Source organism: Azospirillum sp. TSO35-2, assembly GCF_003116095.1.
GTDB lineage: Bacteria > Pseudomonadota > Alphaproteobacteria > Azospirillales > Azospirillaceae > Azospirillum.
In genome coordinates this window covers 957,347-1,011,180 of the sequence record NZ_LGRA01000018.1, presented here as the reverse complement: position 1 = coordinate 1,011,180, position 53,834 = coordinate 957,347, and the positions used below count along the sequence as shown (strand labels likewise).

At 69.9% G+C, this 53,834-nt stretch carries 55 protein-coding genes (2 of these 55 running past the window's edge); 23 read left to right on the top strand and 32 right to left on the bottom strand.

Annotated elements, in window-relative coordinates:
• Window positions 1–1,223: the 3' portion of a sensor histidine kinase gene (locus TSO352_RS15550; RefSeq protein WP_109108186.1), read on the top strand. Its footprint begins 439 nt before the window's first position; the window shows 1,223 of its 1,662 coding nt (coding positions 440–1,662); its start codon lies beyond the left edge, outside the window; the stop codon is at window positions 1,221–1,223.
• Between the two features lie 55 nt (window positions 1,224–1,278).
• Here TSO352_RS15550 and TSO352_RS15545 read toward each other — a convergent pair whose 3' ends face one another.
• The 3 genes from TSO352_RS15545 to TSO352_RS15535 all read right to left on the bottom strand — a co-directional run bounded on the left by TSO352_RS15545 (window position 1,279) and on the right by TSO352_RS15535 (window position 4,180).
• Window positions 1,279–1,746, bottom strand: a complete 468-nt coding sequence (locus TSO352_RS15545; RefSeq protein ID WP_109108185.1) for a Dps family protein — start codon at window positions 1,744–1,746, stop codon at window positions 1,279–1,281.
• 157 nt (window positions 1,747–1,903) lie between these two features.
• Window positions 1,904–3,619, bottom strand: a complete 1,716-nt coding sequence (locus TSO352_RS15540; protein ID WP_247872121.1) for a HAMP domain-containing methyl-accepting chemotaxis protein — start codon at window positions 3,617–3,619, stop codon at window positions 1,904–1,906.
• A 78-nt stretch (window positions 3,620–3,697) separates the two neighbouring features.
• Window positions 3,698–4,180: a cache domain-containing protein gene (locus TSO352_RS15535; RefSeq protein ID WP_109108184.1), complete on the bottom strand. Its 483-nt coding sequence runs from the start codon at window positions 4,178–4,180 to the stop codon at window positions 3,698–3,700.
• Window positions 4,181–4,894: 714 nt separating this feature from the next.
• On the opposite strand from TSO352_RS15535, the gene TSO352_RS15530 reads away from it, so the two are divergent.
• Window positions 4,895–6,934: an elongation factor G gene (locus tag TSO352_RS15530; protein WP_109108183.1), complete on the top strand. Its 2,040-nt coding sequence runs from the start codon at window positions 4,895–4,897 to the stop codon at window positions 6,932–6,934.
• A 155-nt stretch (window positions 6,935–7,089) separates the two neighbouring features.
• A complete protein-coding gene (locus TSO352_RS15525; RefSeq protein ID WP_109108182.1) occupies window positions 7,090–7,296 on the top strand; it encodes a TOBE domain-containing protein in 207 nt (68 codons plus the stop codon).
• A gap of 103 nt (window positions 7,297–7,399) precedes the next feature.
• On the opposite strand, the gene TSO352_RS15520 is transcribed toward TSO352_RS15525, so the two are convergent.
• The gene (locus TSO352_RS15520; protein WP_109108181.1) at window positions 7,400–8,605 is read right to left on the bottom strand and encodes an aspartate transaminase; all 1,206 of its coding nucleotides are present in this window, start codon (window positions 8,603–8,605) and stop codon (window positions 7,400–7,402) included.
• Window positions 8,606–9,013: 408 nt separating this feature from the next.
• On the opposite strand from TSO352_RS15520, the gene TSO352_RS15515 reads away from it, so the two are divergent.
• Entirely contained in the window at window positions 9,014–9,442 is a 429-nt protein-coding gene (locus TSO352_RS15515; RefSeq protein WP_109108180.1) for a cytochrome c, read from the top strand.
• 66 nt (window positions 9,443–9,508) lie between these two features.
• Here TSO352_RS15515 and TSO352_RS15510 read toward each other — a convergent pair whose 3' ends face one another.
• Together TSO352_RS15510 and TSO352_RS15505 are read right to left on the bottom strand one after the other, a co-directional pair.
• On the bottom strand, window positions 9,509–10,639 hold the full coding sequence (locus TSO352_RS15510; protein ID WP_247872120.1) for a cytochrome-c peroxidase: 1,131 nt from the start codon (window positions 10,637–10,639) through the stop codon (window positions 9,509–9,511).
• Between the two features lie 196 nt (window positions 10,640–10,835).
• On the bottom strand, window positions 10,836–11,528 hold the full coding sequence (locus TSO352_RS15505) for a cytochrome b/b6 domain-containing protein (RefSeq protein WP_109108179.1): 693 nt from the start codon (window positions 11,526–11,528) through the stop codon (window positions 10,836–10,838).
• 241 nt (window positions 11,529–11,769) lie between these two features.
• Here TSO352_RS15505 and TSO352_RS15500 point away from each other — a divergent pair, with 241 nt between their 5' ends.
• Together TSO352_RS15500 and TSO352_RS15495 are read left to right on the top strand one after the other, a co-directional pair.
• Window positions 11,770–12,006, top strand: coding sequence for a DUF4170 domain-containing protein (locus TSO352_RS15500; RefSeq protein ID WP_109108178.1), 237 nt, complete (start codon window positions 11,770–11,772; stop codon window positions 12,004–12,006).
• Between the two features lie 60 nt (window positions 12,007–12,066).
• A complete protein-coding gene (locus tag TSO352_RS15495; protein ID WP_109108177.1) occupies window positions 12,067–12,597 on the top strand; it encodes a metallophosphoesterase family protein in 531 nt (176 codons plus the stop codon).
• On the opposite strand, the gene TSO352_RS15490 is transcribed toward TSO352_RS15495, so the two are convergent.
• From TSO352_RS15490 to TSO352_RS15465, 6 genes are all read right to left on the bottom strand, one after another.
• Window positions 12,581–14,944 (bottom strand): EAL domain-containing protein, encoded by a 2,364-nt coding sequence (locus TSO352_RS15490; RefSeq protein ID WP_109108176.1) that lies wholly within the window; start codon window positions 14,942–14,944, stop codon window positions 12,581–12,583. The two genes, TSO352_RS15495 and TSO352_RS15490, sit on opposite strands and share 17 nt — an antisense overlap.
• Before the next feature lie 204 nt (window positions 14,945–15,148).
• On the bottom strand, window positions 15,149–15,967 hold the full coding sequence (locus tag TSO352_RS15485) for a hypothetical protein (RefSeq protein WP_109108352.1): 819 nt from the start codon (window positions 15,965–15,967) through the stop codon (window positions 15,149–15,151).
• Between the two features lie 50 nt (window positions 15,968–16,017).
• A complete protein-coding gene (locus TSO352_RS15480) occupies window positions 16,018–16,281 on the bottom strand; it encodes a hypothetical protein (protein WP_109108175.1) in 264 nt (87 codons plus the stop codon).
• Complete coding sequence (locus TSO352_RS15475) at window positions 16,274–17,851, bottom strand: portal protein (protein ID WP_109108174.1); 1,578 nt, start codon at window positions 17,849–17,851, stop codon at window positions 16,274–16,276. The genes TSO352_RS15480 and TSO352_RS15475 overlap by 8 nt, the downstream gene beginning before the upstream one ends.
• Window positions 17,852–17,874: 23 nt before the next feature.
• On the bottom strand, window positions 17,875–18,261 hold the full coding sequence (locus TSO352_RS15470) for a hypothetical protein (protein ID WP_109108173.1): 387 nt from the start codon (window positions 18,259–18,261) through the stop codon (window positions 17,875–17,877).
• Window positions 18,258–18,662 (bottom strand): hypothetical protein, encoded by a 405-nt coding sequence (locus TSO352_RS15465; protein ID WP_109108351.1) that lies wholly within the window; start codon window positions 18,660–18,662, stop codon window positions 18,258–18,260. The genes TSO352_RS15470 and TSO352_RS15465 overlap by 4 nt, the downstream gene beginning before the upstream one ends.
• A gap of 154 nt (window positions 18,663–18,816) precedes the next feature.
• On the opposite strand from TSO352_RS15465, the gene TSO352_RS15460 reads away from it, so the two are divergent.
• Both TSO352_RS15460 and TSO352_RS15455 read left to right on the top strand, forming a co-directional pair.
• Window positions 18,817–19,449 carry a helix-turn-helix transcriptional regulator gene (locus tag TSO352_RS15460; protein ID WP_109108172.1) on the top strand — a complete coding sequence of 211 codons (633 nt, stop codon included), beginning with the start codon at window positions 18,817–18,819 and terminating at the stop codon, window positions 19,447–19,449.
• Window positions 19,450–19,701: 252 nt separating this feature from the next.
• Window positions 19,702–20,010: a hypothetical protein gene (locus TSO352_RS15455; protein WP_109108171.1), complete on the top strand. Its 309-nt coding sequence runs from the start codon at window positions 19,702–19,704 to the stop codon at window positions 20,008–20,010.
• On the opposite strand, the gene TSO352_RS15450 is transcribed toward TSO352_RS15455, so the two are convergent.
• Complete coding sequence (locus tag TSO352_RS15450; RefSeq protein ID WP_109108170.1) at window positions 19,986–20,834, bottom strand: branched-chain amino acid aminotransferase; 849 nt, start codon at window positions 20,832–20,834, stop codon at window positions 19,986–19,988. The genes TSO352_RS15455 and TSO352_RS15450 overlap by 25 nt on opposite strands.
• A 234-nt stretch (window positions 20,835–21,068) precedes the next feature.
• On the opposite strand from TSO352_RS15450, the gene TSO352_RS15445 reads away from it, so the two are divergent.
• Window positions 21,069–21,269 (top strand): hypothetical protein, encoded by a 201-nt coding sequence (locus tag TSO352_RS15445; RefSeq protein WP_109108169.1) that lies wholly within the window; start codon window positions 21,069–21,071, stop codon window positions 21,267–21,269.
• 78 nt (window positions 21,270–21,347) lie between these two features.
• Here TSO352_RS15445 and TSO352_RS15440 read toward each other — a convergent pair whose 3' ends face one another.
• From TSO352_RS15440 to TSO352_RS15420, 5 genes are all read right to left on the bottom strand, one after another.
• A complete protein-coding gene (locus TSO352_RS15440; protein WP_109108168.1) occupies window positions 21,348–22,124 on the bottom strand; it encodes a succinate dehydrogenase iron-sulfur subunit in 777 nt (258 codons plus the stop codon).
• A gap of 41 nt (window positions 22,125–22,165) precedes the next feature.
• Window positions 22,166–23,950 carry a succinate dehydrogenase flavoprotein subunit gene (gene sdhA / locus TSO352_RS15435; RefSeq protein WP_109108167.1) on the bottom strand — a complete coding sequence of 595 codons (1,785 nt, stop codon included), beginning with the start codon at window positions 23,948–23,950 and terminating at the stop codon, window positions 22,166–22,168.
• Between the two features lie 6 nt (window positions 23,951–23,956).
• Complete coding sequence (gene sdhD / locus TSO352_RS15430) at window positions 23,957–24,352, bottom strand: succinate dehydrogenase, hydrophobic membrane anchor protein (RefSeq protein WP_109108166.1); 396 nt, start codon at window positions 24,350–24,352, stop codon at window positions 23,957–23,959.
• Window positions 24,353–24,363: 11 nt separating this feature from the next.
• Complete coding sequence (sdhC, locus tag TSO352_RS15425) at window positions 24,364–24,753, bottom strand: succinate dehydrogenase, cytochrome b556 subunit (RefSeq protein WP_109108165.1); 390 nt, start codon at window positions 24,751–24,753, stop codon at window positions 24,364–24,366.
• Window positions 24,754–25,027: 274 nt separating this feature from the next.
• Entirely contained in the window at window positions 25,028–25,294 is a 267-nt protein-coding gene (locus TSO352_RS15420) for a hypothetical protein (RefSeq protein ID WP_109108164.1), read from the bottom strand.
• A 366-nt stretch (window positions 25,295–25,660) separates the two neighbouring features.
• Here TSO352_RS15420 and TSO352_RS33235 point away from each other — a divergent pair, with 366 nt between their 5' ends.
• Window positions 25,661–27,376, top strand: coding sequence for a hypothetical protein (locus TSO352_RS33235; RefSeq protein ID WP_158284593.1), 1,716 nt, complete (start codon window positions 25,661–25,663; stop codon window positions 27,374–27,376).
• A 7-nt stretch (window positions 27,377–27,383) separates the two neighbouring features.
• Here the strand turns inward: TSO352_RS33235 and rlmN are convergent, their stop codons facing one another.
• Together rlmN and TSO352_RS15400 are read right to left on the bottom strand one after the other, a co-directional pair.
• The gene (rlmN, locus tag TSO352_RS15405) at window positions 27,384–28,553 is read right to left on the bottom strand and encodes a 23S rRNA (adenine(2503)-C(2))-methyltransferase RlmN (protein ID WP_109108162.1); all 1,170 of its coding nucleotides are present in this window, start codon (window positions 28,551–28,553) and stop codon (window positions 27,384–27,386) included.
• Window positions 28,554–28,667: 114 nt separating this feature from the next.
• A complete protein-coding gene (locus TSO352_RS15400; protein WP_109108161.1) occupies window positions 28,668–29,234 on the bottom strand; it encodes an invasion associated locus B family protein in 567 nt (188 codons plus the stop codon).
• A 247-nt stretch (window positions 29,235–29,481) separates the two neighbouring features.
• Between TSO352_RS15400 and TSO352_RS15395 the strand changes: the two genes are divergently transcribed.
• From TSO352_RS15395 to TSO352_RS15380, 4 genes are all read left to right on the top strand, one after another.
• On the top strand, window positions 29,482–29,856 hold the full coding sequence (locus TSO352_RS15395) for a response regulator (protein WP_109108349.1): 375 nt from the start codon (window positions 29,482–29,484) through the stop codon (window positions 29,854–29,856).
• Between the two features lie 109 nt (window positions 29,857–29,965).
• Window positions 29,966–31,606 (top strand): response regulator, encoded by a 1,641-nt coding sequence (locus TSO352_RS15390; RefSeq protein WP_109108160.1) that lies wholly within the window; start codon window positions 29,966–29,968, stop codon window positions 31,604–31,606.
• A gap of 114 nt (window positions 31,607–31,720) precedes the next feature.
• Window positions 31,721–31,984: a glutaredoxin 3 gene (grxC, locus tag TSO352_RS15385; protein ID WP_109108159.1), complete on the top strand. Its 264-nt coding sequence runs from the start codon at window positions 31,721–31,723 to the stop codon at window positions 31,982–31,984.
• On the top strand, window positions 31,981–32,820 hold the full coding sequence (locus TSO352_RS15380) for a carbon-nitrogen hydrolase family protein (RefSeq protein WP_109108158.1): 840 nt from the start codon (window positions 31,981–31,983) through the stop codon (window positions 32,818–32,820). The genes grxC and TSO352_RS15380 overlap by 4 nt, the downstream gene beginning before the upstream one ends.
• Before the next feature lie 20 nt (window positions 32,821–32,840).
• On the opposite strand, the gene TSO352_RS15375 is transcribed toward TSO352_RS15380, so the two are convergent.
• Window positions 32,841–33,446, bottom strand: coding sequence for a methyltransferase domain-containing protein (locus tag TSO352_RS15375; protein WP_109108157.1), 606 nt, complete (start codon window positions 33,444–33,446; stop codon window positions 32,841–32,843).
• A gap of 191 nt (window positions 33,447–33,637) precedes the next feature.
• On the opposite strand from TSO352_RS15375, the gene TSO352_RS15370 reads away from it, so the two are divergent.
• From TSO352_RS15370 to TSO352_RS15350, 5 genes are all read left to right on the top strand, one after another.
• On the top strand, window positions 33,638–34,207 hold the full coding sequence (locus TSO352_RS15370; protein WP_109108156.1) for a DUF1178 family protein: 570 nt from the start codon (window positions 33,638–33,640) through the stop codon (window positions 34,205–34,207).
• A 360-nt stretch (window positions 34,208–34,567) separates the two neighbouring features.
• A complete protein-coding gene (locus TSO352_RS15365; RefSeq protein WP_109108155.1) occupies window positions 34,568–34,870 on the top strand; it encodes a DUF485 domain-containing protein in 303 nt (100 codons plus the stop codon).
• Window positions 34,870–36,591, top strand: a complete 1,722-nt coding sequence (locus tag TSO352_RS15360; RefSeq protein ID WP_199231604.1) for a cation acetate symporter — start codon at window positions 34,870–34,872, stop codon at window positions 36,589–36,591. The genes TSO352_RS15365 and TSO352_RS15360 overlap by 1 nt, the downstream gene beginning before the upstream one ends.
• Window positions 36,592–36,797: 206 nt before the next feature.
• Window positions 36,798–38,684: a DUF294 nucleotidyltransferase-like domain-containing protein gene (locus tag TSO352_RS15355; protein WP_247872119.1), complete on the top strand. Its 1,887-nt coding sequence runs from the start codon at window positions 36,798–36,800 to the stop codon at window positions 38,682–38,684.
• A 13-nt stretch (window positions 38,685–38,697) separates the two neighbouring features.
• A complete protein-coding gene (locus TSO352_RS15350; protein ID WP_109108152.1) occupies window positions 38,698–39,153 on the top strand; it encodes a DNA polymerase III in 456 nt (151 codons plus the stop codon).
• Window positions 39,154–39,201: 48 nt separating this feature from the next.
• Here TSO352_RS15350 and TSO352_RS15345 read toward each other — a convergent pair whose 3' ends face one another.
• Window positions 39,202–40,041, bottom strand: a complete 840-nt coding sequence (locus TSO352_RS15345; RefSeq protein WP_109108151.1) for a universal stress protein — start codon at window positions 40,039–40,041, stop codon at window positions 39,202–39,204.
• Between the two features lie 476 nt (window positions 40,042–40,517).
• Here TSO352_RS15345 and TSO352_RS15340 point away from each other — a divergent pair, with 476 nt between their 5' ends.
• Complete coding sequence (locus tag TSO352_RS15340; protein ID WP_109108150.1) at window positions 40,518–42,263, top strand: GGDEF domain-containing phosphodiesterase; 1,746 nt, start codon at window positions 40,518–40,520, stop codon at window positions 42,261–42,263.
• Window positions 42,264–42,507: 244 nt separating this feature from the next.
• On the opposite strand, the gene TSO352_RS15335 is transcribed toward TSO352_RS15340, so the two are convergent.
• The 6 genes from TSO352_RS15335 to TSO352_RS15310 form a co-directional block, all read right to left on the bottom strand.
• Window positions 42,508–42,990, bottom strand: coding sequence for a protease complex subunit PrcB family protein (locus TSO352_RS15335; protein ID WP_109108149.1), 483 nt, complete (start codon window positions 42,988–42,990; stop codon window positions 42,508–42,510).
• A gap of 7 nt (window positions 42,991–42,997) precedes the next feature.
• Window positions 42,998–44,179 carry a M20 aminoacylase family protein gene (locus tag TSO352_RS15330; RefSeq protein WP_109108148.1) on the bottom strand — a complete coding sequence of 394 codons (1,182 nt, stop codon included), beginning with the start codon at window positions 44,177–44,179 and terminating at the stop codon, window positions 42,998–43,000.
• A 121-nt stretch (window positions 44,180–44,300) separates the two neighbouring features.
• Window positions 44,301–44,918 (bottom strand): glutathione S-transferase C-terminal domain-containing protein, encoded by a 618-nt coding sequence (locus TSO352_RS15325; RefSeq protein ID WP_109108147.1) that lies wholly within the window; start codon window positions 44,916–44,918, stop codon window positions 44,301–44,303.
• A 101-nt stretch (window positions 44,919–45,019) separates the two neighbouring features.
• Entirely contained in the window at window positions 45,020–45,268 is a 249-nt protein-coding gene (locus tag TSO352_RS15320) for a DUF1272 domain-containing protein (RefSeq protein ID WP_109108146.1), read from the bottom strand.
• Window positions 45,269–45,402: 134 nt separating this feature from the next.
• Window positions 45,403–46,152: a ComF family protein gene (locus tag TSO352_RS15315; RefSeq protein WP_109108145.1), complete on the bottom strand. Its 750-nt coding sequence runs from the start codon at window positions 46,150–46,152 to the stop codon at window positions 45,403–45,405.
• Between the two features lie 12 nt (window positions 46,153–46,164).
• Complete coding sequence (locus TSO352_RS15310) at window positions 46,165–46,431, bottom strand: flagellar biosynthetic protein FliQ (RefSeq protein WP_109108144.1); 267 nt, start codon at window positions 46,429–46,431, stop codon at window positions 46,165–46,167.
• Window positions 46,432–46,538: 107 nt separating this feature from the next.
• On the opposite strand from TSO352_RS15310, the gene TSO352_RS15305 reads away from it, so the two are divergent.
• The gene (locus TSO352_RS15305) at window positions 46,539–47,438 is read left to right on the top strand and encodes a methyltransferase domain-containing protein (RefSeq protein WP_109108143.1); all 900 of its coding nucleotides are present in this window, start codon (window positions 46,539–46,541) and stop codon (window positions 47,436–47,438) included.
• Between the two features lie 18 nt (window positions 47,439–47,456).
• Here the strand turns inward: TSO352_RS15305 and TSO352_RS15300 are convergent, their stop codons facing one another.
• The 3 genes from TSO352_RS15300 to TSO352_RS15290 all read right to left on the bottom strand — a co-directional run bounded on the left by TSO352_RS15300 (window position 47,457) and on the right by TSO352_RS15290 (window position 50,213).
• The gene (locus TSO352_RS15300) at window positions 47,457–48,227 is read right to left on the bottom strand and encodes a sulfite exporter TauE/SafE family protein (protein ID WP_109108142.1); all 771 of its coding nucleotides are present in this window, start codon (window positions 48,225–48,227) and stop codon (window positions 47,457–47,459) included.
• Window positions 48,228–48,416: 189 nt separating this feature from the next.
• Entirely contained in the window at window positions 48,417–49,337 is a 921-nt protein-coding gene (locus TSO352_RS15295) for a replication protein RepA (protein ID WP_109108141.1), read from the bottom strand.
• Window positions 49,338–49,631: 294 nt separating this feature from the next.
• A complete protein-coding gene (locus TSO352_RS15290; protein WP_109108140.1) occupies window positions 49,632–50,213 on the bottom strand; it encodes an RNA methyltransferase in 582 nt (193 codons plus the stop codon).
• A 92-nt stretch (window positions 50,214–50,305) separates the two neighbouring features.
• On the opposite strand from TSO352_RS15290, the gene TSO352_RS15285 reads away from it, so the two are divergent.
• Together TSO352_RS15285 and TSO352_RS15280 are read left to right on the top strand one after the other, a co-directional pair.
• On the top strand, window positions 50,306–51,424 hold the full coding sequence (locus TSO352_RS15285) for an asparaginase (protein WP_109108348.1): 1,119 nt from the start codon (window positions 50,306–50,308) through the stop codon (window positions 51,422–51,424).
• Between the two features lie 98 nt (window positions 51,425–51,522).
• Window positions 51,523–52,761, top strand: a complete 1,239-nt coding sequence (locus tag TSO352_RS15280) for a class I SAM-dependent methyltransferase (protein ID WP_109108139.1) — start codon at window positions 51,523–51,525, stop codon at window positions 52,759–52,761.
• 41 nt (window positions 52,762–52,802) lie between these two features.
• Here TSO352_RS15280 and TSO352_RS15275 read toward each other — a convergent pair whose 3' ends face one another.
• Window positions 52,803–53,834: the 3' portion of an aspartate aminotransferase family protein gene (locus tag TSO352_RS15275; protein ID WP_109108138.1), read on the bottom strand. 351 nt of this gene lie beyond the right edge of the window; only the last 1,032 of its 1,383 coding nucleotides appear in the window; its start codon lies off the right edge, out of view — the gene reads right to left on this strand; its stop codon occupies window positions 52,803–52,805.

Sequence of the window (53,834 nt, the reverse complement as noted above, 5' to 3'; positions counted from 1 at the left end):
CCCTCACCGCCACCAAGCGGGCGATCGGCGACGGCCGAATGGACGGGCGGCCGGTCATCACCCTGTCGCAGCCGCTGCCCGGCACCGACACCCCGGGTGCGGGGGCGCCGCGCGGCTGGGCGGTTGCGGGGCTCGACGCCCGCGCCCTGCGCGACGTCTACCGCTCGCTCGACGTCGGCTACGGCCACAGCATCGCGCTGACCCGGCCCGACGGCACGGCGCTGCTGCGCGAGCCGGAGAGCGGCGGCACCGACGACGGCAGCAACGCCGGTGCGGGCCGCGCCGACGACATCATGGTGTCCCGCCCGGTCGGCGACACCGGGCTGTCGGCGGTGGTGACGATCGCCACCGACAGCGTCCTGACCCGCTGGAGCGAACGGCTGTGGATCTACGCCGCCTTCGCCGCCGCCGCCTGCGCCACCGTCGCGGTGATCGGCGCGCTCGCCATCCAGCGGGCGCGGCGCGAGCGCGAGGCGGAAGACGCCCTGCAGCACGCCTACGACACGCTGGAGGAGCATGTCCACCAGCGCACCGCCCAGCTTGAGCGGGCCAACGCCCAGCTCGAACTGGCGCTGACCGACAAGGAGGTGCTGCTGAAGGAGGTCCAGCACCGGGTGAAGAACAATCTGCAGGTGATCTGCAGCCTGCTGCGCCTGCAGGCCGCCCGCATCGACGAGCGGGCGCGCCGCGGCTTCGACGAGAGCCTGCGCCGCATCCAGACCATGAGCCTGCTGCACGAACTGCTCCACCGCTCCGACGAGCCGGCGCACCTGAACTTCGCCGACGCGCTGCGGCAGATGTGCGACGGGCTGGTGCGGTCCGACAACCCGACCGCCGCCCGGCTGGAACTGGAGGCGGAGGACTGGATCATCGACGCCGACCGCGCCACGCCGCTGGCCATCGCGACCAGCGAACTGGTGTCGAACGCCCTGCTGCACGCCTTCCCGCACGGGCACCCCGGCACCGTGCGCGTCGTGCTGGAAGGGGCCGAGAACGGCATGCGCCTGATCGTGCGCGACGACGGCGTCGGCCTTCCCGCCGGCATGCCGAGCCAGCACAAGCGTCCCAGCCGGGGCGGTGCCAGCAGCGGGTTGGGCCTGAACCTGGTCCAGGCCCTGTCGCATCAGGCCGGCGCCGCGCTGAAGATCGAGCGCGACAACGGAACCATCTTCACCCTGTCGATCCCCAACCAGCCCGCCCGCCACGCCAAATCGGCGGCGTAACCCCGGTCAACGCCCCGCCGCGGCAGGGTCCGCGGCGGGAAGAGCCGCGGAGCGGCTACTCCAGCATGCTGCGCAGCATCCAGGCGGTCTTGTCGTGGATCTGCAGGCGCTGGGTCAGCAGGTCGGCGGTCGGTTCGTCGCTGCCCTGCTCGGCGGCCGGGAAGACGCCGCGGATGGTGCGGGCGGCGGCCTCATGCCCCTCGACCAGTTGGCGGATCATGTCGTTCGCCTTGGGAACGCCCGCCTCTTCCTTGATCGACGCCAGTTCGGCGAACTGCGAGACGCTGCCCGGCGCCGGATAGCCCAGCGCGCGGATGCGCTCCGCGATCTCGTCCAGCGCGTTCCACAGCTCCGTGTACTGGGTCATGAACATGGTGTGGAGCGTGTTGAACATCGGCCCGGTGACGTTCCAGTGGAACGAATGGGTCTTGATGTAGAGCGCGAAGGTGTCGGCCAGAACCTTGTTCAGACCTTCGGCGATGCTCTTACGGTCGGCGTCCGAGATCCCGATGTCGATCTTCATGCGTTCGATCCTTCTTGTCTTGGTCCTGCATCATGCCCCGGCGCCGACGCGGCCGTCACCGGCCGCCGCCCCGCGGTTCCGGACAACAGCTTGGGCGCAGGAGGAAGGTTTCAAGACTGATGCGACCAAACTTCGCGGGCCGGCCTTCCGGCCCCGCTCACCCCTGGCGCAGGCGGCCGATGAAGTTCTTGACCTCGCGGTTGAGCGTGACCGCCTGGCCGTCGAGCAGTTCGGCGGCGCGCAGCACTTCGCCGGCGGCGGTGCCGGTCTCGCCGGCGCTGGCCGACACGCCGGCGATGGTCCGGGTGACCTCCTGGGTGCCGGTGGCCGCCTCCTGGACGTTGCGGGTGATCTCCTGGGTCACGGCGGACTGCTGTTCCATGGCGCCGGCGATCGAGCCGACGATCTCGTCGATGCCGACGACGGTGTCGCCCACCCCCTTGATCGCGGCGACGGCGGCGCCGGTCACCTGCTGCATCGCGGCGATCTGGGTGCCGATGTCCTCGGTCGCCTTGGCGGTCTGGGTGGCGAGGTTCTTCACCTCGCTCGCCACCACGGCGAAGCCTTTCCCCGCCTCGCCCGCCCGCGCCGCCTCGATGGTGGCGTTCAGCGCCAGCAGGTTGGTCTGCGCCGCGATCGAGTTGATCAGCCCGACGATCTCGCCGATGCGCGCGGCGGCGTCGGACAGGCCGACGACGTGGCCGTTGGTTTCCTCCACCGCCCGCACCGCGCCGCGCACCATCTCGAAGGAGCGGCGGACCTGTTCGCCGATCTCGGCGATCGAGGCCGACATCTCCTCGGACGCGGCGGCGGCGGTCTGCACGCTGGCCCCCGCCTGTTCGCTGGCGGCGGCGACGGTGGCGGCCTGCCGGTTTGCGCTGGTGGCACGGTCGAGCATGCCGGCGGCGTTGCTGCGCACCTGATGGGCGCCGGCGCCGACCTGCTGCACCACCTCCGCCACGCGGGCCTCGAACAGGTCGGCCAGTTCGCGGATGGCGCGACGCTTTTCGGCCTCGGCCTCGGCCTTCTGGCGTTCCTGCTCGGCGGTCAGGCGTTCGACCTCGCGGGCGCTGGACTGGAACACCTCCAGCGCGCGGGCCATGGCGCCGATCTCGTTGCGCATCCAGCCGCCCTCCACCACGGTGTCGAGCTGGCCGGCGGCGAGGTCGGTGGTGCTGCGCGACAGCCGCTGCAGCGGCCGGGTGATGGAGCGCGCCAGCACGAGGCCCCCCGCCATCATCGCCAGCAGCAGCCCCGCCATCACCAGCGCGAAGCGCAGCCGCGCGTCGGCGGCGGCGTCGCGGGTCGCCTGGGTCGCCGCGGCGGTCGACCGGCCGATCGCCTCCTGCGCCGCCATGATGCGGCCGGTCAGCGCGGCGAACCGGTCGTCGGTGTGGGCCATCATCGGGATGCCGATCAGGCGGTCGATCGCCGCCATCTGGTTCATCTCGTCCACCGCCTTGGCGTAGGCGTCGAGCCGGGCCGACACATCGTCCAGCATCGCCCGCTCCGCCTCGGACAGCGGCATCGCCCGCAGCGCCGCGATGGTCGCGCGCGCCTTGGCCTGATTGGCGGCGATGGCGTCGCGCATCGCCTGGAGCTTCGCCTCCTCGATGCCGGAGCCGGAAAGCGCCAGGTGCCGCGACACGTCGCTGTGGATGACGGAGGCGATGGCCACCAGCCGGTCGACCTGACCCAGCCGATCCGCCGCTTCGCGGTGGATGCCGTCGATCGCGGTCAGCGCCCGCTCCGCTTCGCGGTCGGCGAGCGCCAGCGCCGCCACCGTCAGGACGATCCCCATCAGGGGGGCCACGAACACCCGCCCCGCCACCGACAGGCCGGACAGCCGCGCAAAGACACCGCCGTTCATCATCACCCCCCCCCTATCGCCGCCCCGAAAGGCCGCCCCGGACGGTGGTCTGTCCGGGCGACCGGCCTGCCCCGAGCGCGGTTACTTGTAGATGCCGACGTAGGCGACCAGTTCCTGGCCGGGGACACGCTTCACATAGGTGATCTTCGGTTCGATCCTGTTGCTGGCCGGGTTCAGCCAGCGGTACTCGACCCAGCCCTCGCCCTTGTCCTTGGCGACCGCCAGCACGTCCTGCACGATGAAACGGCCATCGGGGTCCTTGACGTTGATGACGCTCTGGCCGACGCCGGCCGGGCGCGGCGGATAGACCTTCCACACGCCGGCGAAGTCGATGACGTTGACGTAGATCTCGCCATGCTTGAACGGGCCATCGGCGTTGAAGCTCTTGGCGGCGTCGTCCAGCCCCTTTTCGGCGATCAGGTCGGCGGCCTTCAGGGTGATGGCCTTGGCGTCCTCCTGCGTCGGCTTGGCCTCTTCGGCGAAAGCCGGGGTGGACAGGGGGGCGGAGACGGCGGACCCGACGGAGATCAGGCCGGCCACCAGCAAGCGGAACCACAGGCGCATGTGCTCTTTCCCCAAGGATAAGGGCCCACCGACGTGTCACCGGCCGGCCCGTTGAACGTTGTTCAGCCGCGTTGCATCGCGTGGTCACATTCGCGTTTGCGGCTTGTTGCCCGCGACGGTACTACCAGAAGGTTTCGTCTGTTTGTCGGTCGGATTTCGTTACGGTCATATTGCATTGCAATATAGCAATCGCGCAACCAACCGCGGGCCCAAGCGTTCCGGACCGGCGAGTCCCTTCAATTTGAAGCGTTTACGCCGGCATCCCGCCGGACCGCCGTTGTCGGAGCCGGGCGTGACGCGCCGCTTGCGGCGAATCGACGCGCCATGGCCGCACCCGCGTCGGCCGTTCCCCGTGCGTGACGGTTTGCCGCCCCTTTTTTCCATCGACAGGGCCGTCGTTCGGGTGGACCATCGATCAAGTCCGCTGCGGGCGCCCTGCCGGCCCCGGATTCGCCGCGTTTTCGGCCGCTTTTCCGCCGCCGGCATCGCCCACAGCGCGTTCCACGAGGGTCGGGCCGCAAGGACACGCCACCGCCGCCCCTCTTTCGCGGATCTTGGTAGGTCTGAAGAGTTCCGACGCCACAGGCGAACAGGCCGCTCGCCGTCCGGTGCACGACGTCCGGCCCGGCGGTCCGCGAAGACGGCCCAACGCATCGATGGCCCGAAGAACCCGCGGCCGAGGAATCACGGGCAGAGGAATCACGGGAGGTGTGAATGCCGCATACGCAAATCCGGACGGCGCGCTGCGCAGCGCTGGTCGGCCCCTATCTGGCCGGCAAGACGACGCTGCTGGAAAGCCTGCTGTTCGCCGCCGGCGCCGTCACCCGCAAGGGCAGCGTGCGCGACGGCAACGCCGTGGGCGACAGCGCGCCCGAGGCGAAGGCCCGGTCGATGAGCACCGAGTTGAACGTCGCCTCCTTCGATTACCTGGGGGAGCGCTGGTCGATCCTGGACTGCCCCGGCTCGGTCGAACTGGCGGGCGAGGCCCAGGCGGCGCTGATGGCCGCCGACATCGCCGTCGTGGTGGCGGAAGCCGCGCCCGACAAGGCGGTGCTGCTGGCGCCGCTGTTCAAGTTCCTCGACGACCACCGCATCCCGCACCTGCTGTTCATCAACAAGATCGACGGGCTGGGCGACCTGCGGGTGCGCGACGTCGTCGCCGCCTACCAGGAGGTCTCGACCCGCAAGCTGGTGCTGCGCGAGGTGCCGCTGCGCGAGAACGGCCAGATCACCGGGCTGGTCGACCTGGTCAGCGAGCGGGCGTGGCGCTTCAACCCGCACAAGCCCTCCGACCTCGTGGCGTTGCCCGACAGCGCCCGCGACTGGGAGAGCGAGGCGCGGCAGTCGATGCTGGAATCGGCCGCCGATTTCGACGACGCGCTGCTGGAAAAGCTGCTGGAGGACATGGCCCCCGACAGCACCGAACTGTACGAGACGCTGGCGCACGAACTGGCCGACGACCTGATCGTCCCCGTCTTCTTCGGCTCGGCCGAGAACGACAACGGGGTGCGCCGCCTGCTGAAGGCGCTGCGCCACGAGGGGCCGGAGGTGGCGGTCACCGCGGCCCGCATCGACGCCCCGAAGGATACGGCGGCCACGGCGCAGGTGGTGAAGACCATGATGGGCTCCCACGCCGGCAAGCTGAGCCTCGCGCGGGTGTGGCGCGGCACCGTTACCGACGGCATGGCGCTGGGCGGCGAGCGGGTGTCCGGCATCTTCCAGCTGTTCGGCCGCGACCAGACCAAGGTGCCGCAGGCCATGGCCGGCGATCTCGTGGCGCTGGGCCGGCTCGACAAGGCGGCGACCGGCGACCGGCTGACCGAGAAGGCCAACCTCGGCCCGCCCGCCGACTGGCCGGAAACGGCGGCCCCGGTGCATGGGCTGGCGCTCCGCGCCGAGAACCGCAACGACGAGGTGAAACTGTCCGCCGCCTTGCAGAAGCTGCGCGAGGAGGACCCGTCGCTGACCCTGGAGCTGTCGCCGGAAACCGGCGAGCTGGTGCTGTGGGGCCAGGGCGACGTCCATCTGAAGCTGGCGATGGACCGGCTGCGCAGCCGCTTCAACGTCGCGGTCAAGGGCCAGCCGCCGCAGGTTCCGTATAAGGAGACGATCCGCAAGGGCACCAGCCATCACACCCGCTTCAAGCGCCAGACCGGCGGCCACGGCCAGTTCGCCGACATCCATGTCGAGATCCGGCCGCTGCCCCGCGGCGAGGGCATCCGGTTCGAGGACGCGGTGGTCGGCGGCAGCGTGCCGCGCCAGTACATCCCGGCGGTGGAGGCCGGCGTGCGCGAGGCGGCGGCCCGCGGGGCGCTGGGCTTCCCGGTGGTCGACTTCGCGGTGACGCTGACCGGCGGCCAGTTCCACGCCGTCGACAGTTCCGACATGGCGTTCAAGACGGTGGCGCGGCAGGCGATGGCCGAGGCGCTGCCGGCCTGCGAGCCAGTGCTGCTGGAGCCGATCCTGACCGTCACCATCGCGGTGCCCAGCGCCTTCACGCCGAAGGTGCAGCGGCTGGTCAGCGGCCGGCGCGGCCAGTTGATGGGCTTCGACGCGCGGCCGGGCTGGCCCGGCTGGGACGAGGTGAAGGCGTGCATGCCGCAGTCCGACATGCAGGATCTGATCGTGGAGCTGCGGTCGCTGACCTTCGGTGTCGGCAGCTACAGCGCCGAGTTCGAACGCCTGCAGGAGGTGGTCGGCAAGGCGGCCGACCGCGCGGTGGAAATCCGGCGGGAGCTGCTGGCCGCGCAATAGCCGATCGACTACAGCGCCTCCTGCCGCTGCCCAAGGGCCGGGCAGCGGCAGGGGGGTTCCGCTGCTTCCTGTTGGATATGACGATGGCCGGGCTTAAGCTTCCGTCGTCCGCATGTCGCGGCGCAGCAATCCCTTGGCGATAAGGACCGCATCCGATGAAGCTCAGCGCGCGCAACCAACTGAAGGGCACCGTCACCGCCGTGGACAAGGGCCCGGTGTCGGCCAAGGTGAAGATCGACGTCGGCAACGGCACCATCATCACCTCCACCGTCACCAGCGAGACGGTCGAGGATCTGGGCCTCGCCGTCGGCGACAGCGTCACCGCCATCATCAAGGCGTCGGACGTGCTGATCGGGAAGTGATTCCCGGCGGGTGGCGCATAGACGCCCCCTCCCCGAGCGCCCAAACGAAAAGGGCCGGCACCCTGCGGTGCCGGCCCTTCGTTCATCAACAGCGCCGCAGCGATCAGCCGCGCAGGTTGCCGCAGGCGCGCTGGATGCGCTTGCAGGCCTCTTCCAGCGCTTCCGTCGAGGTCGCGTAGGAGATGCGGAAGTGCGGGGCCAAGCCGAAGGCCGAGCCCTGGACGACGGCGACGCCTTCCGACTCCAGCAGGTAGGTGACGAAATCCTCGTCGGTCTTGATCACCTTGCCGTCCGGCGTCGTCTTGCCGATGGTGCCGGCGCAGGACGGGTAGACGTAGAAGGCGCCTTCCGGCTTCGGGCAGTGCAGGCCGGTGGCCTGGTTCAGCATCGACACCACCAGGTCGCGGCGCTGGCGGAACACCTCCGCACGCTCCTTGATGAAGTCCTGCGGGCCGTTCAGCGCCTCGACGGCGGCGGCCTGGGCGATGGAGGTCGGGTTCGAGGTCGACTGGCTCTGGATGACGCCAATCGCCTTGATCAGGTCCTTCGGGCCGCCGGCGTAGCCGATGCGCCAGCCGGTCATCGCGTAGGACTTCGACACGCCGTTGACCGTCAGGGTGCGGTCGTACAGCGACGGCTCGACCTGGGCCGGGGTGACGAACTCCAGGCCGTCATACAGCAGGTGCTCGTACATGTCGTCGGTCATGACCCAGACATGCGGGTGCTTGACCAGCACGTCGGTCAGCGCCTTCATCTCGGCGCGGGTGTAGGCGGCGCCCGACGGGTTCGACGGCGAATTCAGGATCAGCCACTTGGTCTTCGGCGTGATCGCCTTTTCCAGGTCGGCGGGCTGCAGCTTGAAGCCCTGCTCGGCCGGGCAGGAGACGGCAACCGGCGTGCCTTCCGCCAGTTCCACCATGTCCGGGTAGCTGACCCAGTAGGGCGCCGGGATGATGACCTCGTCGCCCGGGTTCAGCGTCGCCATCAGGGCGTTGTACAGCACCTGCTTGCCGCCGACGCCGACGGTGATCTGCTCCGGCGTGTATTTCAGGCCGTTCTCGCGCTCGAACTTGGCGCAGATCGCCTTCTTCAGCGCGGGCGTGCCGTCCACCGCGGTGTACTTGGTGTCGCCGGACTCGATCGCCTTGATCGCGGCGGCCTTGATGTTGTCGGGGGTGTCGAAGTCCGGCTCGCCGGCACCCAGGCCGATGACGTCGCGACCGGCCGCTTTCAGCTCGCGGGCTTTGTTGGTCACGGCGATGGTCGGCGACGGCTTGATGCGGGACAGGCGGGACGCGATGATCGACATGGCGATGGGCCCCCTCAGGGCTTGTGGTGGCGGTAGGGCGGAAGACCGTGGGCGCGCGGCCCCAACCATCCGGGCAGGGCGCGCCGCGGGACCTTACTTCCGCTCCCGGCCCGTGGCAAGGCCGGTTCGGCCGGGAATTCGGCCGGGATCGGCGGTTTTTCCGCCCGGTGACACGACCGCACCAAAAGGAAGCCGCCGCAATGTCGGCCGGCGCGGCCAAGCAACGCGGCCGGAGAAGCACGGTGCGGCGCAGACAATGGCACCGCTCCGGCCAGGATTATTGCTTATGACACAAATGAACGCTAGGACAGGCGGGTCACAGTCCGCCCACTTCACTTGACAGCGTCGGCATCGCCGTGTGTAAGGTCACGCCAGGGGCTTCAACCGATGAAGGGTACGCGTATCGTGATGCTTTCCCGTATTGTGCTGGCGGCGTCGGCCGCGCTGATGCTGACCGGCGGCGTCGCCCTGGCGCAGGACGTCATCCAGACCCGCAAGGCCGGGTTCGACGACTACAAGAAGGCGATGGGCGAGATCAAGGACGCCGTGGGCAAGGGCGATCTGGCCACGGTCGGCCCGGTGGCGGGCCGCATCGACGCCTTCGCCGCGACGATCCCCAGCCTGTTCCCGCCCGGCTCCGACAAGGGCAAGACGGCGGCCAAGGAGCTGATCTGGGCGAACTTCCCGGACTTCACCGCCAAGGCGCAGGATCTCCAGGCCTCGGCCAAGGCGCTCCAGGTCGCCGCCGCCTCGGGCGACAAGGCGACGACGGCCAAGGCGTTCGGCGCGATGGCCGACAGCTGCAAGGCCTGCCACCAGCGCTACCGCTCCGAATAAGCGGGACGCCGGCCCGAGAAACCCCTCCGCCGCCCCCGCGACGGAGGGGTTTTTCATGCCCCGAGGTTACTTGAACACCGGCTGCGGCGTCGCCGGCGTGCTGGCCGGCAGCAGCGGGTACTCGACCCGGGGCTGCTGCCCGGTCAGCGATTGCAGGAACGCGGTGATCGAGTCGATCTCCTGGTCGGTCAGGGTGGCGCCGAGCTGGCTCGATCCCATCACCGCCACCGCCTGGCGCAGGTCCCACACCTTGCCCGAATGGAAATAGGGCGCGGTCAGCGCGACGTTGCGCAGGGTGGGGGCGCGGAAGACATACTCGTCGTCGGCGGTCTTGGTGACGGCGAAGCGGCCCTTGTCGGTGGGCGGCAGGATCTCGGCGCCCGGCTTGGCGACCACGCCGAAGGGGAAATAGTCATGGCCGCCGACGTTGACGCCATTGTGGCAGCCGGCGCAGCCCTTGTCGATGAACAGCCCCAGCCCGGCCTTCTGCGTCGCGGTCAGCGCGTCGGCCTTGCCCTCCAGATACTGGTCGAACGGGGCGGCGGGGGTGGTCAGCGTCGCCTCGAACGCCTCGATCGCCATCGCGACGTTGTCGAAGGTGACGGGGGTCGTCTCGTTCGGGAACGCGTCGGCGAACTTGGCCTTGTAGGCGGGGACGCTGTTCAGCACCGCCATCACGCGGTCGGGCGTGCTGTTCATCTCCACCCCGGCCTGGATCGGCCCCTTGGCCTGGGCCTTCAGGTCCTCCGCCCGGCCGTCCCAGAACTGGGCGACGTTCAGCACCGCGTTCAGCACGGTCGGCGCGTTGCGCGGCCCCTTCTGCCAGCCGTGGCCGACCGAGGTTTCCAGCCCGTCCACCCCGCCGAGCCCCAGATTGTGGCAGCTGTTGCACGAGAAGATGCCGCTGGCCGACAGGCGCGGGTCGAAGAACAGCATCTTGCCCAGGTCGATCTTCTCGCGGGTGACGGCGTTGTTGCGGACCACGGGAAGGGTGGCCGGCAGCGGCTTGAACAGCTCGCGCGCGCGGCTCATCAGGGTGTCGGACGGACCGTTCGCGGACGGGGCGGACGCAGGGTCGGCCGCCAGCGCGGCGCCGGCGACGGCCAGGGCCCCAAGGGCGGTGGCGAGGGCGGCGGCCCTGCCGATCAGCGCATGTCTCAAGGATGCGGCGAGGCCGCGTTCGGGTAGCGCGTTCATGGGTGATGTCCCCCGGCGCGGCCACGTCACCCACAACCTGCCATTTCGACCGGTCGCAGGTCGATTGGTCCCGGAATCGGGCCGCTGTCATTGGTTTTGGTGCGGATCAATCTGGAGTCATTCTAGACAAGACGCCGTCCAACCCCAGACGGCGCATTGTCGCACACAACCAACGGCATAGGCCGGACCCGAGGGGTCAGGACGCGGCGCGCAGCACCAGCAGGACCAGCCCGGCCGTCGCCGCCAGGATGGCCAGCGCCAGCGCCGCCGGGGCACGGCGCGGCTCCGTCACCGGGACCGGCACCGCCTTGCGGCCGGTGACCATCGGGCGGATCAGATTGTCCTTCTTGACCAGCAGGTAGAAGAACACCGCGACGACGTGCAGGCCGACCAGCGCGAAGATGCCGTTGGCCAGCACGCGGTGGACGGTGCTGAGCGCCGACACGACGGCGCCGGAGGCCAGCGGCACCAGCGGCCCATCGACCAGGACGTCGTCGCTGGCGAACAGGCCGCTGGACGCCTGCACCAGCAGCACCAGCAGCAGCGCCACCACCATCAGCGCACCCAGCGGGTTGTGGCCCAGGGTGAAGGCCGCCTCGCCCCCGGCCCTCGCCCGCTTCAGATAGTCCAGGATGGCGCGCGGCCCCTTCACGAAATCGGCGAAGCGCGCGGTCTGGCTGCCGACCACGCCCCAGGCCAGCCGGAACAGCACCAGAGCCAGAACTGTTTCGCCCGCCAACATATGAACGGAAAGCACATCCAGCTCGGCCGATAGAACCGCGACCGCCACCGCACCCACCAGCGCCCAATGAAACAGGCGGGTCGGCAGGTCCCAGACCCGAACCTCGCGGCGGTGTTTCTCCCGAGTCGCGGTATGACCACTTGGCATCGCTCGTTCCTCGCAGTGTTTGGCCGTGTTCCTGGCGTCCGTCATCTGCGGCAAAGAGGCGGATTCTTTGCGCTGGTCCTGAAAACGTCGCGGTTCCGTGGTGGCGCAGGTCGAATCCGGAGTCAACAGGCTTGATGCACCGCCCGGGCGGCGGATATGAGAATGCGACGCATCAGCCGGATACCGGCTCAACGATACCAATCGCATCCCGTTCACCCCCCGGACAAAAAAGGACCCTGCCATGCCCGACAAACAGCTCCTCCACCTCGTGTTCGGCGGCGAACTCGTCCGCCCGGATTCCGACCAGTTCGTCGACCCGTCGAAGCTGCACGTCGTCGGCATCTACCCGAGCTACGAGGACGCCTACAAGGCATGGCGCGGCGCCACCGGCCAGACCATCGACGACGCCCACACCCGCTACTACATCGTGCATCTGCACCGCTTCCTCGATCCGGCGGCCGGCGATCACCAGCATTGACGCCGGCTCGTGGCGGAGCCGGCGGGGAACCGTCGGCCCCGCCACCGCGTTGACCGGCCGATGACCGTCCACTTCACCTCCGACACCCATTTCGGCCATGGCGGCGCCCGCGGCCGCTTCCGCCGCCCCTTCGAGTCCACCGCCGCCATGGACGCGGCGATGGAGGCGAACTGGAACGCCGCCGTCGCCCCCGACGACGAGGTCTGGCACCTCGGCGACTTCGCCCTGCACATGAAGCCCGACGCGATGGCCGCGCTGCTCGACCGGCTGAACGGCACCAAGCACCTGATCGCCGGCAACAATGACGGCCCGGCGACGCTGGCGCTGCCCGGCTGGGCCAGCGTGCAGCATTACGCGGAACTGACGCTGGACGGGGTGGAGCTGGTGCTGTGCCACTACGCCTTCCGCACCTGGAACGGCATGCACCGCAAGGCGCTGAACCTGCACGGCCACAGCCACGGCCAGTTGAAGCCGCAACCCCGGCAGATCGACGTCGGCGTCGATGTCTGGAGCTTCCGCCCGGTGACGCTGGCGGAGCTGATGACGCCGCGCCCGCGCCGCAAGGCGGCGGCGCTTACGCCGTCTGCTTGAGCCGGTCCACCAGCAGGCCGCCGGCGGCATCGGCCGGCACCGGGCGGCCGGTCAGCCAGCCCTGCACCTGGGTGCAGTTGTGGTGGCGCAGGAAATTGGCCTGCTCGGTCTTCTCCACCCCCTCGGCCACCACATGCAGCCCCAGCATGTCGGCCATGGCGATGATGGTGGAGACGATGCCGGCGTCCTCGCGCTCCTGCGGGACGCCGTTGATGAAGGAGCGGTCGATCTTCAGCGTGGTGATCGGCAGCCGCTTCAGGTAGCTCAGGCTGGAATGGCCGGTGCCGAAATCATCCACCGCCACCCGGATCCCCATCGCCTTCAGCGCCGCCAGCACGGTCAGCGCGTGGTCGAGATCCTGCATCACCGCACCTTCGGTGATCTCCAGCTCGACCAGATGGGGCGGCAGGCCGTGGCGGTCGACAATGCGACGGAAATCCTCCGCGCTGCGGTTGCGCAGATGCTTGGGCGAGATGTTGACGGCGACCGGCACCGGTTCCAGCCCGGCGTCCAGCCACTCCCGCATCTGGCGGCAAGCCTCGTCCAGCACCCAGTCGCCGAGCGGCACGATGAAGCCGGTTTCCTCGGCCACCGGGATGAACTCGCCGGGCGGGATCATCTCCTGCCCCGGCTTTTCCCAGCGCAGCAGCGCCTCGAAGCCTTCCAGCGAGAAGTCGATCAGCGACACCTTGGGCTGGTAGTGCAGGCGGAACTGCTTCAGCGCCAGGGCGCCGCGCAGGTCGCCGTCCAGCGCCAGTTGCCGCCGCGCCTGCTCGGCCAGCTCCGGGCGGAAGAAGGCGTGGCGGCGTCCGCCCATCCGCTTGGCGGCGTAGAGCGCGGTGTCGGCGGCGCGCAGCAGCGCCTGCGGGTGGTCGGCCTCGTCCGCCGCGACATGGTCAGGGTAGAGGGCGATGCCGACCGCCGGCCGGACGTAATGCTCGCACCCCGACAGGGTCACCGGGGTGTCGAACGCCTCCAGCACGCGGTCGGCGACGGCGGCGGCCTCGTCGGTGTCGCCGATCTCCTCCAGGATGACGGCGAAGTCGTCGGTGCCGATGCGGCCGACCAGATCGGCGTCACGCACGGTGGCGGCGATGCGCCGTGCCACCTCCTGCAACAGGGCGTCGCCCGCCTGGTGGCCCAGCGTGTCGGTGACCAGCTTGAAGCGCGACAGGTCGAGGCACAGCACGGCGAAGCGCCGGTCATGACGCCGGCTGCGCACCACCGCCGCCTCCAGCGCCGATTCGATCATCGCCCGGTTGGGCAGGCCGGTCAGCCGGTCGCGGGTGGCCAGCCGCATCAGCTCGCGCTCGTGCCGCAGCCGCTCGGTCACGTCGGCCAGGGCGCAGACGAAGCCGCGGCGCCCCTGCACCACCAGCGGCGACACGCTGAGCGACGCGTCGATGCGCTCCACGGGGGTGCACCCGCCGGGGGCGGTGCCGCCCGGGCCGGGCCGTTCGATCCCCAGCGCTTCCGCCCGCGCCGGCCACGGCCCGTCCCCGTTGCCGTCCACCCCGGCCAGCAGCGCGTCCACCCGCGCGCGGTCGGCGGCGGCGAACAGCGCCGGCAACGGCCGGCCGCGCAGGGCGTCGGCGGCGACGCCGAACAGCGCGACGGCGGCCGGGTTGTGCTCCTCGATCCGGCCGGCGGCGTCGACCAGCAGGATCGCCTCGCTGACGTTGGTCATGATGCCGGCCAGCCGCTCGTCCCGTTCGATCAGGGCGACGGCGGCGCGGCGGAAGAACTCCATGGCCCGCGCCATCGCCCCGAACTCGTCGCGGCGGTCGCGGCCGGGGATGTCGATGTCGGTCCGCCCCTCGGTCAACTGGCGCATGCGGACCGACAGCGCCTCCAGCGGGCCGACGACGTTCTGCGACAGGAAGCGCGACACCGGCCAGCTCAGCACCAGCAGCGCGCCCAGGAACAGCAGGAATCCCGAGGCTTCGACCCGAAAATCGCGGTCGATGTCGTCGACGTCGCTGGCGGCGCCGACCGCCCAGCCCCACGGCTCGAACCGCCCCTCGGCCGTCACCGAGCGGTCGAGCGCCGGCCAGCCCGGCGGGACGACGCCGTCGGTGAACACCGTGACGTGGAACGGGGCGGCGGACAGCGCGCCCAACGCCAGCAACGCCCGGTCGCGGGCGTCGGCGGGCGTCACCGTGCCGGTCCGCACCGCGTCGTCGAGGGTGCGCAGAAGTCCCTTGGCCGAGTCGACCAGGGCGGCGGCCATCTGCCCGCGCTCCGCGATCATTCCCTGCCGCAGCAGGGTGAGGGCGGGGATCGCCGCCATCAGGCAGCCGATCAGGCCGATCCAGGTCAGCCAGCGTATCTTGCGGCGCAACGTCATCGGGGCCCGGCGTCGATCTTCCATCCGTTCGATAAACGGACGATGTGTTGCACGGAGCGGAAAGTGGAGCTTTTGTTTCAAACACGCAATTGAATTTTTCTTCGCACACGCCATGAATGGCGGTCCAATCCATTCTTTGGTTGCGCACCGCGACGCATTGCCTCGCGCCGGCAGCTCCCATGCCGGCGCGAGCACAACCGGACCCTAGCGCTGGCTGGGATAGAGGCGCTGGAAGCCCTCGGTGACCCGGGCGATGACGCCCGGATCACGCTCCCGCCAATAGCGCGGGTCGCGCATCAGGGCGCGGAGTTCCGCCTCGCCCCCGCCGCCGGAACTGCGGGCGCCGGCCATCGACAGCGCCGCCGGCTCGCTGCCGGTCATCATCGCGTGGAGCGCCATGACACCTTCGTAGGTGGTCGACAGCCCCTCCACCGCCGCCGGCGGCAGGTTCTTGCCGGCCCAGGCCAGCAGTTGCCGCGACACCTCGCGCCAGCGCTCCTCGCCGCCGAAGCGGGCGACCAGCCGCTCCACCTCGCGTTCCGCCTGGAACTCGGCCGCAAGGTGCTGGATCAGCGGGACCATCCGCTCGGCGGCCAGATCGTAGAGCAGTTGCGCCTGGTCCGGGGTGTAGCCGGCCTCGAACAGGCGGCCGTTGATCTCCGGGTCGGGCTGGAACAGGCCGTGGTCGCAGGCGATCCGGTAGCCGTCCGGCGAGTCCGGCGCCCCCAGCGCCCGGCGGAGCTGCCCCGGATCGAGCGCCGCCGGGTCGAACGGAGCTTGGTCGACGGGGTTCGCCATGGCCGGGTCGGGAAGCGTGGCCTCCGCCCCCGGACCGGGCATCGGCGCCGGCATCGGCGCGGGCGCCGCGGCGGCCTGCGACGACAGCCGGCGCTCCAGCTCCAGATAGGATTTCAGCAGCGCTTCAACACGCAGGGCGCCGGTCTTGGGATCGCGGAACTTCTCCGGCACCGGCGGCACCGCGCCGCCGGGTGCCAGGGGAACGGTCAGCAGATTGTCGGCCATCATCGACTCCTCATGTCAGGTCCTGGAGAAGGAAAAGGGGCGGCCCCAATTCAGGCCGCCCGCCCCCGCGCCACCAGCGCGAGGATCGCGGCGACCAGTTGCCGCTGGCCTTCGAGGTGGCGCAGCGTCGCCTCCGGCGCGTCGGGGCCGAGCGCGCGGTCGAGCGTCATCGCCCGCAAGACCGCCAGCACCCGCGCGCCGTCGGTCCCGGCGAAGCAGCGGGCGAAGCTGGGCGCCGGGTCATCGGCGGCGGGAGCGCGGGGGCCGCCCGGCGGCGGGTCGTCCAGCCAGTCCCAGCCGGCGCGCTCAGCCATGCGCCACCACCACGGGTGCGGGTGCGGGCGCCGGTGCGGTGGGAGGAACGGGAACCGGGGCGGGCGGCGTGGCAGCTGCGACCTCGGCCCGCATCAGCTTGGCCGGCACGCCGAAGGCCTCGCCCAGCCAATGGGCGGTCGCCGCCGCGTCCACCGCGGCGCCCGCCTCCGCCCCCAGCGCCTTGACGCTGTCGAGCCAGCGCAGCGTCGCCTGGACGTCGCGTTGCGCCTGGGCCTGGGCCAGCGGCGAGCGGTGTTGCAGTTCGACCAGCCGGCCGTCGACGGTGATGTCCGGGATCTCGCCGCGCCGGCGCAGGATGGACACCGCGCGCAGCAGCAGCGGCGTCATCAGCTCGGCCTGGAGCCGGCCGTAGGTGGCGCCCAGCAGCCGCGCCATCTCGGCGGAGCGTTCCAGCACCTCGGTCGCGGTCATCCGCGCCGACTCGATCGGCCCCAGCCGGTCGGCCAGCAGCGCGTGGCGGATGCGCCCGCGCAGATCGTCCAGCACCAGTTGCGACACGTCAAACCGGCCGGGGTTGGCCAGCGGCGTCAGCCCGGCGGAGCCCACCGCCTTGGGGATGATGGTGCCCGGCACCAGCCGGATCGTCGCCGGGTTCAGCACCCCGTCATCCTCGGCCTGCCAGATGCCGGTGACGGCGATCGAGGCGTTCTTCAGCACCAGCTCCACCACCTTGTTGGCGGTCTTGATGTCGGGCAGCGCCTTCATCACGGGCGAGCGGCCGTAGGTCTCGCCCGGCGCCTTCAGCCAGCGGAAGTTGATGAAGGGCGACTGGGCGAAGCGGCCCTGCGCCAGCCAGGACGGATCGGCCAGCCCGCTGTCCAGCACCACCCCCCAGCGGTAGGCGGCGCCGTCGGGCAGCACCGCCTCGACCAGGGCGAAGCGGGCGTCGGGATCGTCGGCCGCCCGCTTGCGCAGCTCGTCGGGCAGGTCGGCGCCGGGGAAGCGCTGGAGGATCTGGGCCAGCGTCGCCTCGCTGCGGCGGAAGGTGGCGTCGAGCCGGCCGTCCGGCCCCTCCTCCAGCACCGCTTCGGCCAGCGGCACCGCGGTGAAGCGCAGGCTGGACGGCGAGCCGGGGGTTGCTTCCTCCATCAGCAGGCAGGCGGTGCCGACGGTGACGAGGTCGAGGAATGCCTGATGGATCTCCACCGCGAAGTTCGAGCGGTCGACATGCGCCTGGACGATGCCGGCGGCGCGGTCGAGCATCGGGGCGATGCGGTCGCGCTCGGCCCCGACCAGCGCCGGTCCGGGCTGGAAGCCGAACCAGCGCGACCAGGGCGGCGTCAACTCCGACAGCAGGCTGGCGGCAAGCTGCTCCACCGCGTCGGGGGCGGTGCCGTCGAACAGCCGGTCGACCCGGCGCTCGCCGGGGGTGCCGCCGCCGCGGAAGGGCTGGCCGTTGGGCAGCGCGTGGTCGTAGCAGTCCTGCCAGTGGCTTTCCCACACGGTGCGGCGTTCGCGGGCGGCGCGATAGCGCTCCAGCAGGATTTCGGGCTCGGACAGCTCCGTCGTCCTGCGGGGCTTCGGCGTGACGGGAGGCGGGGCGGGCATCGGCGGTCTCCGGGGATTGGGGGTCAGGCGGGGCGGCGGGACAGGTGGCGGTGCAGTTGCCACGGCGTCAGCACCCAGGGCGCGCGCAGCCCGATCAGCCGCTTGACCGCCTCGACGCAGGTGAAGGGGCCCCAGGGCGCGGCTGCGGCCGGACGGTGCAGCGGGGCGGCGTCGACCGTCAGCCCCTGGGCGCGGTACCAGCCCGGCAGGTCGAAGCCGGCCGGCAGGTCGAGCACCGCGATGTCGGTGAAGCCGGCCAGCGGGTCGACAACCACCCAGCGCCGCCCGTCGTGCAGCAGGGCGAGGCAGTGGCGGAATCCCGGCTTCAGCACCCGCAGCCACCACAGCGGCGCCTCGCCGCGATAGACCACCCAGGCGGTCACCGGGCGGAAGGCGGGCGACAGGCTCATCGGGCGATGCCCTTGTCGCGCAGCGCCGGGGCGATGACGTCGAAGGCTTCGCGCCACAGGGCGTGGGCGCGCTGCTCGCGGAACCGCTCCGCGTCGGGGGCGCTCAGCCGGCGGCCGTAATGGACCAGCACGTGCAGATGGTCGCGCTGCAGCCGGCGCGCCCGGTACAGCCGGTCGACCACCCGCAGGACGTCCTGCGGTTCGCACGGCCGCTCGACCAGCCCGCGCCCGGCGACGACACGGGCGCCCGCCGCCTTGGCGTCCTGCGCCTGCACCGCCCAGAACCACGCCTCCTCCGCGCCGTCGAAGGGCTGGCCGTCCGCCGCATAGGGTTCGGGGACCGCCGGTGCGGAACGGTGCGGCCGAACGGCGGGCAAAGGGGTGGTGGCCGGACTCAGCATGCTGGTCTCCATCGGAAGCCGGATTTTCAAGGACTGGACCGGGTCGGCCGCGCCGCACCGGTGTTTGCGTTATGTTCCGGCCAACCGCGGCGGTCAACGACTTTATGAAAAAGTTCCTAGGGACGGGGGTGCGGCTTTATGAGATTATCGTCCCATGCTGAAACACACGGACATCTGGCGGGCCATCGACCGCCTTGCGGCGCAGCACGGGCTTTCCGCCTCCGGGCTGGCGCGGCGCGCCGGACTGGATCCGACGACCTTCAACAAGAGCAAGCGCACGACCAGCGACGGCAAGCTGCGCTGGCCGTCGACGGAAAGCATCTCCAAGGTGCTGGACGCCACCGGCGCCTCGTTGACGGAGTTCGTCAGCCTGGTCGGCGATGGCACCGGCACCAATCCACTGCAGCGGGTCCCGGTGATCGGCTATGCCCAGGCGGGCTCCGCCGGCTATTTCGACGACGCCGGCTTCCCGGCCGGCAGCGGCTGGGACGAACTGCTGTTCCCCAGCCTGGGCGACCCGCACGCCTACGCGCTGGAGATCTCGGGCGACAGCATGGAGCCGGTGTACCGCGACGGTGACACCATCATCATCTCCCCCGCCGCGCAGATCCGCCGCAACGACCGCGTCGTCGTCCGCACCAAGGGCGGCGAGGTGATGGCGAAGCAACTGATCCGCGAAACCGCGACCCGGATCGAGCTGCTGTCGATCAACCGCGCCCACCCCGACCGCAGCATCCCGCTGTCGGACGTCGCCTGGATGGCGCGGATCATCTGGGCCAGCCAGTGAGGGTGGGGGCTGCGCGCTGAGGCGGATGGACCGCCGATGCCCCCTCCCCATCCCTCCCCATCCCTCCCCCGCCTTCGGCGGTGGAGGGGCAGGAAGTTCGTCGGCGTGACATTCGGCAAAAGAGCGGCGGAGTTCCCTCTCCCGCGTGAGCGGGGGAGGGTTAGGGAGGGGGCAAATACCTCTCCGATCCGGCATTTATCCTAGGAAAATTTCCCTTTACACCCCAGGCAACCACACGCTACCGTCCAATCCATGGACCGTACCGCCCGCCTGGACAGCCTTCACCGCACCCATGACGGCCAGCCGCCGAAGCCCGAGCTTCGCCTCGCCCTGCTCGGCGGTCCCAGCCGCGCCGATGCTCTCAAACGCGCCGCAACGCTCCGCCTGCACACCGACCTCACGGCGGAAGCGCGCCTCGCAATAGCCCGGCGCCGCCGCGGTCTGACCGCGACGTCCTGCCGGGCCGACGCGTGGCTGGCCCGCCTGGCCGCCACGCTGGCCCATCACCGCGGCGCCGCGGTCACGCTGCTGCTCGATCAGCGGAACGCGTATTCCCAATAGAGCGCCCGCGCCCGCTCGAAGCAGGGGCCGGCGGCGAAGCTGCGGTCCTCCACCTTGGTGACCGGCACGCATTTGGCGTGGTTGCCGGTGGAGAAGACCTCGTCGGCGTCCAGCACGTCCTGCGGGGTCAGGGTGCATTCCTCCACCGTGACGCCGTCGTTGCGCAGCAGGCCGATGATGCGCTGGCGGGTGATGCCGTTCAGGAAACAGCCGTTGGGCACCGGCGTCCGCACCACGCCGTCCTTGGCGATGAACAGGTTGGAAGTGGCGAATTCGGCGACGTTGCCGATGACGTCCAGCATGATGGCGTTCTGGAAGCCGCGCTTGCGCGCCTCGGTCAGCGCCAGCCCGGCGTTGGGGTAGAGGCAGGCGGCCTTGGCCTCGGTCGGGGCCATGGTCGGGATCGGCCGGCGGCGGGTGGAGATGCAGGCGGCAAAGCCGGTCGGCTTGGGCAGCGGGTCCTCGTAGACCGACAGGACGAAGCGCGTCGTCTCCGGCGCCGGGGCGACGAAGCCGTCCTCGGCGTAGAACATCGGGCGGATGTAAAGCTCGGCGTCCTTGGAGAAGCGGCGGATGCCGTCCCAGCACAGCTCCTCGATCTCGCCGGCGGTCACCATCGGCTCCAGCCCCATGACCTGGGCCGAGCGGATGGCGCGGGCGCAATGCTGGTCGAGGTCGGGGGCCACGCCCTGGAAGGCGCGCGCGCCGTCGAAGACCGTCGAAGAGAGCCACAGCGTGTGCGACAGCGGTCCGACGATCGGGGGGTTGCCCTCCACCCACTCGCCCTGGATCCAGCTCCACGCCTGCCCTGCCATGCCGCCCATGATACGTCCTTCCCTCGTCTGAGACTGTGCCGATTGGTTGAGCCGATCGGTCGGGCGCCGCCGGAGCGCGCCGCCCGTGCTACGTCGTTTTCGATCCCGGCCTCCGGAAAGCATACCCCCTCGTCGCCATCGGTCAACCGCCGCACAAGTGAACGCTGCACAAGACGGGAGCGCTTTGCGGGTTGGACCGTTGATGTGGGGGAAGACCGCAAGACCATCACAGAGGAGCGACCGATGCCCATCACCGACAGCGCCGGCCTGAACGCCGCCCCACCGAACCCTCAACCGCGCCCGCACGAGGATGTCCCGGTCGTCGACGTGCCGATCACCGACAACCCCGACCTGCCCGACCCGGGCGGCCCCGGCACCACCGACGCACCGGTCCCCGGCGGCGATTTGCCGCCGTCGCAGCCGATCAACCCGGACTTCGTTTGATAGCACCCGCCCAAACGCAAACGAGGCGCCCCGGTGGGGGCGCCTCGCCTGTGGCAACGACGAACGCGACGGCTGCGATCAGCGGCGCACGACCATCAGCTTCTTGATCTCGGCGATGGCCTTGGCGGGGTTCAGACCCTTCGGGCACGCCTTGGTGCAGTTCATGATGGTGTGGCAGCGGTACAGGCGGAACGGGTCCTCGAGGTTGTCGAGGCGCTCGCCCGTCATCTCGTCGCGGCTGTCGACGATCCAGCGGTAGGCCTGGAGCAGGATCGACGGACCGAGGTAACGGTCGCCGTTCCACCAGTAGCTGGGGCAGGAGGTCGAGCAGCAGAAGCACAGGATGCACTCGTAGAGGCCGTCCAGCTTGGCGCGGTCCTCCGGCGACTGCAGGCGTTCGCGGCTGGGGGCCGGCGACTGGGTCTGCAGCCACGGCTTGATCGAGGCGAGCTGCGCGTAGACGTGGTTCAGGTCGGGGACCAGATCCTTCACCACCGGCATGTGCGGCAGCGGGTAGATCTTGACGTCGCCCGGAACCTCGTCGATCGCCTTCAGGCAGGCCAGCGTGTTCGTGCCGTCGATGTTCATCGCGCACGAGCCGCAGATGCCCTCGCGGCAGGAGCGCCGGAAGGTCAGCGTGCTGTCGACCTGGTTCTTGATGTAGATGATCGCGTCCAGGATCATCGGCCCGAACTTGTCGAGGTCGACGACATAGGTGTCGACCCGCGGGTTCTGGCCGTCCTCGGGGCTCCAGCGGTAGATCTTGAAGCTCTTGGCCCGCTTGGCGCCGTTCGCGACGTTGACGGTCTTGCCGACGCCGACCTTGGAGTTGGCTGGCAGGTTGAATTCAACCATGGCTGATATCCTTGCTATCCGGCTGGTCTATCCGGCGGGCCTTAGTAGACGCGGGCCTTCGGCGGGAAGACGTCGACTTCGTCGGTCAGGGTGTACATGTGGACCGGGCGGTAATCGATCCGGGTCTCGCCATTGTCCCCGACCCAGATGACGGTGTGCTTCATCCAGCTCTCGTCGTCGCGGTTCGGATAATCCTCACGCGCGTGGGCGCCGCGGCTCTCCGGACGGTTCTGCGCCGAATGCAGCGTGGCGACCGCCTGCCCCAGCAGGTTGTCCAGCTCCAGCGCCTCGACCAGATCGGAGTTCCAGACCAGCGAGCGGTCGGAGATCGCCATCTCGCCCTTCTTGGCGAAGACGGCGTCGATCTTCTTCACGCCCTCGTCCAGGACCTCGCCGGTGCGGAAGACGGCGCAGTTGTTCTGCATCGTCCGCTGCATCTCCAGCCGCAGGTCGGCCGACTTGATCGAGCCCTTGGCGTTGCGGATGCGGTCGAACCGCTCCAGCGCCTTGTCGGTGCTGCTGTCCTTGACCGACGGGGCCTTGCCCGGCTCGACGATCTCGGCGGCGCGGATGGCGGCCGAGCGGCCGAACACCACGAGGTCGAGCAGCGAGTTGGAGCCCAGGCGGTTGGCGCCGTGGACCGACACGCAGGCCGCCTCGCCGATCGCCATCAGGCCGGGGACGACCTGGTCGGGGTTGTCGGCGGTCGGCGACACCACTTCGCAGCGGAAGTTGGTCGGGATGCCGCCCATGTTGTAGTGGACGGTCGGCAGAACCGGGATCGGCTCCTTGGTGACGTCCACGTTCGCGAAGATCTTGGCCGTCTCGGCGATGCCGGGCAGGCGCTGGTGGATGATCTCCGGCGGCAGGTGCTCCAGGTGCAGGTGGATGTGGTCCTTGTGCTCACCCACGCCGCGGCCTTCGCGGATCTCGATGGTCATCGAGCGGGACACGACGTCGCGCGACGCCAGATCCTTGGCCGACGGGGCGTAGCGCTCCATGAAGCGCTCGCCGTTGGAGTTGGTCAGGTAGCCACCCTCGCCGCGCACGCCCTCGGTGATGAGGCAGCCGGAGCCGTAGATGCCGGTCGGGTGGAACTGCACGAACTCCATGTCCTGCAGCGGCAGGCCGGCGCGCAGGACCATGCCGCCGCCGTCGCCGGTGCAGGTGTGGGCCGAGGTCGCCGAGAAGTAGGCGCGGCCGTAGCCGCCGGTCGCCAGCACGACCAGCTGGCCGCGGAAGCGGTGCAGCGTGCCGTCGTCCAGGTTCCAGGCCAGCACGCCCTTGCAGACGCCGTCCTCCATGATGAGGTCGAGCGCGAAGTACTCGACGAAGAACTCCGCCTCGTGCTTCAGCGACTGCTGGTAGAGCGTGTGCAGGATGGCGTGGCCGGTGCGGTCGGCGGCGGCGCAGGTCCGGTAGGCCTGGGTCTTGCCGTACTGCGCGGTCATGCCGCCGAAGGCGCGCTGGTAGATCTTGCCTTCGGGCGTGCGCGAGAACGGAACGCCGTAGTGCTCCAGCTCGATGATCGCCGGGATCGCCTCGCGGCACATGTACTCGATGGCGTCCTGGTCGCCCAGCCAGTCCGACCCCTTGACGGTGTCGTACATGTGGTAGCGCCAGTCGTCCTCGCCCATGTTGCCGAGCGCGGCCGAGATGCCGCCCTGCGCCGCCACGGTGTGGCTGCGGGTCGGGAACACCTTGGTGATGCAGGCGGTCTTCAGGCCCTTTTCGGCCATGCCGAAGGTGGCGCGCAGACCGGCGCCGCCGGCGCCGACGACGACGACGTCATAGGTGTGGTCGATGATGTTGTAAGCGGTCGCCATGGTCGGTCAGGCTCCGATGAAAATCTTCACGACGGCGAGCACGCAGGCCGCCGCCAGCGCGAAGGACAGGAACTTGATGGCGATGATCAGCGCCAGCTTCTGCCATTCGACATGGACGTAATCCTCGACCACCACCTGCATGCCCGCCTGGGCATGGTGGAAGGTGACGGCCGCCGTCAGGATCATCATGACCGCCGAGAAGGGCGACTTCATCCAGGCCACGAAGGCGGCGTGGCCGGCACCCAGATGGCCGATGACGCCGAAGACGAACCAGACGGTCAGCGGAACCAGGGCCAGCGCGCTGAGGCGCTGGTGCCACCAATGCTCGGTGCCGTACTTGGCCGAGCCCAGGCCGCGGGCGTGGGCCAGCGGCGAGCGGAGGGTCTTGTTGTTGGACGCCATGCTCTCTCTCCTCACCACACGGCCAGGCCGACGATCCAGGTCAGCACGGTCAGGACGGCCGTGGCGACGATCACGATCTTGGCGCCACGCTCGGCGTCGGGCAGTTCCAGCGACTTGCCGGTGTCCCAGATCAGGTGACGGATGCCGTTGCACAGGTGGTAGTACAGCGCGATCGACCAGCCGAACATCAGCAGCATTCCGAAGAACGAGCCGATGAAGCCCTGGGCCCGCGCGAAGGCGTCCGGGCCCACCGCGGCGGCAACCAGCCACCAGGTCAGCAGAAGCGTGCCCACGGCCAGCCCCACGCCCATAATGCGGTGCGTGATGGACAGCGCCATGGTCCACTGGAACTTGTAGATTTGGAGATGCGGGGAGAGCGGCCGACCGCTGCCGTTTGCCATTGCGTCGTCCTCTGTTCGCGGCCGGGCGCGGCGCAACATGACGATTGCCGCGGCGGCTGGGTGGTGCGTGCCCTTTTGGGACGGTTCTCCGTCCTATTGGTTGGCGCAATGAATTACGCTCCCGCAGCAGCCGAGTCAACGGCGGGGGGTGGCCGAAAGTGCTGGTGTGACGATTTTGGCGCAGCGCGGGAAGTGGCTGAAAAGAAACGCCCTTCAGGTTCCGTGGTATTACCAGCAACCGTGGGCAGCGGCGGCGGCCGATCCTGCGGTCCCGCTACTTGTCGAAGCGGCGCACGTTCTCCACCATCATCGAGTACATCTGCGTAATCAGTTCCGCCGGGCGCAGGCGGCCGAACGGAATGTTGTCCTTGGCCCATTCCACCAGCCCGGGCGGCGGCTTGACCGGCGCCACCTCGTACCCCGCCTTCTTCAGCGCCGCGGTCACGGCACGGGCCTGCTTGGCATAATCCTCGTTGAAGAAGGACTTGTCGGCGTCCTTGATCGCCTTGGCGATGAGATCCTCGATGGGCGGGGCGGGCATGCCGGGGCTGCGGTGCTTTGGTTCGGGAACGGTTGACGCCACCCTGTCACAGCGCGGGGAGGTTCGCAATTCCGCGGTGGCCGCCACCGCCCTACCCATTCCGACCGCCCAGGTCCGGCGCCATTGGGGTGCTCCAAGTGTTCGCCGGCGTCTGGCGGGCATGTCGCTGCGCCCTGCCCAGCGACTGCCAGACAGGACGCAGGTTGCGCCAGTCCTTCCGAACATATCAGTGCATTCCACTGCCCGAAAGGTCAGTGGATACTGTCATCTGCACGGAAGGTCAGTAGACATTGCTTGCGGAGAGCGCTTCCATTGCCCGGCCTCCATTGGTTTTCCGCAAGCCTCGGACTGGGAGAGGGAACTGGAATGGCGCACCCGACCGACGCGACCCTCGACCTCGGCCCGAACGCGCTGGGGGCGGCGCCCAGCCGGTCGCGCGAGGGTGTCCTGTTCGCCGGCGCGGTGTCGATCCTGGTGCTGGCGCTGTGGAGCATCCCGAAGCTCAGCTTCGCCGACGGCGGTGTCCATGTCGCGATGGCGCATCTGCTGACGGTGCTGGAGACCGGCACCGCCGATCCCATCCTGTCGCAGTACTTCACCCCCAACATCCAGGCCGAACCCAACTGGTTCATCTATCCGATCCTGGCCGGCCTGCTGCGGGTGTTCGATCCCTATACGGCCGAGAAAATCCTGCTGACCGGCTATGTGATCGGCTTCCCCTACGCCTTCCGCTACGCGGTGACGGCGGTCAACCCGCGCAACGCGCCGCTGTCCTGGTTCGCCCTGCCCTTCGTGTTCTCCTGGCCGCTCAACCTCGGCCTTTACAACTTCATCTTCAGCCTGGTCTGGCTGTTCGTCGCCCTGGGCTATGCCCTGCGCCGTTGGACCGCGATGACGCCGGCCCGCACCCTGGTGATGACGCTGCTGGGACTGATCACCTACGCCTCCCACCTGACCGCCGCCATTGTGCTGTGCCTGTGTCTGGGCGGACTCGGCGTCTGGCTGCTGTGGTGCGAGATCCGGCACCCCGGGTCATCGGGATTGCGGCGCGCCGAACCGCGCCAGAGGGTGGACGGAGGCGCAGCCCGCCGGCTGTGGGTGCCCTTCGCCGCCTTTGCGCTGGCGATGCTGCCCATCGTGGTGCTGACGCTGCTGTTCGCCCTGCGCAACACCGGGCAGAAGGTGGAGTTCGGGCCGGACCTCTGGTACCGGACCAAGATGCTGCTCTACGGCAACGTCATCCTGTCGCACACGCGGTGGGAGGGGGTGTTCTCAACCCCGGTGGCGCTGCTGCCCATCGTGGCGGCGCCGGCGCTGCTGATCGCCCGCCGCCGCGGGCGGTCACCGGCGCCGGCCGGCCCGGCCTCCCCCCTCGACGGCATGCTGGTGGGCGCGCTCCTGGTGCTGCTGTTCAGCTACGCCATTCCCAACAGCATGTCGGGCGGCGGGCTGGCGGTGCAGCGCATCCAGATCTTTCCGTATCTCGTGCTGATGCTCTGGCTGGCGCTGGTCAGCGACTGGCCCGCCCTGCGCCGGGCGACCACCGTGATCGCCGGGGTGGCGACGGCCGGGCTGCTCGCCATCAACCTGCAGCACAACCACCGGAACAGCCGCTACGTCGCCGAGTTCGACAGCGCCGTCGAATGGCTGGAGCCGGGACGGACCATGCTGCTGCTCGATTTCACCGGATGGAAGGCCAGCCCGGATGGGGCGCATGACAGCTTTCGCCTGAACTTCGTCGGCCATCCGCAGTCGCTCTTCGTGGTGAACCGTCCGCTGGTCGACCTGAACCTCTATCAGGCGTCGACCCCGAACTTTCCGGTGCGCTACCGGCGCGACACCGATCCCTACGTCCACCTGCGCGGCAACGGCGCGAACCCCGAGACGCCGCCGACCGACGAGTTCCTGATGGCCGGGACGCGCAGCGCCATCCAGGTCGATTATGTCCTGGTCTGGGGGCTGACGCCGGAGCGCGCCGCCATGGACGGAGCCGACCTCGCCCTCGACCAGCTGGCCGCCGGCTACGAGTTGGTCCACGTCTCCGACCATGGCTGGATGCGCGTCTACCGGCGTCGGGAGTGACCGGGCCCTACGAGGCCAGCGCCGCGTCCTTCTCCGCGATGACGTTGGCGATGGCGGCGCGTTCGGCGGCGGTCAGGCGCAGGCTGGCGCTCTTCAACTGGCCGCAGGCCGCCATGATGTCCTCGCCGCGCGGGGTGCGGACCGGGCTGGCGTAGCCGGCGTTGTTGACGATGTCGCCGAACACCTGGATCGCCCGGTCGGTCGAGCGCTCGTACGGCGCGCCCGGCCACGGGTTGAAGGGGATCAGGTTGATCTTGGCCGGCACGCCCTCCAGCAGCTTGACCAGCGCGCGGGCGTCGGCCGGCGTGTCGTTCACGCCCTTCAGCATCACGTATTCGAAGGTGATGCGGCGGGCGTTGGACAGGCCGGGGTAATTGCGGCAGGCGTCGATCAGCTCCCGCAGCGGGTACTTGCGGTTGATCGGCATGATGATGTTGCGCAGCTCGTCGGTGACGGCGTGCAGGCTGACCGCGAGGTTGACGTTCAGCTCCTGCCCGCAACGCTCCATCATCGGCACGACGCCGGAGGTCGACAGCGTGATGCGCCGCTTGGAGATCGAGATGCCGTCGCCGTCCATCACGATCTTCAGCGCCTTGGCGACGTTCTCGTAATTGAACAGCGGTTCGCCCATGCCCATCATGACGATGTTGGACAGCATGCGCCCGTCGGGCGGCGCCGGCCATTCGCCCAGCATGTCGCGGGCCAGCATGACCTGCGCCAGGATTTCCGACGAATCCAGGTTGCGGACCAGCCGCTGCGTGCCGGTGTGGCAGAAACGGCAGGTCAGCGTGCAGCCGACCTGGGAGGAGACGCAGAGCGTGCCGCGGTCCGTCTCGGGGATGTGGACGCTTTCCACATCCTGGCCGTCGGGCATGCGCAGCAGCCACTTGCGGGTGCCGTCCGTCGATGTCAGGTCCGTCACCACCGTCGGCCGCGCCACGACGTAGAGGTCGGCCAGCTTTTCCCGCACCGGCTTGGCCAGCGTGGTCATCTCGGCGAAATCGGTGGAGCCGCGGTGATAGATCCAGTGCCAGAGCTGGCGCGCCCGGAATTTCTCCAGGCCGACCGACAGCATCTCGGCTTCCAGCTCATCGCGGGACAGGCCGACAAGGTTCTTGCGGCCGTCGGCGTCGGTCGCCGGCAGCACGAAGGTGGAGGCATGATGGGAGGCGCTCATGGCCCGATTACATAGGGCCATGAGCGCGCGGAGTCAAAAGACCAAGTGAAAAAAGACCAAGTGGATCGCTGGGCGGACCGCCGGGCCGAAGGCCGGGCGGACCAACCGTGACGATCAGCGCTTCACGCCGCAGGCTTCGTTGATCGCGTCATAGGCTTGGCCGACGCCGTCCAGGCTGTAGGTGTCGGTCGTCTTGGTGCCGCGGCCGGACACGCCCTTGACCACCATCTGCTTGCCGTTGCGCAGGGCGGCGGTGACCGCACGGTCGGTTTCCGGATCGCGGGCCCAGGCGGTCTCGCCGTCGGTGAACAGCTTGAAGGCCTTGCCGTCGATGGTGACGTCGCCGTCGCTGCCCTTCTTGAACGGATAGCCGACGATGATGCTGACGACGTCCAGCGTCTTTTCCGCCGGGCGGTGCGTGACCAGCGCGTAGACGTCGCCGCGCTTGGCCTTGGCCGGGTCCGACTTCTTGGGCTGGCTCGACATGTAGCAGACCTTGCGGCCGTTCTCCTCGAAGGCGAACGCGTTCCAGTCCTTGAAGGTGCCGAGATGGCGCGGGTCGGCTGCGGCGGCGGGCGCCGCCAGCAGGCCGCTCAGGACGGCGGACGCGGCGAGGGCGGAGAGGACAGAACCGGCAAAGGCGGCCCCGGCAATGCGGCGGACGGCGGTGTGTTGCAACATCGGTCTTGCGTCGGCTCGTGGTTGGTCCGTGGGGTGCGGGCGGACACTACCCCAAAGGGACAGCCCATTCCAAGGCCGGAGGGCCGGATCGGACCCGCTTTCTCACGAGGCCCGGCACCCGCATCGTGACATTTCGCCGCACCGGGAGCACCATCGGATTTGATGCAAATCCTGGAGAAATACCGGGTTCCCGCTATACCGAAGGTTGGCGCCGTCACGGTCGGGACGGGCCGCGAGGGGGATGGGCATGGCCAAGATACTGGTGGTGGACGACGATCCGGTCACGCGCAACCTGATCCGCGCGATCCTGACCCGGGACGAGCATGACGTGACGCTGTGCGCCGGCGCGGTCGAAGCGATCGAGGCGCTGTCCTTCCAGCCCTTCGACCTGCTGCTGACCGACATCATCATGCCGCAGCACGACGGGTTCGAAGTGATCCAGGCGGCGCGCAACCTGCGCCCGGAGATGCCGGTGATGATCCTGTCGGCGATCGACGGCAAGGTGCCGCAGGATCTGACCGCCGCCGCCTTCGCCCGGCTGGGCGTGTCCCGCGTCATCGCCAAGCCGATCAACCCGTCGCTGCTGGCGTCGGAGGTTCTGGCCGCCATCGTTGCGGGATGACCGGCACGGGCCCGCCGTTGTACGGCAATGGCGTCTTCGGTTGAATGAACAACGGGATGGGATTACTTTGGCGCTTGCGCACCGATGAGTCGCAACCGGTGGGAATGCCATGCTCCACGACGATGCACGGCCGGGGACGGTCGGACCGGTCGCCAGGCCGCCGTTCAGGGTCCTGATCGTCGATGCCGATCCCGCGCTTCTGGCCACGGCCCGCACCGCGCTCGACGGGCTGGCGATCGACGGCGCCGGGGTCACGCTCGACTCCGTCACCTCCGCCGCCGAGGCGCGCACGGCGTTGCAGGAGCATCCCGATACCGCCCTGATCCTGCTGGAGATCGCGCTGGAAGGCGGCCGCGCCGGGCTGGAGCTGATCGCCCACCTGCGCCGCGACCTGGGCAACCGACGCACCCGCATCGTCGTCTGCGCCGCCCATCCCGACGCAGCCAGCGAGGAGGAGGCGATCACCGCCAACGACGTCAGCGACTGGCGTCCCAAGGCAGAGCTGACGCCGCGCGCGCTGCGCACCGCGGTCGCCGGGCAGCTGCGCACCTTCGCCGGCCTCCAGGCGCTGGCGGCCGGGCGCAAGGGGCTGGCCCGCATGCTGGTGGCCACCACCGGCCTCTTGGAGATGCGCACCCCCGACGTCCTGTTCCCCAACATCCTGCCGCGCGTGGTCGGGCTGCTCGGCATCGGGCACCACGCGCTGCTGTGCATCCAGGGCGACACCCTGCCGCGCGACCGCAGGATCCGGGTGCGCGCCGCCACCGGCCGCTTCGCCCGCTGGAAGGACGTGGATCTGGCGGAGCTGGGCGAACCGCGGGTCGAAGCCGCGCTGGACCGGCTGTCGCCCGGCAGCGAGACCATCGTCGAGCCGGACTTCTGCGCGCTGCGCCTGCGCGCCAGCGGCGGCATCACCGGCATGATCTATGTCGAGGGCCGCAACGACGGCACCGCGCGCGAGTGGCAGTTGCTGGAGCTGTTCCGCAACAAATGCTCCATCGCCTTCGAGAACGCCCTGCTGATCGAGGAGCTGAACACCTCGCAGAAGGCCACCGTGCTGGCGATGGGCGCGCTCGCCGAATACAAGGACAACGCGGCGACCGGCCATCTGCAGCGCATGGAACGGCTGGTCGGCGCCATCGCCCGCGAACTGCACCGGCGCGAGGCGTTCCGCGACGAGTTGGACGCCGACTTCGTCGAGAAGGTCGGGCTGGCCGCCCTGCTGCACGACGTCGGCATGCTGAGCGTGTCGGACGAGACGCTGGGCATGCCGGGGGAGCTGACCGGCATCGACATGCAGATGATCCAGCGCCACACCGAGATCGGCCACCGCATCCTGGCCGAAGCGGCGGTGCCGCTGCGCGGCCGGTCGCTGCTGTCCATCGCGGCGGAGATCGCGCGCTGCCACCACGAGCGCTACGACGGCTCCGGCTATCGGGAAGGGCTGAAGGGCGACGCCATCCCGATCAGCGCCCGCATCACCGCGGTGGCCGACGTGTTCGACGCGCTGATCACCCGCCGGCAATACCGCGGCGCCTGGCTGGTGGAGGACGCCATCGCCTGGATCATCGAGCGGTCGGGGCGCGATTTCGACCCGCGGGTCGTCGACGCCTTCGTCCACGTCGTCCGCCGCTTCCAGACCGACGCCCCCGACTGGTTCCCCAGGGCGGAAGGCAGCCACGGCATGCTGGGCGGCGCCATCGGCCGCAAGCTCCGCGCCCTGTTCGGCCGCCGGGCGGCGGCGATGTGAGACTGGGGCCTCGGGGTGTGAAACGCTGACCGGCGTGGAAGGCGGGGTGCAACGTCTGGCGTGGCTGATGGGTTGACTTTATAGTCATTCCACGTCCACGAGGAGCGCCGAGGCATGGCCGACGTCGTCATCTACACCACGCCCTTCTGTCCCTACTGCATGCGGGCCAAGAGCCTGCTCGACCGCAAGGGCGTCCGCTACGAGGAAATCGACCTCTACGTCCAGCCGGGCCGCCGCAGCGAGATGATCGAGCGGTCGGAGGGCCGGACCACCGTCCCGCAGATCTTCATCGACGGGAAGCCCTACGGCGGCAGCGACGACATCCACGCGCTGGACCGCGCCGGCAAGCTCGACCCGCTGCTGGGCATCGCGGCATGAGCGGCAGCGTCGTGAAGGCGGCTTGCGTCCAGGTGAACGCCGGCACCGAGCTGGAGCCGAACCTGCGCGCGGCGGGCGACCTCGTCCGCCGCGCGCGCGACGCCGGGGCGGAGTTCATCACCCTGCCGGAGAATGTCGGCTGGGTCGTCCAGGGTCGCGCCAAGACGATGGAGCGGGTGCGGACCGAGGCGGAGCATCCCGGCATCCCCTTCTTCGCCGATCTGGCGCGGGAAACCGGGGCCTGGATCCTGGGCGGCACGCTGCATGTCCTGCTGGACGAGCAGCGGATCGCCAACCGCAGCTATCTGTACGACGCCGAAGGCCGGATCGTCGCCCATTACGACAAGATCCACATGTTCGACGTCACGCTGAAGGACGGCGAGGTCTACCGCGAATCCGCCACCTTCCGGCCGGGCGAACGCGCGGTGGTCGCCAACACCCCCTGGGGCGGCGTCGGCCTGACCATCTGCTACGACGTGCGCTTCCCCTATCTGCACCGGGCGCTGGCCAAGGCGGGGGCGATGATCCTCACCGCGCCGGCCGCCTTCACCGTGCCGACCGGCCGGGCGCACTGGCACACGCTGCTGCGCGCCCGCGCCATCGAGACCGGCTGCTTCGTCGTCGCCCCGGCCCAGACCGGCACCCACGACGAGGGCCGCCAGACCTACGGCCACTCCCTGCTGATCGCCCCCTGGGGCGAGGTGCTGGCCGATGCCGGCAGCGACGTTGGGTTCATCGTCGCCGACCTCGACCTCGACCGCGTCGCCGAGGCGCGCGGCATGGTCCCGTCACTGACCCACGACCGCGCTTTCGAGGTGGAGCGCCTCGGGTTCTGAGAGACGGCGCGTTCCGGCGGTCAGGGAGGGGGCAGCGGCACGCCGGCCCCCCCCTCCACCGCGTCCCGCATCGCACAGAGGCGCTGGATGACCGCCGGCTTCGGCGCCGTTACCTCGCCCTGCTCGAAGGCGACCACCGTCAGGCGGTCACGGACGACCTCCAGCAACTCGCCGCTGCGCAGCAGGAAATCGGGCGAGGACGGGCGGCCGAAACGGGCGTTGCCGGCGGCGAAGGTCTCGTAGATCAGGACGCCGCCGGGCTCCAGCGCCGCCAGGATCGCCGGGAACAGCGGGCGGTGCAGGTAGTTGGCGACGACGATCCCGGCAAAGCGCTGATCCTCCGGCAGCGGCCCGAGGGTGCCGGTCTGGGTGCCGGTCTCCAGGTCGGCCTGCACCAGCGTCACCCCGTCGGCGCCGTCCAGGTCGGCGACGCCGCCGAGGTTGCGGTCCAGCCCGACCACCGGGTGGCCGCGGTCGCGGAACAGCCGCAGATGCCGCCCGCCACCGCAGGCGAGGTCGAGCACCTCGCCGCCGGCGCGGACCAGCGGGGCGAAGCGCACCACCCAGGGCGACGGCGGGGACGGTGGACCGGAGGACGGGGTTGGCAAAGGCGAGGTGGACGGCATCGGCGGACCCTCTGGAACCATGATCGAACGGGTGGATTGAGCGGCCGGAATGGAAGACAACCCCGTCCGGCGTTTGACGGCGCGGCCCGGGCGTGCTGAATTAAGGCCGTTCCCGAGTCGCGCCGCAACCCGGTTCGGCGCCCGGGCTTTCGACCATTCCTTTGCCGGTAGTTCTTGGGGCTTGTGGGGACATGATCCTCTTCGCGTTGAAATGTTCGTCCGACCATCGGTTCGAGGCGTGGTTCCGCAACGGCGCCGCCTATGACGAGCAGGCGGCGGCCCACCAGATCGCCTGCCCGATCTGCGGCGACACCGTCGTCGCCAAGGCGCCGATGGCCCCGCGGATCGCCAGGGGCGTGGCCAAGGCCGCCGACCGCGCGCAGGAGCAGGCAGCGGCGGCAGCCAACGCCGGTGCGCCCGCCGCCGTGGCGCCCGCCGCCGCGCCGGCGCTGCCGGTCCCGATACCGGCGCCGGCGCTGGCGCCGGCCGACATGATGGCCGCCCTGCCGCCGACGCTGAACGACGCCCAGCGCGAGGCGGTGGCCGAGGTGATGCGGCAGTTGACCGAGGTCCGCCGCAGCGTCGAGAAGAACTGCGACTATGTCGGCGACCAGTTCGCCGAGGAGGCCCGCCGCATCCATTACGGCGAGTCCGACCCGCGCGGCATCTACGGCGAGGCGTCGGAGGAGGAGGTCGCCGAACTCAATGAAGAGGGTGTGACATTTCACCGCATCCCCTGGATCCCGCGCACCGATTCCTGACCCGTCCCCGCCCCGGCCAAGTGACGGCGGGGCGATCGATTCCGAAGGAAACTTTCCGAAAAGCTGACGATTTGCAAGGCGCGCCCGGCGACGGGGGCGCCTTTCGCATTTCGGCCCAGGCTGTTGGCGGCGTTCGGTTTTCCCCCGCCGCGGCGCCGGCCGGGTGGTGGCCGGGCGGTGGCCGGCGGATTGCCCATCGACCAAGGTAGGGGGTGCGCCCAACAATGATCTGTATCAAACAATTGGGCAGGTCAAGGGCGTAGGAATAAGGGACATTCCCGGACGCTCCCGCCCGGACGGAACAGCCCGAGTGTCTCAAAGCCGTCGAACAATCGCTCGGCACTCGATGAGGGGACGCACATGAATCAAAATGCACAACGGATTGTGAACAATCCGAAGTTCCAGGAGCTGGTGGCCAAGCGGTCCGCCTTCGCCTGGACTTTGTCGATCGCTATGCTCGTCATCTATTTCGGTTTCATCCTGCTGGTCGCTTTCGGGAAGCAGTTCCTGGGCACGCCGATCGGTTCCGGTGTGACGACCTGGGGCATTCCCATCGGCGTCTTCACCATCGTGTCCGCCTTCATCCTGACCGGCATCTACGTTCACCGGGCGAACGGCGAATTCGACGAGATGAACCGCCAGATCCTGGAGGAATCGAAGTGATGCGCGCCATCCACACCCGCATCGCGGCCGTCACGGCCGCCGCCACCGGGGCGGCGCTGCTGCTGCCCACCGGCGCCATGGCCGACGCCATCGGCGGCTCGGTGCAGAAGCAGGCGACCAACTGGTCGGCCATCCTGATGTTCCTGGCCTTCGTGCTGTTCACCCTGGGCATCACCTACTGGGCGGCCCGCCGCACCAAGTCGGCCAAGGACTTCTACGCCGCCGGCGGCGGCATCACCGGCTTCCAGAACGGTCTGGCCATCGCCGGCGACTACATGTCGGCGGCCTCGTTCCTGGGCATCGCCGGCCTCGTCTACGCGTCGGGCTTCGACGGCCTGATCTACTCGGTGGGCTGGCTGGTCGGCTGGCCGATCGTGCTGTTCCTGATCGCCGAGCGGCTGCGCAACCTGGGCAAGTACACCTTCGCCGACGTCGCGTCCTACCGCTTCCAGCAGACCCCGATCCGCACCCTGTCGGCCTGCGGCTCGCTGGCCACGGTGACCTTCTACCTGATCGCCCAGATGGTCGGCGCCGGCAAGCTGATCCAGCTGCTGTTCGGCCTCGACTATCTGGTCGCCGTCATCCTCGTCGGCGTGCTGATGATCGGCTACGTCACCTTCGGCGGCATGCTGGCCACCACCTGGGTGCAGATCATCAAGGCGGTGATGCTGCTGTCCGGCGCCTCCTTCATGGCCTTCATGATCCTCGCCAAGTTCGGCTTCAGCCCCGAGGCGATGTTCAAGGCCGCCGTCGACATCCACCCGAAGGGTCTGGCGATCATGTCGCCCGGCACGCTGGTGTCCGACCCGATCTCGGCGATCTCGCTGGGCATGGCCCTGATGTTCGGCACCGCCGGCCTGCCGCACATCCTGATGCGCTTCTTCACGGTGTCCGACGCCAAGGAAGCCCGCAAGTCGGTCTTCTACGCCACCGGCTTCATCGGCTACTTCTACATCCTGACCTTCATCATCGGCTTCGGCGCCATCCTGATGATCCTGGCCCCCGACGCCAACGGTGCCTACCCGTTCCTGACGGCCGGCCCGGCGGCCGGTGCCAAGGCGGCGATCACCGCGATCATCGGCGGCACCAACATGGCGGCCATCCACACCGCCCATGCGGTCGGCGGCGACCTGTTCTACGGCTTCATCTCGGCGGTTGCCTTCGCCACCATCCTGGCGGTGGTTGCCGGCCTGACGCTGGCCGGCGCCTCGGCGGTCTCCCATGACCTCTACGCCTCGGTCTTCGCCAAGGGCCGCGCCAACGAGGCCGACGAAATCCGCGTGTCGAAGATCACCACGGTCGTCATCGGCATCGTCTCGATCATCCTGGGCGTCGCGTTCGAGAACCAGAACGTCGCCTTCATGGTCGGTCTTGCCTTCGTCATCGCCGCCTCGGCCAACTTCCCGATCCTGCTGATGTCGATGTTCTGGGGCAAGATGACCACCCGCGGTGCGGTGATGGGCGGTGCGCTCGGCCTGATCTCGGCGATCGTCCTGCTGGTGCTGGGCCCGACCGTGTGGAAGGCCGTGCTGGGCAACCCGGCGGCGATCTTCCCGTACGACAACCCCGGCTTCTTCACCATCCCGCTCGCCTTCGCCGGTATCTGGTTCTTCTCGATCACCGACAACAGCGAGCAGGCCCAGAAGGAGCGCCGCGCGTTTGAAGCCCAGTACATCCGGTCGCAGACCGGCCTGGGCGCCGAAGGGGCTTCCGCCCACTAAGAGGCGGAACGGGAAGGGCGTGCCTCGCACCGCGCCCTTCCCCCCTTTGGCCTTCGCGTGAAGGCTGCGCTGCCAAGTGTCGCACCCGCTTCCGGCCTCCGGCCCGGCGGGTGTATCCTGAAAACGCCCCCGGACAGATCCGGGGGCGTTTCTTTTTGCCGTGCCCAGCCTTCGCCCCGCCCAATCTTTCGCGACGGAGCCGCCCCTTGCCGCACACCGCCTCCTCCACCGATCCGGGCGCCTTCGATTTCGCGCGACCGCCCTTCGACCTGCTGACGGCGGACCAGCGCGCCACGCTGGCCGGGGCGCTCGACGTCGCGCTGTACCCGCGCGACGCCATCCTCCTCACCCGCGAGGAGCCGGTCGACGCCCTGTTCGTCGTGCTGCGCGGATCGGTGCAGGAGCGCCGCGGCAGCGAGGTGGCGGCGGTCCATGGGCCGGGCGACCGCTTCGGCCTCCAGGCGCTGTATGGCGGTGGTTCCGGCGGCAACGGGGCCGGCACCCGCCGTTTCATCGCGGCGGAGGACAGCGTCTGCCACCTGATTCCGCGCGCCGCGCTGGACGCGCTGGCCGACGACAACCCGGCCTTCGGCGCGGCGATCCTCGGCGACTTCGCCCAGCGCATGCGCGATCTCGCCGTCGAGCGCTCCAACCGCGAGATGGCGGCCCTGACCATGGCCCGCATCCGGCAGGCCTACCTGCACCCGCCGCTGTTCGTCGACGCCGCCGCCAGCCTGCGCGACGCCGCCCTGGCGATGAAGCGCAACCGGGCCAGCAGCGTGCTGGTCCGCAACGCCGACGGGAGCACCGGCATCCTGACCGGCACCGACCTGCGCGACCTCGTGGTGCTGGACGGCCGGCCGGTGACCGACCCGGTGGGTCCGCTCGCCCGCTACGACCTGCTGACGCTGGATCGCGACGACCTGCTGTTCAACGCCCTGGTGCTGATGACCAGGCACGCGGTGCGTCGCGTGGTGGTGACGGAGAACGGCGCCATCGTCGGGCTGTTGGGGCAAAGCGACCTGCTGGCGGTGCTGTCCAACCACTCCCAGGTCATCGGCGTGCAGGTGGAGCAGGCGACGACCCCGGACGACCTGCGCCGGGCCAGCCGCTCCATCGTCGCGCTGATCCGCACGCTGCACGCCACCGGCGTCAAGGTCGCCTTCATCGCCGACCTGGTGACCGAACTGAACCGCCGCATCTTCCGCAAGCTGTTCGAGCTGCTGGCCCCGCCGGAGCTGCTGGCCAATTCCTGCCTGATCGTCATGGGCAGCGAGGGGCGCGGCGAGCAACTGCTGAAGACCGACCAGGACAACGGACTGATCCTGCGCGACGGCTTCGACTGGCCGGGGCTGACCGCCTTCGCCGCCGACTTCACCCACCATCTGGTCACGTTCGGCTATCCGCCCTGCCCCGGCAACATCATGGTGTCGAACCCGGACTGGACCCGGCCGCTCGCCGGCTACAAGGACGCCATCTTCACCTGGATCCACCGGCCGGACGAGGCGGCGCAGATGAACCTCGCCATCTTCTACGACGCCGCCCCGGTGGCCGGCGACGCGTCGCTGCTGGACGAGGCGAAGGGCTATCTGCTGAGCCGGCTGCAGGACAACCAGATGTTCTTCACCCAATTCGCCCGCCCGACCCTGTCGTTCGACACGCCGTCGGGCCTGTTCGCCACGCTGTTCGAACGGCGCCGGGCCGAGCCGGTCGACATCAAGAAGGCCGGCATCTTCCCCATCGTCCACGGCGTGCGCGCGCTGGCGCTGGAAAAGCACCTGGCCGAAACCAACACGGTGGAGCGCATCCAGACGCTGGCCGAGATGGGCGCGCTCGACCGCAAGCTGGCGGCGGAACTGGCGGAGGCCTTCACCATCCTGTCGACCATCCGCCTGAAGGCCCGCGTCGACGCCCCGGACGGTGGGGGAGCGGACGGCGGCGAACCGGATGGGACGGGCGGCGATCTCGCGATCGACAACCTCGTCCGGCCGGAGACGCTGGGCAAGCTCGACCATGACCAGTTCAAGGACTGTCTGGCCCTGGTGAAAAGCTTCAAGGAGCTGATCGCCCACCATTTCCGCCTGAACCACTGAGGCGACGCCGGCGATGCCCCTTCCTGAACGCGTGGCGATCCATTGCGAGGCCACCGGCTACGACCCGGAGGTCGCCGAACTGCGCCAGATCGTGGCGATCCGCATCCGCGGCAACCGCATCCTGACCGGCAGCGCGCTGCGGCTGTGGCCGGGCTGCGACACCGGGGTGGGCGAGGCCGGCGACCTGCTGCGCGCCTTCATCGGCGACCGCCCGCTGGTCGGCTATTTCCTCGATTTTTCCGCGGCGATGGCGGAACGGCTGATCGGCAGCCCGCTGCCGAACGAGCGGATCGAGGTGTCCAGCCTCTATTACGACCGCAAGATCAAGGCCGCCTCGAAACACGCGGTCGATCTGCGGCTGGACAGCCTGGTCCGCGACCTCGACCTTCCGGTACGCCCCGACGGGGCCTTCGGCGTCGCGCTGGCCGCCGCCATGGCGTGGCTGCGGCTGACGCAGGAGGGGCGCTGAGCGCCCCCCTGACGTCCTCCCAGGGCGTCTTTCCCGGCGTACCGGCCGTCAGTGGCTCATCAGCACCGGAATCGTCATGTGCTGCAGCATGAAGCGGGTCATGCCGCCCAGCACCAGTTCCCGCAGACGCGAGCGGCCGTAGGCGCCCATCACCAGCAGGTCGCAGCTTTCGTCGGCGGCCATGTTCAGCAGCGTATCGCCCGGCTCGACGACGTCGGTGGCGATGTGCGTTGCCTCCACCCGGCAATTGTGGCGGGACAGGTGGCGCGCGATGTCGGCGCAGGGCTCGTCACCCAGGCCGTTCGGGCCGGGCTTCGGGTTGGCCGCCATCACCAGGACGCGCTTGGCCGTCGCCAGCAGCGGCATCGCGTCGCCGACGGCCCGCGCCGCCTCGCGGCTGCCGTTCCAGCCCACCAGCACCCGCTCGCCGACGGTGGCGAAGCGGCCGGCGTAGGGAACCACCAGCATCGGCCGGCCGCACTCGAACAGCAGGTCGGCCGGCTGGGCGACGGGCAGGTCGCGGTCGCGTTCGGGGTCGGGCTGGCCCACCACGACCAGATCGGCGTAGCGGCCATGCACCGCGGCGGCGATCGTCGGATCACCCTCCACCGACAGCCATTCGGAGCGGTCGGTCAGGCCGTGGTGGCGCATCGCGTCGTCGAAGGCGGCGACCATGCGTTCGTTCTGTTCCTTGCGGACATGGCGGCGGGTGTCGCGCACCTCCTGCGGGATCTCGACCTCGATGTAGCCGGGAAGCACCATGTCGTTGACGGCGTAAAGCGCGGTCAGGTGCGCGTCGGCGCGCACCGCGAGGCGGGCCGCGAGGTCGAGGCGCGCCGCGGATGCAGGGGCGTCATCGACGACGACGAGGAAATCCTTGAGAGCCATGGCGTGTTTCCTGCCCAGAAAATTGTTGGGATCGTTGGTCGAGTCCTTGACGGGGACGTGCCGCACGGGGCGACACCCCCATTTTCCTTGGCAGTATAAATCCTGCCGCGTGCGCCGGTGTCTCACGAATACGGAGCGCAGGCATGCCCACTTCGCGTTCCTGTCGTGCCACCGATCGACCGTTGGGGGACCAACGATACGCCTCTACAATCCCAGAATGCAGCGGCGGTGACAAGACGCGGAAACATTCCATTCCTTTCCAAAGATCGGAATAAAAGTACGAAATTGAGTTGAAGTTCCAAACGCAACCCGGGCTTGTGTGAATACTATGATATGGGGATGCGTTGTCGCCACACCGCCTGTAGAAACCGGCAAGCTTTGTTGCAGGGGGGTGGCTTTGGTTTTGACGCAAGGGCGACACTTCGCGTAAGTGTTGGCTATCGTTTTCCTGTTGGGTACCCCGCTCTTTCCTCGCCATGAGCCCTGATCCCCGAATCTCCGCGTTGGCAGACGCTTTGTCCGGTGCCGTCTCCGGCGTGCCCGGGCTTGACGCACTGCGTCAGATCCTCGACGCAATGACCGTCAAGGTGGCGCTGATGGACCCGAACCGGCGGCACATCTACGCCAACCGGGCCTATCTGGAGATGATGGGGACGACGCTGGAGACGGCGGTCGGCACCACCATCGGCGACCATCTCGGGCCGGAGCTGCTGCGCAGCACCGTCGCCGCCGCCGACCGCGCGCTGTCCGGCGAAACCGTGCAGACGGAGGGGTGGATCACCCAGGCCGACGGCCGGCAGTGCTACGTCACCCGGCTGCACGCCCCGCACCGGGTGGAAGACGGCAGCATCGCCGGCTATTTCGTCATCCTGCAGGACATGACCGAACGCCGTCAGGTGCAGGACGACCTGTTCCGGCTCGCCTACTACGATCCGGTGACCGGGTTGGCCAACCGCCTGATGCTGCTGAAGCACATGGCCGACTACCGCAGCATGGGCGAGCCGTTCACGCTGGTCATCCTCGACATCGACCGTTTCGCCGAGGTCCGCAGCAGCCTGGGCCAGGGCTTCGCCAACGAACTGCTGGACGATCTGGCGCAGCGGATGGGGGCGCAGGCGGCCTCCTTCGACCTGATCGCCCGCGTCAGCGACCACGCCTTCGCCCTGCTGGCCGGCGGCACCTGCGACCGCCCGGCGCTGGAAGGCGCCATCGACGAGCTGGCGGCGGTGGTGCGCTCGGCGCGCTCCAGCTCCGGCGGCACCGTCTTCCTGTCGGCCAGCATCGGCGTGGCCGAGGCGCTGCCCAGCCACGAACGGCCAGACGATGTGCTGCGCGACGCCGAGATCGCCACCGCCCGCGCCCGCGAACAGGGCGGCGGGCGGCAGGCCTGGTTCGATCCGGCGATGCACGCCCATGTGGTCGAGCAGGTGCGGATGGAGCACGACCTGCGCGGCGCCCTGGACAGCGGCTCCGACCTGTGGGTCGCCTACCAGCCGATCGTCGAGATGGTGACCGGCGGGCTGGCCGGGTTCGAGGCGCTGATGCGCTGGACCCACCCCGAACGCGGCAACATCCCGCCCGGCATCTTCATCCCGATCGCCGAAAGCACCGGCCTGGTGGTGTCGCTCGGCACCTGGGTGCTGCGCCGGGCCTGCCAGCAGATCGCCCAGTGGCAGGACCAGCGCGAGCCGGGCTCCGCCCCGCTGTTCATGAGCATCAACCTGTCCACCCACCAGCTGTCCGACCCCAACTTCGTCCAGGTCGTGCGCGACGTGATGCGCGAAACCGGGGTGGAGCCGTCCTGGATCAAGCTGGAACTGACGGAAAGCGCCGTCATGGACAAGGCGGAACAGTCGATCCGCCTGCTGCGCGACCTGCGGGCGCTGGGCATCAAGCTGTCGATCGACGATTTCGGCACCGGCTATTCGTCGCTGTCCTACCTGCACAAGCTGCCGATCGACAGCCTGAAGGTCGACCGCTCCTTCGTCTCGGCCATGCACCAGTCGGAGGAAAACCGCGCCATCGTCCGCATCATCATGGATCTGGCGCGCCTGCTCGGCTTCGACGTCATCGCCGAGGGGATCGAGACCAGCGCCGACGCCAACCTGCTGCGCGCGCTGGCCTGTGACTACGGCCAGGGCTATCACTTCGCCCGCCCGCTCCCGCCGGAAGAGGCGGGCAAGCTGGTCGGCGGGGCGTTGCCGTGGCAGATGCCGCGCTGAGGGTGGTTTAGCCGCGCCCCCTCCCCAGCCCTCCCCCACCGTCGGTGGGAGAGGGGACTGCCGCCGCTTCGCCAATCAATCCACGCCAACAAGCGTCCCGCCCCCTCTCCGGCGATCGGACGGACCATAGGTCCGCCGGGAGCTCTCGCACAAAGCTATGCTTTGTGCTGACGCGGCAGGCGGACCATGGGTCCGCCGAGAGCGGGGGGATGGGCAGAGGGCAATACCCCCTTGCCCCCGAACGTCACTTCCCCCGGACGAACTTCGGCGTTCCCGCCGCGCTGGGCATCAGGCGGACGGCGTAGGGGCTGGTGCGGTTCAGCGCCACCGCCTGGGCCGGGCCGGGCACCGTCTCGCGGTAGCCGACGATCAGGTCGGCGCCCGCCTGCCGGACGCTGTCGATGGTGACGCCGTAGCCCGCCGTGTCGCGCGGCCCCAGGAACACCGCCACCGCCATGCGGCCACCGGGCAGGCCGGCCGGCGCCGGCTCGCCGACGCGGGCCCACAGCGCGGTCCATTCGGCGGAGTCGCGGGCGACGACGTAGGCGCGCTCCGCGGCGCTGCTGTGGTCGCCCTGCCAGACGGTGCCGGCCTCCGCCTGGGCCGGCAGCAGGTTGCCGTCGGCGCGGTCGTTGCCGGTCTGGCAGGCGGACAGCGTCAGCAGAGCGGGGGCAAGCAGCAGGGCGCCCAGCAGCGGCCCGGCGGCGAGCGGGAAGGATCGGCGCATCGGGATGTCAGGCGCTCCGCGGCAGGACCGTCTCGACCAGCGAGGCCCAATAGCTGGCGCCGGTGGTCAGGATCGCGTCGTTGAAGTCGTAATGCGGGTTGTGCAGCCGGCAGGACGGGCCGCGATGGCCGCCATGGCCGATCCAGATGTAGGCGCCCGGCCGTTCCTTCAGCATGTAGCCGAAATCCTCCGCCGCCATGGTCGGGGCGGGTGCCCACACCACATTCTCCTCGCCCACCACCCGGGCGGCGGCGGTTGCGGCGATGCGCGCCTCCGGCTCGCTGTTGACGGTGGCGGGGTAGCCGGGGCGGAAGCGCAGCTCGGCCTTGGCGCCGAGCCCCTCGGCGACACTGGAGACCAGGCGGGCGAACTGCTCCTGGATGCGGCGGTGGTTCTCTTCCGAGAAGGTGCGCATGGTGCCGAGCATCCGCGCGCTGTCGGGGATGACGTTGGCCGCGGTGCCGGCCTCGACCACCGTGATCGACACCACCGCGCTGTCGGCCGGGTCGGTGCCGCGGCTGACCAGGCTCTGCGCCGCGGTGATGATGTGGGCGGACACCAGCACCGGATCGATGCTGCGGTGCGGCATGGCGGCGTGGGCGCCGTGGCCGGTCACATGGATCTCGAACTGGTTGGCGGCGGCCATCACCGGGCCGGGGTGGACGGCGATCTTGCCGGCCGGCAGCTCCGGCCAGTTGTGCAGGCCATAGATCTGCTCGCAGTCGAACCGCTGGAACAGCCCGTCCTCGATCATCCGGCGGGCGCCGCCCAGCCCTTCCTCGGCCGGCTGGAAGATGAAGTGGACGGTGCCGTCGAAGTTGCGCGTCTCCGCCAGATAGCGGGCGGCGCCCAGCAGCATCGTGGTGTGCCCGTCATGGCCGCAGGCGTGCATCTTGCCGGCGTGGCGCGAGGCGTGGTCGAAGTCGTTGGCCTCCGGCATCGGCAGCGCGTCCATGTCGGCGCGCAGGCCGATGGTGCGGCCGCTGCCGGTGCCCAGACCGGTGAGCGTGCCGACCACCCCGGTCTTGCCGAGGCCGCGGTGCACGGTGATGCCGAACTCCTCCAGCTTCGCGGCGACGATGCCGGCGGTGCGGTCCTCCTCGAACCCCAGTTCCGGGTGGGCGTGGATGTCGCGCCGCCACGCGGTCATGTCGTCCTGGAAGGCGGCGATGCGGTTGTTGATGGGCATGTCTCTGACGCTGGGTTGGAACGGAAAGGCCGTTCGGGGAACGTGATGCGGTCGCGTTGACAATGGGTGGTCCGGCCCAGGTGGTCCAGGGGGCGGTCCAGCGGGGCAGTCTGGTGGCCCGCTAATCAGGAACGGCCATGCCCCGCCGCACCGCCGGCCGTTCGGCGACGGTGTCGTGCCAGCGCTTCAGGTTGGGGAAGCGGTCGAGCAGGCCGCCGCCGGCCACCGCCGCCGCGGCGATGAAGGGGAAGCAGGCGACGTCGGCGATGGAATAGGCGCCGGCCAGATGCTCCACCGCGCCCAGCCGTTCCTCCAGCGCGGCGTAGCAGCGCATCAGCTCGCCCTTGTAGAGGTCGATGGCGTGGGGGATGCGGTCGGGCGCGCGGGCGGCGAAGCGCTGCATGTCGATGGCGGTCGGGCCGAGGTCGCTGACGCCCAGCATGAACCAGCTCATCGCCTCCGCCCGCTCGTCGGGGTCCTCGGGCATCAGGCGGCCGGTGCGCTCGGCGAAATGCAGCAGGATGGCGCCGGAGCCGAACAGGCGGCGCACGCGGCCGCCCGGCAGTTCCTCCACCAGGGCCGGGATCTTGGTGATCGGGCTGAGCGCCAGGAAGTCAGGCCGCTTGTTCTCCCCCGCCGCCAGATCGACCCGATGGACCGCGTAGGAGAGGCCCAGCTCCTCCAGCAGGATGGAGGCCTTGTGGCCGTTCGGCGTGGGGAAGGTGTAGAGCGTCAGCATGCGGTGGCATCCCTGCGGCCCGCGTCGTCGCACGGGCGATGCCACACTCTGGCCGATTTGCGCGGCGAACGCCAGCGGCAGCGCGGGCCGTCCGGGGCGGCTCAGAACAGCGAGGCACAGCCGTCCGGCTTCACGATGCGGGTGGTCGAGGGCGGGTTGGCCGCCAGTTTGGCCGCCGGGCGGATCGGCCGCCGCACCAGCTCCCCGCCGCAGTTGGGGCAGCGCTCCCCCGGCAACCGGGCGCGGCAGCCGGCGCAGAAGGTGCACTCGAACGAGCAGATGTAGGCGTCCGGCGACTCGGGCGGCAGGTCGCGGCCGCAGCATTCGCAGTTGGGGCGGAGGTCCAGCATGGCCTGTGATCCGGTGCGGTGGGGGAAACGCCGCACAGGGTAGCGGGACCGCCGCGGGACCGACACCGGCGTGATCGCCGCCAAGCGTCAAGATCACGCCAATCCGCGCGGGCAGCCCTCCGGCGCCGGGAGCCTCACCGCTTCACCACCCGCGCCAGCGTCAGCACGTCGACCCGCGCCGCCCCGGCGCGCAGCAGCACCCGCGCGCATTCCGCCAGCGTCGCCCCGGTGGTCAGCACATCGTCGACCACCACCAGCCGCTGCCCGGTCACCGACAGGCCGGGGCGCAGGCGGAAGGCGCCCTTGACGTTGCGGTGGCGGCCCTGGCGGTCCAGCCCGCCCTGGGTCGGGGTGGCGCGGCGCCGTTGCAGCAGGTCGGGCACCGCCGGCACGCCGCAGCTCTTCGACAGCGCCCCGGCCAGCAGGGCGGCCTGGTTGTAGCGGCGGCGGAACAGACGGCCGCGGTGCAGCGGCACCGGCACCAGCCGGTCGGCGTCCGTCAGCAGCTCCCGCCCGGCGCGGGCCAGCCAGACGCCGTAGGCGGTGGCGGCGTGGATGCGGTCGCCGTGCTTGAAGCCCAGCACCAGCGGCCGGCTGCCGTCGTCATAGACCAGAACGGCGCGGGCGCGGGCGAAGGGCGGCGGCTCAGCCAGGCAGGCGCCGCACAGGTTGCCCTCCTGCGCCTCATACTCGAACGGCATACCGCAGCAGGCGCACAGCGGCGCGGCGATGAAGCTGAGGCCGGTCCAGCAGCGCGGGCACAGGCCACCCTGGCGGTCCACCCCCTCGCCGCACACCAGACAGCGTGGCGGCAGCAGCGCGTCCAGCAGCGCCGTCGCGGCACCGGTGGCGAGGCGGCCGAGGGAAGAGGCGAAGGCCGGCATCACGCCCGCCGGTCACTGCAGCATGGCGATGCGTTCGAAGATCACGCCGGTGTAGTCGCGCAGCGCCAGGAAGATCGCCGGGCCGGTGGCGAACAGGATGGCCAGCGTGGCGAAGAACTTCACGTCCTGCTGCAAGGACGCTTCGTGGATGTTGGTGACCGACTGGAACAGCATCAGCCCGGCCGACAGCACGGCGGTGATGCCCAGCGTCGGCAGGGTGATCTTCATGATGACCATCAGCGCTTCGTGGCTGACGGCGATGGCCGCGTCGATGCCCATGTGGGATATCCCGCTCGGGAAAAGGGGGTCGGAGCCGGTGGGGGCCGGTGGCTGCCCCGCGACTGTAGCACGGTTGCCGGCGCGCCGGGCTGGGGTATAGTGCGGCCATGACCAGTCCCGACAGCATGACCGTCTTCGACCGCGCCTTGGTCCGCCGCCGCCGCGACCGCGCCGTCGCCGAGTTCTCCGACCACTCCTTCCTGTTCGACGAGATCGCCGAGCGGCTGGCCGACCGGCTGGAGGACATCATCCGCCCCTTCCCCACCGCGCTGGACGTCGGCTGCCACGACGGGGCGATGGGGCGGGTGTTGCAGGGACGCAAGGGCATCGAACGGCTGGTCGCCTGCGACCTGTCGCCGGCCTTCGCCCGCGCCGCCCTTGGTCCGGGCAACGTCACGGTCGCCGCCGACGAGGAGTTCCTGCCCTTCGCCCCCGGCAGTTTCGATCTGGCGGTCAGCAACCTTAGCCTGCACTGGGTCAACGACCTGCCGGGCGCCCTGGTGCAGATCCGGCAGGCGCTGAAGCCCGACGGCTTCTTCTGCGCCGCCATGCTGGGCGGCGAGACGCTGCTGGAGCTGCGGCGCTGCCTGTACGAGGCGGAAATGGCGGTGGCGGGCGGCGTCTCCCCCCGCGTGTCGCCCTTCGCCGAGATCAAGGACGCCGGCGGGCTGCTGCAACGCGCCGGCTTTGCCCTGCCGGTGGTCGACAGCGACACGCTGACCGTCACCTATTCCGACGCCTTCGCCCTGATGCGCGAGCTGCGCGGCATGGGCGAGAGCAACGCCGTGCTGGCCCGCCGCAAGGTGCCGGCCACCCGCGGCCTGCTGTTCGACGCGGCGCAACGCTACGCCCAGCTCTACGCCGAGCCCGACGGGCGGATCCCGGTGACCTTCCAGGTGCTGTATCTGGCCGGCTGGTCGCCGCACGAAAGCCAGCAGCAACCGCTGAAGCCCGGCAGCGGACAGGTGCCTCTGGGCGACGCGCTGAAGGGCGGCGGCTGCCACTGATACCGCCCACCTTGCGGGTCAGGCCACCAGCTTCCAGGCCATCCAGCCCAAAACCCCGGCGTTCACCAGCATGATCGCCGGGGCGACCTGGGCCACCACAGTCCGCCAGGTGCGGCCGGCGATGTGGCCGGCCAACCCGACCGCCAGCAGGCTCGGCACCGTGCCGAGGGCGAAGGCCGCCATGCCCAGCGCGCCGCTCAGCGCGCTGCCGCTCGCCGCCGCCACCGCCACCGCGCCATAGAGCAGCCCGCAGGGGATGAAGCCCAGCGCCACCCCCAGCCCATAGCCGCGCCAGCCGGTCGGGTTGCCGAACAGCGGCCGGGCGAGGCGCGACACCCGCTCCCCCCACCAGCGCTGGACCCGTCCGTCACCACGCGGAAGCCCCTTCGGCAACCAGGACAGCAGGCCGCGCGTGGCGTAGCCCAGGAAGAACAGCGCCGCCAGCGCCAGCAGCGCCACCGACAGCCAGCGCAGGCCGGGCAGCGCCCCGACATGGCCGGCGACCGAGGCCGACAGCCCGCCGATCAGGGCGTAGCTGGTGGCGCGGCCGGCATGGTAGGGCAGCACGGCGGCGCCGGTCAGCCGGCGGAACTCCGACATCGCCGACAGCGGCACCCGCTCCAGCCGCGCCGACACCTGGGCCAGCACGAAGGGGCCGCACATGCCGGCGCAATGGGTGGTGCCGCCGACCAGCCCGGCCGACAGCAGCGCCAGCAGCAGCCCGCCGTCGCGGTCGATCACCACGGCGCATTGGTTCAATCCGGCATCGAGCAGCGACAGGGCGTCCAAGGCAAGCCTCTCCGTTTCGCGGAAACGGAGCCGATCCTAGCCGGTTCCGGGCCGCGGCGCCCATGACGTGCGTCAATGGCCGGGGTGCGCTTTCGGGTGTGGGGACAAGCGACCGGAGGCGTTGGCTGGGGCGGGAGACACCCGCAACGATCCGTAGTCAAACCGGGGTCGCTTAACCCCACGCCACGCTCACGCCAGCAGGCGGGCGATCGGCGGGCGGCTGGGGTGCAGGACGACGCCGTCGTCGGCCGGCTCGACCTTGGCGTCGGGGTAGGCGGCCAGCGCGTATTGCAGGGCCTGGACGAAACGCGGCTTGAAATGCTTCATCTGGTCATAGCCGGCGCCGAACTGGGCGTAGAGCGACGGCCAGGAGATCGGCTGCGGCCGGGCCAGCGAATGCAGCCGGTAGGCGAGCCAGACATAGAGGTCGAGGCTGAGCGAGCGGTCCTTCAACTGCCGCACCGCCTCTTCCAGCAGCGGCACCGGGTGGTCGCGCAGCGCCTGGAAGAAGGTTTCGTCGAGCTGGACGACGTCGTTCCACAGCGTGCCCTGGCGGTCGTCGCCGAGCGCGTCGTGGAAGATCAGGCCGCGCTTGACGATGCCGCCCTTCTCGAAGACGTCGGCGTTTTCGCCGTCCCAGAAGAATTTCAGCGAACAGGCGGAGATGCGCAGCGACTGTTCGCGGAAGCCGCGGAAGGTCTCGCCGCCGACGCTGATGCCCATGCGGGTCAGCCAGTCGCGCATCGACCGCCCCAGCTCCACCTCGCGCCGGCCGGTGCGCACCGCCTGGGTCTGCAGATAGATCAGGATCATCCGCGCCCGTGCGCCATAGGGCACGCCGAACAGCTTCATCTTGCCGTTGACCTTCAGCCGGCCGGGTTCGACCAGCAGCGTCACCTGGTGGCCGCGCTTTTCCCAGGGGGCGTCGTCGGCCAGCTTCTTGTGCGGCAGGCTGGTCAGGCAGAAGCCGCTGTAGGTGATGCCGAGATGCTGGTTCTCGTCGGCCAGGATGTCGGCGGCGATGTCCACCAGCGTTCGCTCTTCCGGCCGGACCAGGGCGCGCGCCTTGTCCCTGCCATGCTCGATCACCAGCCTGTGTATGTCGCCCATCGCCGCCTCACCCAGATGTTGTGGCATCCTGGGGAGGGCTGGGCGATGGAGTCAACGTGGGGTTAGGCGACCGGGCTAGTCGGTGGTTAGTTGTTAGACTTATTAGTTGAGTCGCCGCTTGTCCCCATGGGGAAAGCCCGAGTCGCGCCGCTTGTCCCCACATTCCCGCCGCTTTGCCCCACGGGCCGGGGTGGGGACAACGGCACCCGGTCGCTTGTCCCCACGGCCTGCGCGGGCCGACTCGACCGGACTCGGCGGGACTCGGTCGCTTAACCCCACGCTCACGCGTCGGCGTCACTCGTCAGCATCATCCATCGGCTTCTGTTCGCCGCGGATGCGGCGGCGGCGGTCGGCCTTGCGCATGATCTGCTTGCCGTGGCGGTGCAGGGCCGGCGGCTCCAGTGGGCCGCCGGGGCGGACCGGGCGCTCGGCGAAGCGGCCCATCGAGATCATGCGGTCGTACATCACCAGGGCGCCGGCGACGCCGACGTTGATGCAGAAGGCCATCGGGATCTTCACCACGAAGTCGCAGCGGTCGATCAGCGGCTGCGACAGGCTGGCCCGCTCCGGCCCCAGCACATAGGCGGCGCGGGTCGGGTGGCGGAAGCTCGGCAGCTCGATGGCGTCGTCGGTCAGCTCCACCCCGACCAGCGCGCAGTCCTTGGGCAGGGTGAAGTCGGCCACCCGGTCGTGGATGTAGAGCGGCAGGTGCATCGTGGCGCCCGAAGTGTCGACCAGCTTGGTTTCGCGCAGGTCCGGTTCCGGATCGATGGCGAAGAAGAAGGAAGCGCCGAAGGCGTGGGCCGACCGCATCAGGTTGCCGACATTGCCCGGCTTGCTGATCCGCTCGACGCCGATGCCGAAGTAACCACGCATGGAAAACCCGTTCCTCAGAGGTAAGGATAGCGCCGCAATCGCGCGAGGACGCGAGCTTGCCCGCGCCGGCCGACCGAGGCAAGCTTGCCGCCATGACGCACGATCACTCCTCCTGCTGCGGCGGTGGGCATCACCACGGCCACGATCACGACCACAGCCACGGCGACACCGCCGGGGCGCAGGCCGACCTGTCCGGCCCGGCCGAAAGCCCGATCACCGTCGAGGTGACGCGCGGCGGCCTGGTGGAATCGGTCCACCGCGCCCGCGCCTGCATCGTCGACGCCGGCGGCCATGTGCTGGCGCGCTGGGGCGACATCGACGCGCCGGTCTACCCGCGCTCCGCCGTCAAGTCGCTGCAGGCGATCCCGCTGGTGGAAAGCGGCGCGCTCGACGCCTTCGGCCTGGGCGACGCGGAGCTGGCGCTCGCCTGCTCCTCCCACAATGGCGAGGCGCGGCACACCGACTTGGCGCGCTCCTGGGCGGAGCGGGTCGGGCTGACGCTGGACGATTACGAATGCGGGGCGCAGGTCCCCTACGACGGCGCCACCGCCGCCGACCTGCTCCGCCGCGGCGAGGCGCCGACCGCCTTCCACAACAACTGCTCCGGCAAGCACACCGGCTTCCTGACCACCGCCAAACACAAGGGCGAGCGGCTGCGCGGCTATGTCCGGTACGAGCATCCGGTGCAGCAGCGCATCCTGGGCGTGATGGAGCAGATGACCGGCCAGGACCTGTTCGGCGCCCCCTGGGGGGTCGACGGCTGCGCGATCCCGACCGTCGGCGTGCCGCTCGGCGCCATTGCCTACGCCATGGCCCGCATTGCCGACCCGGTCGACCTGCCCGACGCGCGGGCCGAGGCGGTGACCCGCATCGCCCGGGCCTGGGGCAAGCACCCCTTCCTGATCGGCGGCACCGGCAGCTTCGACACCGCGCTGATGGAGGCCGCCGAGGGCGCCGTCCTGGTCAAGGGCGGCGCCGAGGGGGTGGGCTGCGCCGTGATCCCGGACCAGGGCATCGGCATCGCCCTGAAGATCGAGGACGGCGCCGCCCGCGCCCGCGAGGTGGCGCTGGCCGCCCTGATCCGCTCGACCAACGCGCTGACCGCGGCGCAATGGGCGCGCGTGCCACATCTGCTGACCACCCCGCTGCTGAACCGCGCCGGCACCCGGGTCGGCGAGGTGCGGCCGGCGGCGGGGTGGCTGGGCGGCTGAACCGGTTGAGCGGCGATAAGGCTGGCGGCGATAAGGCTGTCATCGGGCGGGCGCGGTGCTATGGTCGCCGCGCCCGTTCCCGCTAGCCGAGCCGCCCGATGAGCATCGACGACCTGCGCGCCCAGTACGAAGCCTACCCCTACCCGGCGCGCAACCCGGCCGACGAATCGAAACGCCTGATCACCGGCTCGCCCAGCCATCTCGACGAGTTGGTGCAGCATGTCTTCGGCGGCCGGCTCGACCATGGCAAGCCGTTGCGCGTGCTGGTGGCCGGCGGCGGCACCGGGGACGGCACCATCATGCTGGCGCAGCAGTTGGCCGACGCCGGTAACCCCGGCCGCATCACCTACATCGACCTGTCCGACGCCAGCCGCGCCGTCGCCGAGGCGCGGGCCAAGGCGCGCGGCCTGACCAACATCGACTTCCGCCGCGGCTCCCTGCTGGAGTTGGGGGGGCCGGTGGCGGACGCCGGGCCGTTCGACTACATCGACTGCTGCGGCGTGCTGCATCATCTGGACGACCCGTCGGCGGGGCTGCGCTCGCTGGTGGGGGCGCTGGCGCCCGGCGGCGGCATCGGCATCATGGTCTACGCGCCGCTCGGCCGCACCGGCGTCTACCCGATGCAGGAGGCGCTGCGCAGCATGACTGACGGCCTGCCGCCGCAGGAAAAGGTGGCGCTGGCCCGCCGCCTGATCCAGGCGCTGCCGGCGTCGAACTGGCTGCTGAACAACCCGCACATCAGCGACCACCGGCTGGCCGACGCCAACCTCTACGACCTGCTGCTGCATTCCTGCGACCGCCCCTACAGCGTGCCGCAACTGGTCGAGCTGGCGGACAGCGCCGGGCTTGCGGTGGCGACGCTGATCGATCCGCTGCGCTACGAGCCGTCGCTGTGGATCAAGGACGCCCGCGTGCTGAAGCGGCTGGAGGGCATGGACCGGCTGGAGCGCGCCGCCTGGACCGAGCGCATCACCGGCGCCTTCACCAAGCACATCGCCTACCTGTTGCGCCCGGCCGACCTGGAGGGCGCCCGCATCGAACCGGACGGGCCGGAGGTGGTGCCTGTCCTGCGCGACATCGACGGCCCGACCGTGGCGAAGGCCGTGCCACCCGGCGGAAGCCTGGAATTCGACCTGATGGGCAGCGTGGTGGCGCTTCCCCTGCCCCGACTGGCCGGGCCGATCCTGTCGCGGATCGACGGAAAGACCAGCCTGGGCGCCCTGCACGCCACCCTCGAACCGACGACCAAGGTCACCTGGGAACAGTTCCTCACCCAGTTCGGCCAGCTGTTCCACGCCCTGGGCGGCATCGGCAAGATGCATCTGCGGCGGGGGTAAGTCCCCTCTCCCAGGGCGGGAGAGGGGCCGTCTGTCGTCCTTCAGCCGCGCAGCAGCGGAACCGCGGCGTCGAGCGCCTTGGTCAGGCGGTCGAAGGTCTCGTTGATCTCCGCCTCGGTGATGACCAGCGGCGGGCACAGCGCGATCGAATCGCCCATGGCGCGCACGATCAGGCCGTTGTCCTGGGCAAGATTGTTGACCAGCGCGCCGGCGCGGCCGATCGGGTCGAAGGGCGCCTTGGTCGCCTTGTCGGCCACCAGTTCCAGCGCACCGATCAGGCCGATGCCGCGGGCCTCGCCGACCAGCGGGTGGTCGCCCAGCGCCTTCAGCCGGCCCTGGAAGACCGGGGCGGTGTCGCGGACATGGCCGACGATGTTGCGTTCCTCGTAGATCGCCAGCGTCTCCAACGCCACCGCGGCCGCCACCGGATGGGCGGAGTAGGTGTAGCCGTGGCCGAAGGTGCCGATCTTCTTGCTCTCGTCGACGCAGGCCTGGTAGATCGCCTCCGACACCATGACGGCGGAGATCGGCAGGTAGCCCGACGACAGCTGCTTGGCGCAGGTCAGGATGTCCGGCCGCATCCCCATGGTCTGGCTGCCCCAGAAGTTGCCGGTGCGGCCGAAGCCGCAGATGACCTCGTCGGCGACCAGCAGGATGTCGTATTTCTTCAACACCGCCTGGATCTTGTCGAAGTAGGTCGCCGGCGGCACCACGACGCCGCCGGCGCCCATGATCGGCTCGGCGAACATGGCGGCGATGGTGTCCGGACCCTCCGCCAGGATCAGCCCCTCCAGCTGCTCGGCCAGCCGGGTAGCGAACTCCTCTTCGCTCTCGCCCGGGTTGGCGTTGCGGTAGTGGTGCGGGCAGTCGCCGTGGATGATGCGGGCGATCGGCAGGTCGAAGTCGCGGTGGTTGTTGGGCAGGCCGGTCAGGCTGGCGGTCGCCACCGTCACGCCGTGATAGGCGCGCTGGCGCGAGAGGATCTTCTTCTTCTCCGGCCGGCCGAGCGCGTTGTTGTAGTACCAGATCAGCTTGATCGCGGTGTCGTTGGCTTCCGAACCCGAATTGGCGAA

Coding starts and splice junctions, on each gene's coding strand:
- TSO352_RS15305 (WP_109108143.1), top strand. CDS start 46,539: ATGACCAGTCCCGACAGCATGACCGTCTTCGACCGCGCCTTGGTCCGC.
- sdhA (WP_109108167.1), bottom strand. CDS start 23,950: ATGGCGACCGCTTACAACATCATCGACCACACCTATGACGTCGTCGTC.
- TSO352_RS15395 (WP_109108349.1), top strand. CDS start 29,482: ATGGCCAAGATACTGGTGGTGGACGACGATCCGGTCACGCGCAACCTG.
- TSO352_RS15490 (WP_109108176.1), bottom strand. CDS start 14,944: ATGACGTTGCGCCGCAAGATACGCTGGCTGACCTGGATCGGCCTGATC.
- TSO352_RS15290 (WP_109108140.1), bottom strand. CDS start 50,213: ATGCGTGGTTACTTCGGCATCGGCGTCGAGCGGATCAGCAAGCCGGGC.
- TSO352_RS15455 (WP_109108171.1), top strand. CDS start 19,702: ATGGACCGTACCGCCCGCCTGGACAGCCTTCACCGCACCCATGACGGC.
- TSO352_RS15340 (WP_109108150.1), top strand. CDS start 40,518: ATGAGCCCTGATCCCCGAATCTCCGCGTTGGCAGACGCTTTGTCCGGT.
- TSO352_RS15445 (WP_109108169.1), top strand. CDS start 21,069: ATGCCCATCACCGACAGCGCCGGCCTGAACGCCGCCCCACCGAACCCT.
- TSO352_RS15420 (WP_109108164.1), bottom strand. CDS start 25,294: ATGCCCGCCCCGCCCATCGAGGATCTCATCGCCAAGGCGATCAAGGAC.
- TSO352_RS15400 (WP_109108161.1), bottom strand. CDS start 29,234: ATGTTGCAACACACCGCCGTCCGCCGCATTGCCGGGGCCGCCTTTGCC.
- TSO352_RS15460 (WP_109108172.1), top strand. CDS start 18,817: ATGCTGAAACACACGGACATCTGGCGGGCCATCGACCGCCTTGCGGCG.
- TSO352_RS15465 (WP_109108351.1), bottom strand. CDS start 18,662: ATGCTGAGTCCGGCCACCACCCCTTTGCCCGCCGTTCGGCCGCACCGT.
- TSO352_RS15485 (WP_109108352.1), bottom strand. CDS start 15,967: ATGGCCGACAATCTGCTGACCGTTCCCCTGGCACCCGGCGGCGCGGTG.
- rlmN (WP_109108162.1), bottom strand. CDS start 28,553: ATGAGCGCCTCCCATCATGCCTCCACCTTCGTGCTGCCGGCGACCGAC.
- TSO352_RS15505 (WP_109108179.1), bottom strand. CDS start 11,528: ATGCCAAGTGGTCATACCGCGACTCGGGAGAAACACCGCCGCGAGGTT.
- TSO352_RS15545 (WP_109108185.1), bottom strand. CDS start 1,746: ATGAAGATCGACATCGGGATCTCGGACGCCGACCGTAAGAGCATCGCC.
- TSO352_RS15450 (WP_109108170.1), bottom strand. CDS start 20,834: ATGGGCGGCATGGCAGGGCAGGCGTGGAGCTGGATCCAGGGCGAGTGG.
- TSO352_RS15330 (WP_109108148.1), bottom strand. CDS start 44,179: ATGCCCATCAACAACCGCATCGCCGCCTTCCAGGACGACATGACCGCG.
- TSO352_RS15360 (WP_199231604.1), top strand. CDS start 34,870: ATGCGCGCCATCCACACCCGCATCGCGGCCGTCACGGCCGCCGCCACC.
- TSO352_RS15500 (WP_109108178.1), top strand. CDS start 11,770: ATGCCCGACAAACAGCTCCTCCACCTCGTGTTCGGCGGCGAACTCGTC.
- TSO352_RS15440 (WP_109108168.1), bottom strand. CDS start 22,124: ATGGTTGAATTCAACCTGCCAGCCAACTCCAAGGTCGGCGTCGGCAAG.
- TSO352_RS15350 (WP_109108152.1), top strand. CDS start 38,698: ATGCCCCTTCCTGAACGCGTGGCGATCCATTGCGAGGCCACCGGCTAC.
- TSO352_RS15390 (WP_109108160.1), top strand. CDS start 29,966: ATGCTCCACGACGATGCACGGCCGGGGACGGTCGGACCGGTCGCCAGG.
- TSO352_RS15345 (WP_109108151.1), bottom strand. CDS start 40,041: ATGGCTCTCAAGGATTTCCTCGTCGTCGTCGATGACGCCCCTGCATCC.
- TSO352_RS15520 (WP_109108181.1), bottom strand. CDS start 8,605: ATGTCGATCATCGCGTCCCGCCTGTCCCGCATCAAGCCGTCGCCGACC.
- TSO352_RS15515 (WP_109108180.1), top strand. CDS start 9,014: ATGCTTTCCCGTATTGTGCTGGCGGCGTCGGCCGCGCTGATGCTGACC.
- TSO352_RS15510 (WP_247872120.1), bottom strand. CDS start 10,639: ATGAACGCGCTACCCGAACGCGGCCTCGCCGCATCCTTGAGACATGCG.
- TSO352_RS15315 (WP_109108145.1), bottom strand. CDS start 46,152: ATGCCGGCCTTCGCCTCTTCCCTCGGCCGCCTCGCCACCGGTGCCGCG.
- TSO352_RS15335 (WP_109108149.1), bottom strand. CDS start 42,990: ATGCGCCGATCCTTCCCGCTCGCCGCCGGGCCGCTGCTGGGCGCCCTG.
- TSO352_RS15530 (WP_109108183.1), top strand. CDS start 4,895: ATGCCGCATACGCAAATCCGGACGGCGCGCTGCGCAGCGCTGGTCGGC.
- TSO352_RS15375 (WP_109108157.1), bottom strand. CDS start 33,446: ATGCCGTCCACCTCGCCTTTGCCAACCCCGTCCTCCGGTCCACCGTCC.
- TSO352_RS15540 (WP_247872121.1), bottom strand. CDS start 3,619: ATGATGAACGGCGGTGTCTTTGCGCGGCTGTCCGGCCTGTCGGTGGCG.
- TSO352_RS15310 (WP_109108144.1), bottom strand. CDS start 46,431: ATGGGCATCGACGCGGCCATCGCCGTCAGCCACGAAGCGCTGATGGTC.
- TSO352_RS15470 (WP_109108173.1), bottom strand. CDS start 18,261: ATGAGCCTGTCGCCCGCCTTCCGCCCGGTGACCGCCTGGGTGGTCTAT.
- TSO352_RS15525 (WP_109108182.1), top strand. CDS start 7,090: ATGAAGCTCAGCGCGCGCAACCAACTGAAGGGCACCGTCACCGCCGTG.
- TSO352_RS33235 (WP_158284593.1), top strand. CDS start 25,661: ATGGCGCACCCGACCGACGCGACCCTCGACCTCGGCCCGAACGCGCTG.
- TSO352_RS15370 (WP_109108156.1), top strand. CDS start 33,638: ATGATCCTCTTCGCGTTGAAATGTTCGTCCGACCATCGGTTCGAGGCG.
- TSO352_RS15280 (WP_109108139.1), top strand. CDS start 51,523: ATGAGCATCGACGACCTGCGCGCCCAGTACGAAGCCTACCCCTACCCG.
- TSO352_RS15380 (WP_109108158.1), top strand. CDS start 31,981: ATGAGCGGCAGCGTCGTGAAGGCGGCTTGCGTCCAGGTGAACGCCGGC.
- TSO352_RS15480 (WP_109108175.1), bottom strand. CDS start 16,281: ATGGCTGAGCGCGCCGGCTGGGACTGGCTGGACGACCCGCCGCCGGGC.
- TSO352_RS15475 (WP_109108174.1), bottom strand. CDS start 17,851: ATGCCCGCCCCGCCTCCCGTCACGCCGAAGCCCCGCAGGACGACGGAG.
- TSO352_RS15325 (WP_109108147.1), bottom strand. CDS start 44,918: ATGCTGACGCTCTACACCTTCCCCACGCCGAACGGCCACAAGGCCTCC.
- TSO352_RS15365 (WP_109108155.1), top strand. CDS start 34,568: ATGAATCAAAATGCACAACGGATTGTGAACAATCCGAAGTTCCAGGAG.
- TSO352_RS15320 (WP_109108146.1), bottom strand. CDS start 45,268: ATGCTGGACCTCCGCCCCAACTGCGAATGCTGCGGCCGCGACCTGCCG.
- grxC (WP_109108159.1), top strand. CDS start 31,721: ATGGCCGACGTCGTCATCTACACCACGCCCTTCTGTCCCTACTGCATG.
- TSO352_RS15535 (WP_109108184.1), bottom strand. CDS start 4,180: ATGCGCCTGTGGTTCCGCTTGCTGGTGGCCGGCCTGATCTCCGTCGGG.
- TSO352_RS15295 (WP_109108141.1), bottom strand. CDS start 49,337: ATGGGCGACATACACAGGCTGGTGATCGAGCATGGCAGGGACAAGGCG.
- TSO352_RS15495 (WP_109108177.1), top strand. CDS start 12,067: ATGACCGTCCACTTCACCTCCGACACCCATTTCGGCCATGGCGGCGCC.
- TSO352_RS15285 (WP_109108348.1), top strand. CDS start 50,306: ATGACGCACGATCACTCCTCCTGCTGCGGCGGTGGGCATCACCACGGC.
- sdhC (WP_109108165.1), bottom strand. CDS start 24,753: ATGGCAAACGGCAGCGGTCGGCCGCTCTCCCCGCATCTCCAAATCTAC.
- sdhD (WP_109108166.1), bottom strand. CDS start 24,352: ATGGCGTCCAACAACAAGACCCTCCGCTCGCCGCTGGCCCACGCCCGC.